Genomic DNA, 57,640 nt, shown 5'->3' with positions numbered 1-57,640 from the left:
AGGAAAAGGCTAAAGATCTAAAGGATAAGACGGTTAAGAAAACAAAGGAAGTTAAAGAGTCAGCGGTAAAGAAGACAAAAGAGGTTAAAGAGAAAATTTCTGAGTGAGGGGGTCTCCCCCCTCAGCTAAGTAGAGGTTTGTTTTATGCTCCAGCAAAAAGGTCGTTTAGTGCCTCGCTTGTGCTTGGGTGAGTAAAAATTTGATTCTTAAACACATCGGCTTTTGCTTTAAGTTGCATAACAATAGCCATCTCGTTAATTAGCTCGTGAGCATTTTCGCAGTGAAATGCCGCACCTAAAATTTCTCTACTCTCTTGATCTATAATAGCCTTTAAAAAGCCAGTTTCTTTGCCTAAAATTTTAGCATTTGGTACTGATGATAGTGGTATTTTTAGTACTTTAGCGTTTTTGGTCATCTTTTCACTGACGCCAACTTTTGCTAGCGGAGTATCGGTAAAAAGTACATTTGCGTGTATGGTTCGGTTTTTTGTCGAACGAGACTTATTGCCAAAAAGATGAGAAAAGACTATCCTAAAATCATCAAGCGATATATAGGTAAAAAGTTCGCCACCCTTGGCGTCCCCAACAGCGTAAATATCGGCATTTGTTGTTTGTAAAAACTCATTTACGACTATCTCTTCGCGCTCATTTGTGCTAACGCTAGCAGCTTTTAAATTTAGCTCCTTAGTATTTGGCACTCTTCCAGTAGCAAACAAAAAGGCATCGGCTTTTATTGTTATCTCTTCATTTTTGCAAGAGCATATCATGGTATCATCTTGCACACTTTTTGGGATGGTTGATAGTAAAATTTCTATCCCTTGTGCATTTAAAGCTTGTTTTATGCTATCCCTTATATCGTCGTCTTCATCTGGTAAAAACTCATCTTTTCGAACCAAAATGCTAACCTTAGAGCCAAAATTTGCATACATAGAGGCAAATTCCAAGCCTATAAAGCCACTTCCTACTACCACTAAATGTTTTGGTAGCTCAGACAGCGACAAAAGCTCTTTGCTTGTATAAATTTTGTCTGAGTTTGCTAAAATTTCAGGCTTTTTATCTATTGAGCCAGTGTTTATTATGATTTTATCAGCAGTTAAAGTTAGGGTTTCTTTGTTGCTTTTAACAACTTTTATCGTTTTGCTATCTAAAAAACTCGCCTCTCCATCAATGATATCTATGTTTTCTTTATCATTTAACATCGCATAATTTTTGGCTCTTAGGGTTGCTATAAGCGTATCTTTTTTGCTCATTGCCTCTTTAAAATATGCTTTTTTGTCTGTATGAAATTTTGCCTCTTTTGAAAGCATTATCAGCTTTTTGCTAGGTATGCAGCCTATATTTATGCAAGTTCCGCCATACATTTGTGGATTTTTCTCGATTAACGCGACTTTTTTGCCAAGCTCTACTGCTTTTGCTGCCAGAGTTTTTCCAGCCTTGCCAAATCCAATAATAATCAGGTCATATTTCATTTTAAGCCTTTGTAGATAAAAATATTGCTAAATTATAATGATAAAAATCAAATGTGAGATAAATTTGGATAAAATTTTTAAAAGAGACTCCGAGCATTTACGCTCGGAGATTTAGAATTATTTTTGTGATTGGATAAAGTCAGCTACAGCTTCGATATCTGCGTCGCTAAGTGGTGTAGCGATAGGCTTCATCATAGCACCCATACCGTATTTGTTTGCGCCAGTTTTGTAGCTTTTTATGCCAGCTACGATGTCATCTTTTGAAAGTGAAGTAAGAGCTGGAACTTTGTTGTTAAAAACTTTCTCAGCTTTTGCACCATGACAGGCAACGCATTTTTTATAAATAGTCGCACCATCAGCAGCAAAAACACCAGTTGCAAGCATAGCTGCAACACCAGAAACGATAAATAACTTTTTCATTTTACATCCTTTGTGAAAAATTCAAGGACTATTATATTATAAAAAAGGTAAATGAAAGTTTTTCTTTTATTGGTAAATAAATTTTTTTATGTATAATATCATCATGAAACAAAACAAAGCACTTTTTTTAGATAGAGATGGCGTTATAAATGAAGATCATGGCTATGTTTATAAAGTTGAAGACTTTAAATTTATAGACGGAGTTTTTGAAGTTTTGCGTGAATTTAGCGCGCTTGGCTATATGTTGGTGGTCGTGACAAATCAGTCTGGTATCGGGCGTGGATACTATACTCTTGAAGACTTTTATAATCTTACAAAACACATGCTAAAAGCCTTTGAAAAAGAGGGGATAGAAATTTCAAAAGTCTACTTTTGTCCGCATGCTCCAGAAGAGGAGTGCGAGTGTCGCAAACCAAAACCAAAGATGATAACTGACGCGGCTGCTGAGCTAAATATTAATCTAAAAGATAGTATAATGATAGGCGACAAACAAAGTGACATCAAGGCTGCACAAAACGCTTGCGTGGGGCAAAGCTACTTGCTTGATGGCATAAATTTCACAAGCGTGAAAGATGTTTATGAAAAGATAAAAAGTAAAGGTTTGATATGAATTTTAATAAAAAACGCATAGTGATAACTGGTGGTGCTGGCTTTATAGGTTCGGCACTGGCTCACCATTTTGATGAGCATTACCCAGAAGCAAGCGTGCTTGTGGTTGATAAATTTAGGAATGATGATGTTTTTAGTAATGGAAATTTAAAATCATTTGGTCATTTTAAAAATTTGCTTGGCTTTAAAGGTGAGGTTTTTGCTGGAGATATAAATAGCAAAAAAACGCTTGAAAAGATAGAATGCTTTAAGCCAGAGATAATTTTTCATGAAGCAGCGATCTCAGATACAACGGTAAAAGAGCAAGACGAGCTTATAAAAACAAATGTAAATGCCTTTGTGGATCTGCTTGAAATTTGCCAAAAGTATGATATAAAGATGGTTTATGCTAGCTCTGGTGCGACTTACGGAAATGCAAAAAGTCCGCAAAAAGTCGGCGAATGCGAAGCCCCAAACAATGCTTATGGATTTTCAAAGCTTGCTATGGATAATATCGGTCGCAAGTATGCACAGCAGGGTGTTCATGTGGTTGGACTAAGGTATTTTAATGTTTATGGAAAGGGTGAGTTTTTTAAAAACAAAACGGCTTCGATGGTGCTTCAGTTTGGTTTGCAAATTTTAGCTGGTAAAACACCACGCCTTTTTGAGGGTAGCGACAATATAAAACGAGATTTTGTTTACATCAAAGACATAATAGACGCAAATCTAAAAGCCGTTAGTGCTAAAAGTGGTGTTTACAACGCAGCTACAGGAACGGCAAGAAGCTTTCAGGATATAGCTGATATATTACAAAAAGAACTCGGCACAAATTTAGGCAACGAATACATTCCAAACCCATTTGTTGGGTCATATCAGTTTCACACAGAGGCTGACATGTCGGTGACAAAGGCGGGGCTTGGCTTTGAGAGTAAATGGAGTCTTGAGGATGGTGTGGCTGATTATATAGGCGAGATAAAGCGTATATTTAAGGAAGAGCTAAATGGCTAGCGATGTTAAAATTTTAGTTGTTGGTGATCTTATGCTAGATCACTACATTTGGGGAAGTTGTGATAGAATTTCACCCGAAGCACCAGTTCAAGTCGTAAAGATAAATAGCGAAACTTATAGGCTTGGCGGGGCTGGAAATGTCGTGGCAAATTTGCTCTCGCTTGGTGCAAAAGTAAGTGTGGCAAGTGTTGTCGGAGATGATAGCGTAGGTAATAATATAAAAAATATGCTAAATGACATCGGTGCAAAAACTAACTTACTAAAATTTGAAGATAGCCGCAAAAGCTCGATAAAAAGCCGAGTGATAGCGACCCATCAACAAGTTGTGCGCATAGATAGCGAAAGTGCCGAGCCTATAAAAGATAGTAAAAATTTTATAAAAGATATATGTGAGAATTTAGATCGTTTTAACGCTGTTTTGCTAAGTGATTATGGTAAGGGCGTGCTTATTAGCGATGTTTGTCAAGAGATAATCAAAAAATGCAAACAGATGCAAATCCCAGTTTTAGTTGATCCAAAGGGTAGTGATTATAAAAAATACAAAGGCGCAACGCTTCTTACGCCAAATAAAAAAGAGGCAAGCGAGGCTACTGGATTAAAAATAGATAGCGACGAAAAGCTTCTTATTGCCATAAAAAATCTAAAAGAAACGGCTGAGCTAAAGTACTCTATCATCACGATCTCAGAAGCTGGTATAGCGCTTTTTGATGATGAGTTAGAAATTTTTCCAGCTGAAGCCAAGGAAGTTTTTGATGTTACGGGCGCTGGAGATACGGTGCTAGCCACGCTTGGATATATGCTTGCAAGTGGTGCAAACATTAAAGAGGCGATAAAAATGGCAAATCTTGCAGCCGCGGTTGTTGTCGGTAAGATAGGCAGTGCTACGGCAAATTTTGCCGAGATAAATGAGCTTTTGCAAGATCGCGAAAGTATTCATTATGAAAAAAAGATAAAAAGCGCAGATGAGTTGGTTGAAATTTTTGCCCACAAGGAGAACAAAAAGATAGTCTTTACAAATGGCTGTTTTGATGTACTTCATGCAGGGCATACCAAGTACCTAGCAAAAGCTCGCAGTTTTGGGGATATACTGGTAGTTGGTCTAAATTCTGACACTTCGGTAAAAAGACTAAAAGGAGAAAGTCGTCCCGTAAATTCGCAAGATGACAGAGCTAGCGTGCTTGGTTCGCTTGGTTTTGTTGATTATGTTGTGATATTTGATGAGGATACTCCACTAAATTTAATAACAAAATTAAAGCCAGATGTGCTTGTAAAGGGTGCTGACTATGCTGGTAAAGAGGTGGTTGGTAGCCAAATAGTAAAAGATGTGCGTCTTGTAGAGTTTGTAGATGGCAAGAGTACGACTAGCATTATAAAAAGGATAATAGATGCAAATAAATGAGATGATAAAAGCAGAAATTTTAGCCCATATAAATACCGCAAATAAAATGTCTTTGCTTGAAAATGATATAAAAAAAGCTTGTGAAATTGTGGTAGATACGCTAAAAAATGGCGGTAAAATTTTAATATGTGGTAATGGTGGTAGTGCGGCTGATGCGCAGCATTTTGCAGCAGAGCTTACTGGGCGATATAAAACCGAACGCCTAGCACTTCCTGCGATAGCACTTACGACCGATACTTCAGCACTTACGGCGATTGGAAATGACTATGGCTATGATATGGTTTTTGAGCGTCAGTTTCGTGCACTTGCAAAAAAAGGCGACCTGCTGATAGGAATTTCAACTAGCGGAAATAGTAAAAATGTTATAAACTCACTAAATGTCGCAAAAGAATTTGGTGTAAGAACTTTGGGGCTTTCAGGAAGAGATGGTGGCAATATGAATGAAATTTGCGAGCTAAATTTAGTGATGCCAAGCTCTGATACCCCACGCATTCAAGAGATGCATATCTTAGTTATCCACACTCTTTGTCAAGCAGTAGATAACGCATTCTAGGCTTATGAGCGCCACTTGGGCGCTCTTTTATCCTTTAAATTCAAATTCATCAGGGTGATCAAGCGCATATCTAAATTGTGTTAGATCGACCTTTTTATCCCAGATAGAAATTATCATACAACCAACAGCATTTCCGCATAGATTGCCTACGGCACGCATCTCTGACATAAATTTATCTACACCAAGAAGCACAGCTACTGTAACAACTGGAATGCCTGTTGAAGGTAGCGCGGCAAGTGTACCAGCAAGAACTATAAAGCCAGAGCCTGTAACTCCAACAGCGCCCTTGCTTGTTATCATTAGTACTATTAGTATACTAATAAGATGCTCAAAGCTTAGCGGTATATCAAATGCTTGCGCAAGAAATATTACACTAAGGCTTAGATAGATATTTGTGCAGTCAAGGTTAAATGAGTAGCCAGTTGGTATTATAAGTCCTACGGCACCGCGGTTTATGCCAGCTCTTTCAAGTTTTTGCATAAGTGGAGCGAGTGCAGTTTCTGAGGAACTTGTCGCAAAAACTACAAGTACCTCTTTTGATATAAAGCGCATAAATTTAAAGACATTGACCTTTGCAAAGTAGCATATAGCACCAAGCACACCAAATATAAAAAATAAGCTAGCCGCAGCCATGACAGCCAAAAGCTCTAGCATGCCAAGTAGCGAGCTAATGCCAAATTTTCCTATCAGATAAGCCATCGCAGAAAAGGCAGCTACTGGGCTAAAAAGCATCAATATGCTAAGTAGTTTTAATACATAGTGCTGGATAAACTCAAGTGGTTTTAAGAAAGCTTTTTTATGCTCGTGCTTCAAAAACGACAAGACTATCGCCACACAAAGAGCCATAAAAAGAACTTGCAAGGTATTTGAGTTTATAAAAGGTGTGATGGGGTCGCTAGGCACCGCACTTTTTAAGATAGACCACATAGAACCCACATCACGGTCAACATGTGTGTATTTATCAACGCTACTTGGGTCTAGTTTGGTGTAGTCTAAGTGCATTCCGTGACCTGGTCGCAAAATTTCACCAAATAAAATTCCCACTGCAAGCGCTATCGTACTTACTATCTCAAAATATATAAAAGCCTTAAGCCCGATAGAGCCTAGATCTTTTAGGCTCTCAAGCCCAACTATACCAGAGACTATGGTTAAAAAGATAATAGGGCCTATAAGAACTTTCAGTGCCTTGATAAAGTAGTCGATACCTGGCTTACTTGCTATGCCAAGCTCTGGCGCAACGATACCAACGATAATCCCAGCAATAATCGCAAAAACAACCCAAAACGCAAGGCTTGTTGCCAGTTTTAACCAGAAATTTTTCTGGGCTTGTGTCTGTTGCATGTTAGACCTTTATAAATTTTCTTTAACTTCCGCCGAAGTGATCTCATCGCCTGCACGGATAGCATCAAGAACTTTTAAGCTCTCTTCATCCACGCACTTTCCAAAAACTGTATGCACACCATCAAGATGTGGCTGTGCGCTATGACAGACGAAAAACTGCGATCCGCCAGTGTCTCTACCAGCGTGTGCCATACTCAGGCTTCCGCGTTCATGGCGGACATTTTGTTCGTCACACTCGCATAAAATTCTCCATCCTGGACCTCCGGTACCAGTACCGTGTGGGCAGCCGCCTTGTATAACAAAATTTGGGATAACTCTATGAAAATTTAGACCATTATAAAAGCCATTTTTTATAAGCTCAACAAAATTTGCCACCGTTTGTGGCGCCTCATCTGCAAAAAGCTCTAGATTTAAATCGCCCTTACTTGTGTGAAATACAGCAAATTTTGCCTTTTTTAGCTCATCTATATTTGGTTCATAAATTTTTAACTCATCAAATCTCATACACTTTCCTTTAAATTTATTCTATATTTGTATAAACAGCCTGCACATCGTCATCATCTTCTAGTTTGTCTAGTAAGCGTTCAATGTCTTGCATCTGCTCTTCACTTAAGCTTATGGTAGTTGTTGGGACATATTCTAGCGTGCCTTTTTTTAGCTCAAGACCCAACTTATCTATGCCTTCACTTAGGGTTCCAAAACTTGTATAATCCCCATAAAGTGTTACGCCTTCATCACCCTCATCAAGCTCTTCAAGACCAAAATCTATAAGTTCTAGCTCTAGCTCTTCAAGTTCCTGCGATGGCTTTGAAATTTCAAATACACTTTTTCTGCTAAACATAAAGCTTAGTGCGCCGCTTGGCAACACTTCGCCACCATTTTTGTTAAAGATAGCCTTTACATTTGCGACCGTTCTAGTTGGGTTGTCAGTAGCCGTTTCTACGATGATTTGCACGCCATGAGCTGCCTTACCATCGTAAAATATAGTCTTGATGTCTGCACTATCTTTGCCATTTGCTCGTTTAATTGCCGAGTCGATGTTGTCTTTTGGCATATTTTGCGCCTTTGCAGCAGCGATCGCGGCGCGAAGTTTTGGGTTCATATCAGGATCAGTGCCACCCTCTTTGGCTGCTACTGTGATGGCTTTTGCAAGCTTTGGAAAGACCTTGCTCATCTTGTCCCAGCGCGCTTCTTTAGCCGCTCTGCGATACTCAAATGCTCGTCCCATTTATATCCTTGTCGTGAAAAATTTTCTTGCTATTATACAAAAGGCTTACTTAAATTCTTCAGTTTTTTGGGCGTTTGTAAAAAATTTATGTTTTGGTTCTATAATTGCCAGATGATTTTACAAGCTCAAAAAACTGATGCAAAAACTTGCATTAAACTACTCAGACTTGCTATGGAGGATGCGGCTTTTTATCTTGCTGGCACCAGTGATGACGGACTTTGTAATGAAATTTTGTCTAAATTTTTTACAAGTGAAGTAAATCGCATAAGTTATAAAAATGTCTATGTATACAAAGAAAATGGCTCTGTAGTGGGTGCTATGTGTGTATATTTTGGTGGGGAGTTAGATATACTTGATACTGAAATTTTAGCAAATGCAAAAGCTTTAAATAGCAATCTTGTTCTTGCAAATGAGTGCGAATCAGATGAGTTTTACATCGATAGTATCGCTGTAGATGAGAAATTTAGAGGCAAGGGTATCGCTAGTAAACTTATATCACATGCATTTGTAATTGCAAAAGAGAAAAATCATAAAAAAGTCTCGCTCATTGTAGATGAGACAAAGCCCAAAACTTTAGCGTTTTATGAGAGTTTAGGTTTTAAAAATATTAGTAAAAAAGAAATTTACAAACACAGATACCATCATCTGATAAAGGAGATAATATGAAAAAATTTGAAGTTGCAAATGTACATTGTCAAAATTGTGCAAACACCATAAAAAACGCACTTGAAGATGATTTTGGAACTATTTTAGTTGATCTAAGTTGTGAGCCAAGAGTTGTGAGTGTGGAAATTTCAGATGATCGGGTTGAAAATTTTAAGAGCGAGCTTGATGATCTTGGATTTAGCGTTATAAAAGAGCTTTGATGAGCGAGCGAGTTAAGCTAAATATCGCTGGCATGAGCTGTGTAAACTGCTCAAATTCTATACAAAAGGCAGCTTTAAAAATACCAGGTGTTAGCGAGGCAAATGTCAGCTTTGCAAATGCCAGTGGAGAGTTTGTGATAGAGCGAACAGAGATCTTGCAAGAGCTTGAAGCAAAGATAAAAAAGCTTGGTTTTGAGATCGCAAAAGATATAGATGAGCTTGAGAGAAAACGAAGCGAGCATATAAAATCTTTGCGTGATAAATTTGCTTTTGGTGCAGTTTTAAGCGTTGCTATCATGGGCTTTGAGATGTTTGGCGAAAAAAATTTCATAAACTCTTTTATGATGATTATCTTGGCAGCTCTCGTAATGTTTTATAGCGGTAAGAGCTTTTTTACCCACGCTTTAGCTGCCTTAAAGAGCCGTAACTACGATATGAATGTACTTGTTGCGCTTGGAACAGGCAGTGCATTTTTATACTCGCTTTTTGTGTTTTTGTTTCCAAATGCTCTTGATAGTGAGCTAAATAATATGTATGTTTCAAGCTCAGCTATGATAATTACCTTTGTATTACTTGGTAAATTTTTAGAGGAGCGCTCAAAAGCAAAGGCTGGAGACTACATTAAAAATTTACTTAAATTTTCGCCAAAAACAGCACTTGTCATAAAGCCAGATGGGCAAAATGTTGAAGTTAGTGTAAGCGAGTTAAATGTAGGCGATATAGTTGTTGTTAAAAATGGATTTAATGTCCCAGTAGATGGGACTATCGTGCAAGGTGGCGCAGAGATAGACGCCTCTATGCTTACTGGCGAGAGTTTACCCGTTTATAAAGAGGTGGGGGATGTTGTTTTTGCTGGGACGCTAAACACAAATGGCTATATAAGCGTAAAAGTAGAGAAAAAAGCAGCACAAACCCTGCTTTCTCAAATCGTCATACTTTTAAATGACGCAAGTGCAAAAAAGATGCCTATCTCGCGTCTTGCTGATAGGGTCGCAAATATCTTTGTCCCAAGTGTAGTTGCTATAGCTGTGCTTACTTTTTTAGTTTGGTTTTTTATGGGCGCACATTTATCATATGCTATATCAAGTGCGATTTGCGTGCTGATAATCTCTTGCCCATGCGCACTTGGACTTGCGACTCCAATAGGCATAATCTCTGCGCTTGCATGCGGGGCTAAAAGCGGAATTTTGATTAAAAATCCCGAGGTCTTAGAGCTTATAAAAGATGTTAAATTCGCAGTTTTTGATAAGACTGGTACACTTAGTAAGGCTCAAATAAGCGTAGCAAGTCACACTTTAAGCGTCCCTGAATTTATGCAAATAGCAAGTATTGAGGCACTTAGCGAGCATCCTATATCAAAAGCTGTTGTGAAATTTGCCGAGCAAAACTACCAAAGAGTAAGAGCTGCTAGTGGTGAGTTTAGCAACATCGTAGGTCAGGGTATTAGCTATAAAGATGAAAGCGGGCTTATATTAGTTGGCAACGAAAAACTTTTAACACAAAATAATATTGCTTTAAGCGATGAGCAAAGGGCACAAATTTTAGCTGCTACAAGTGGCGGAAGTGGTGTTGTACTTTGCGCTATAAATGATAAATTTGTTGGTTTTATAAGCATAAGTGATGAGATTAGAGATGAGAGCAAGAGTGTTATATCACAACTTAAAGCATATGGCGTAACTACTGTCATGCTCTCTGGGGATAATGAAAATGTAGTGAGCTCTGTTGGCTTGAAGCTTGGTGTTGATAAAACCTACGCAAACGCTATGCCGCATGAAAAACACGAAGTTATCAGTAAATTTAGCAAAGAGGGTAGGGTTCTTTTTGTTGGAGACGGCATAAATGACTCGCCATCTTTAAAGTCTGCTGATGTTGGCATAGCGATGAACTCGGGCTCAGACATAGCAAAGGCTGCTGGAGATATCGTTCTTATTAAAAACGACCTACAAGGCGTTTTAAGCTCTTTAAAGCTTGGAAAAAGCACCATAAGAACGATAAAAGAGAATCTTTTTTGGGCATTTATCTATAATATCATCTGTATCCCAGTCGCTGCAGGGGTTCTTTATCCAATGTTTGGCGTGCTTTTAAATCCAGTTTATGGAGCTTTGGCTATGTGTTTTAGCTCTGTGACGGTTGTGCTAAATTCGCTGAGGCTTCGCTTTTTAAAACTTTAAAACGGCAAAAATTCAGCAAAAATAGCTATAATTTTGCAAAAATTTAAAGGAATACGATGAGAGTTGGAGAGCTTTACGGCGTAATTTCACTCGTTCTTGCAAAAAATTTTAACTCAGCACCAGACATAACCGATGCTATGAAATTTAGAAAAAGTAATAGCTGGCTGATTCAAAGAGATAGTGAAGCAAATGTTCTTGGAAGTAGGCATTTTTCTAAATTTTTAGCTGGCGAGAGTGTTGCTATAATTAGCGATGACTTTATACATTTAGGTAAATTTCTAAGAGTAAGTCACTATATAAATGGTGCAAATGAGGATCTGACTAAGTTTTACGAAGCGTGTAAATTTGAGCCAAAATTTGGTGAGATAGACTCATTATCAAACCAACTTTTACTCATAGCAAGCGTCTTAAAAAAAGAGCTTGACGAGCAAAATGGTAAATTTTTGATACGCTTTTTAACGGCATATTTTTTGCCCTACGCAACAATAGCGGCAAAAGATATTAGTCAAAATGCTCAAAGTGAGTTTTATAAGGCTCTTGGGTATTTTTTGGACGATTTTTGCGTTGCGCTTTGCGAGATGTTTGGCATAAAGCAAAAATAGTTTATATTTTTTCGTAGCCAAATTGCATTATGGCTAATTTTATGCCCAATACTCCAAAATTTAAAAATTTTAGCTATAATATTTAAAACCTAAAAAGGGCATAAAAAAATGAGTGAAGTTAAAAAGCTTAAAGAGCAGGTTAAGGAATTTTTGCTAACAAGATACAGATTAGGCGGGCTTATAAACTCAGATATAAAAAATCTTAACTTTTATATAAGCGACAAAACCCATAGCATGATAAGCACGATTCACGAGCCTTCTATTTGCATAATCTTACAAGGTGCAAAGTCCGTTAGCTTTGATGATCGGATGTTTGAGTATAACGAAAACACCTATCTTTTAACTCCTACTCACATTCCGCTTAATGTTAGCCTTACAAGAGCGTCAAGTGCCGTTCCTTATGTCTCTTTATCACTTAAATTTAGCCTAGAAGAGGTCTATGAGGTTTTAAAAAATATAGACTTAGATTATAAAATTTTGCAAAAAAACCAAAAAGGTCTGTTTTTATCTGAGCTAAACGATGAGCTTTTAGAGCCAGTTTTAAGACTTGTATTGTTGCTAAAAAAGCCACAAAAAAGCGTAAAATTTCTTGCAGAGTTGGTTAAAAAAGAGATACTTTATTTGCTGGTTACTTGTGAGAAAAGTGGGGCATTTTTGAGGGATTTTGCCTATAAAGGAAGTAGTGCAAATAAAATAAGTCAAGCTGTAAGCTTGATAAAACAAAACTTTAGTGATAAACTTAGTGTCAAAGAGCTTGCAAAGGATTGCGACATGAGCGAAAGCTCATTTTATCAGCATTTTAAGATGATAACATCACTATCTCCGCTTGCATTTCAGAAAAAAATACGCCTTGAAGAGGCTAGAAATTTACTTTGCATGCAAAAGGGCAGTGTATCGCAAGTTGCCTATGATGTGGGATATGAGAGTGCGTCGCAGTTTAGCCGTGAGTATTCACGTATGTTTGGTGTTTCGCCAAAGCAAGATTGCAAAATTTTAAGCTCTAGCCTTGCTTAAATTTAAGCTAGATTTTATAAAATTAATGAAAATAAAAAACAAAAAGGAAATATTATGAAAAAGATGTGGGAAGGTAGATTTAGCGAGGTGAGTGCGAAGCTTTTGGAGGAATTTAACGCGTCAATCGGCTTTGATAAAAATTTATTTGAGCAAGATATAAAAGGTAGCAAAGCACACGCTAAAATGCTAGGAGCACAGGGCATTATAGGTAAAGATGAGAGTGAGAAGATCATAGACGGGCTTGATAGAGTGCTAGATGAGATAAGGCGCGGTGAGTTTGAGTTTAAGATAGAGGATGAAGACATTCATATGAGTGTGGAAAAGCGCCTGAGCGAAATCATCGGCAAGGAGCTTGGAGGCAGGCTTCATACCGCACGAAGCCGAAATGATCAGGTTGCACTTGATTTTCGCCTTTATGTTTTAGAGAAAAACCAAGAAATTTTAAAAAAAGTTAAAGAGCTTGTCGCCACTCTGACTAGCCTATCTAGCAAGCACCTAGATACTCTAATGCCAGGCTTTACGCACCTTCAGCACGCTCAGCCTGTAAGTCTTGCTTATCATTTGATGGCTTATGCGTTTATGTTTAAGCGCGATTTTGAAAGATTTGCTAGCTCTTATGAGCGAAACAACCTTAGCCCGCTTGGCTCAGCCGCCCTTGCTGGCACGCCTCACAAGATAGACCGCGAGATGGTGGCACGCGAGCTTGGTTTTGCTGGTGTTACGCAAAATGCGATGGATAGCGTGTCTGACCGTGATTTTGCGCTGGAGATTTTATTTAACATTAGTGTTTTGATGATGCACGCTTCAAGGCTTTGCGAGGAGCTGATTATTTGGAGTAGTAGTGAGTTTGGCTTTGTAAGCATTAGCGATGCCTACTCGACAGGAAGCTCTATAATGCCACAGAAGAAAAATCCCGATGTAGCCGAGCTTATTCGCGGTAAAACGGGACGCGTAAATGGTAATCTAATCGCGCTTTTAACCACGATGAAGGGCTTGCCACTTGCGTATAATAAAGATATGCAAGAGGATAAGGAAGGTGTTTTTGATAGCGTGGCGACGGCGCTTGCTTCGGTTGAAATTTTAAATGAGATGATAAAAACGGCTAAATTTAATAAAGAAAATATGCTAAGTGCGACAAAAAGAGGGCATTTGAGTGCGACTGATCTTGCTGATTATTTAGTGCGCGAGAAAAATGTTGCGTTTCGTGAGGCGCACTTTATAACGGGTAAGGCGGTCGCAAAGGCTGAGAGCTTGGGCGTGGATCTTAGCGAGCTAGACGGCGAGCAGTTAAGAAGTGTGGATGAAAATCTTGATGAAAATGCTGTGAAATTCCTTGATCTAAACGCATCAAAAGAGGCTAGAACCTCTAAAGGCGGCACCGCAAATGTAAGTGTAAAAGCGCAGATAGATGATATAAAAGCGTGGCTGGAAGTGCTTAAGTAGTAGCTTTTGCAATATTTGCTTTTGCGTGGTGTTAGCCTAGCTATCAACGCCACAAAATTTTATAACCTAAGCGAGCAAAATCACTCGCTTAGATTTTTATGCCTATGCTAGCTTTTTAGCCCAAGCACTTATGCGTTTTGCATACTCTTCATCGCCCTTTATATCTAGCACAAGACCGATAAACTCGCCGTTTGCTTCGCGTGCTAAAGAGGCGTTAAAGCCTGTGTAGTCGCTTCTGTCTTTGCCAACTAGCGTTGCGTTTTTGATCTTTGGTAGAAAATGCACTATACTTTCGGCAAAATGATCACCATGGCGCTCGCGGTTACCAACGCCAAGAAGCGCTACTTTTTTACCTGTAAAATCAAGCTCATCAAGCTCATCAAGCTCATCAAGCTTGTCTTTCCAAGCGGGCGCAAGTTCACCATCGCCGTATGTAGAGCTAGCTAAGATGATAAGCTCAAACCTAGAAATTTTTGCCACATCAGTGTTTTCTATATCAAAAATTTCTGCCCCACCAAGCTCGCTTGCTAAAATTTCGCATGCAGTTTTTGTAAAACCCTTGCCAGTTGCATAAAATATGCCAGTTTTTGCCATTTTGTTCCTTTTGATTTAGTTTTTTGATATGAAATTTTACTTATAATAGCTGAAAATGTAATAAAATTATAACTTATTAAAGGTTTTGTGACTAAACAAAATTTATGCAAAAAAGATATTTGAAGAGTAAAAAGGGCATATTAGCCCTTTAAATTTGTGTTATTAAAATGTGCTCTGTGGGTTTGGTGCAGCATCTGTCCAGCCAAGTTTTGCCCCGCCTAACATATGAAAATGCAAGTGCATAACCTCCTGACCGCCGTTTTCGCCACAGTTTGTCACAAGTCTATAACCACTCTTATCAACACCCATAAGCCTTGCTACACTTTGTATAAAGCTTAACATCTCGCCCATAAGAGCTGGATCCATCTCTTGGATATTTTCAAAGTGTTTTTTTGGGATTATGAGTATATGTATCGGTGCCTTGGGATTTATGTCATGAAAGGCTAGAAATTTGTCATTTTCTAAAACCTTATTGCAAGGTATCTCGCCAGCTACTATCTTTTCAAAAATTGTCATTTTTGCTCCTTTGTTTTTGGTAATTATATCAAAGCGTGCTTAATTTTATGTGCTTTTTAATAAAATTTTACTAAAATCTAACAAAAATTACAAAGGTGGGAAATTGCAAGAGTATGTAGATAAAATCCAAGCTTGTAAAGAGCTTGCGGAGCTTGAAAAACTCAGGGTTGAAATTTTTGGCAAAAAGGGCGTTTTGACTTCACAGTTTGCACTTTTAAAAGATATGGGCGAGGATGAAAAAAAGAGCTTCGCAGCTAAGTTAAATGCTAGCAGAGATGAGCTTAGTGAACTTTTAGAGAGCAGAAAGTCTGGGCTTTTAAAGGGCGAACAAGAGTTGAAAATGAAAAAAGATGCGATTGACATAACGCTATTTAATGAGCCTGTTGCAACTGGTGCTTTACACCCTGTTATGGATGTTATGGATGGGATAATTGAGTATTTTGTATCTCAAAATTTCTCCTTAGAAACTGGTCCGCTTATTGAAGATGACTTTCATAATTTTGAGGCTCTCAATTTGCCAAAATACCATCCAGCCCGTGCCATGCAAGATACTTTTTATCTAAATGACAACAGACTTTTAAGGACACATACAAGCCCGGTTCAAATTCGCAAAATGCTAAACTCAAAGCCACCTATTCGTATGATAGCGCCTGGAACAGTTTTTCGTCGTGATATGGATCTAACGCATACACCGATGTTTCATCAAGTTGAGGGTCTTGTTGTGGAGCAAGGCGATGGTGTAAGTTTTGCAAATTTAAAAAGCATGCTAGAGGGTTTTTTAAAACATATGTTTGGCGATGTAAAAGTGCGATTTCGCCCTAGTTTTTTCCCATTTACAGAGCCTAGTGCTGAGGTTGATATAAGCTGTATTTTCTGCCATGGCGAGGGATGTAGAGTGTGCAAACATACAACATGGCTTGAAGTTTTGGGATGTGGCGTAGTTGATCCAAATGTATTTAAAGCGGTTGGCTATAAGGATGTAAGTGGTTATGCTTTTGGGCTTGGAGTGGAGCGGTTTGCTATGTTGCTTCATAGGGTACCAGACTTGCGTTCGCTTTTTGAGGGAGATTTAAGATTATTGGAGCAATTTAAATGATAATATCAAAACATTGGTTAAACGAATACATCGACTTAAGTGCGATTAGTGGTGAGGAAATTTCAAAGACTTTAAATTCTATCGGGCTTGAGGTTGATAGCTACAAAGAGATAAAAATCCCAAAAACCATAGTTATTGGTTATGTAAAAAGCAAGCAAAAACACCCAGATGCGGATAAGTTAAATGTTTGTGATGTTGATGTTGGTAGCGAGACTTTACAGATAGTTTGTGGAGCAAAAAATGTTGAGTCGGGGCAGTTTGTTGCAGTTGCACTTGTTGGAACGACTATGCCAAATGGGCTTGAGATAAAAAAGGCAAAGCTTCGCGGAGTTGAGAGCTGTGGCATGATATGCAGCTCAACAGAGCTTGGATTAGTAAAGATAAATGACGGAATTATGGTTCTTGATGATAGTATCGGAGAGCTTAAGCTTGGCAAGAGTTTGAGTGAATTTGAGGCTTTTAATGATGTGATTATCGAAGTAGATGTGACTGCTAACAGGGGGGACTGCCAGAGCATAAACGGCATAGCGCGCGATCTTTGCGTGGCTTTTGATCTAAATTTAAAAGAAAATTCCAGATACGATGAGCCTGAAAATTTGCCTGGCATAGGTCGTATAGTTGCCTTAAAGACAGATGAGGGGCTAAAAAGCTCATTTTTATACAAGGCTGTCGAACTAAAGGGACAAATGAGTGAAAATTTACTAACAAAACTTCGCCTTGCGCTAATAGAATGTGAAAAAACAAGCCCTCTTGAAAGAGTGTTAGAATACGCTACCTACAGCACTGGAGTGCTATTTAGAGCGTATGACTTTGCAAAACTTCAAAGTGATGAGCGAGTTAGTTTTGAAATAAAAAAGGGAGAGTTTTCGCAAAGCATAGTAAGCTCAAATGGTAAAATTTTAAGCGTTGCTGGCATTTATCAAGATGATGTTGCAAAGATTGACGATAGCTCAAAGCTTGTTATCATCGAGGCTAATTACAGCGAGCCTGATGTGGTTGCTGAAAGTGTTGCGTTGGATAAAAATATGCCACGAGATGAACATCTTTACCGTGCTAGCCGAGCTAGCCGAGGTAGCGAGCCTACGCTTAGCTATGGTATGGACTATCTTTTTAAGCGGCTTTGCACATTTAAAGAGCTTAGGCTTTATGCTGGAGCTTCTGGCACTGCTATCAAAAAAGAGCAGACTATGCTTAGCTTTTCTACCGCAGATATCAGCCGTATGGTTGGTCAAGAGATAACTAGGGCTGAAATTTTACGCATACTTAAAAAGCTTGGTTTTGAGATAAATTTTAACCAAGAGTCTGAAACATTTAATGTCAAAGTGCCATTTTTCCGCCACGACATACTAAATACCCACGATGTTTGTGAAGAGATTGTGCGTATAGTTGGCATTGATAACATAGCATCAAAACCTTTAAAATTTAGCGAAGAAAATCGCATAAACGATACCTATAAGTCATATAAATTTGCCCTAAATCTGCGTCGCCGTGCAGCTGGAGCGGGCTTTTTTGAAAGCGTGCATTATGTGTTTGACAACTCACAAGAGCTTTTAGATCTTGGCTTTGTACCGTGCAAAACTCAAATTTTAAACCCAATAAACGCAGAGCTAAATATGCTAAGACCGACGCTTGCAAACCATCTTTTAAGCTCGTGCGAGAAAAATATAAAAAATTCTAAAAAATCAGTCAAACTCTTTGAGTATGGTGAAGTTTTCAGTGAAAACGGCAAACAAAGCCATAGGATAGGCTTTGTGATGAGTGGACTAAAGTCAGAGCCAACCCTTTTAAGCGGAGCAAAGCCTGAGGATGTTGATTTCATAAGTTTTGTAAGTGCTGTGCAAAATGCCATAGGTGAGTTTAGCCTAAAGCCAAGCGATGAAATTTCATATCTTAGTCCGTTTGAGCAAGCTAGGATTATTAAAGATGGCATTGATGTGGGATATGTTGGTAGGGTGCATATTAGCTTTGAGAATGCAAGAGATTTGCCTAAAACTTATCTGTGTGAGATAAATTTTGATAGTCTTAAAGATGAGTGCATTAAGGCAAAGCCTTACTCGAAATTTCCTAGTATTTTGCGAGATCTTAGCTTGATAGTGCCTGATGGACTTTGCTTTGCTAAAATTTCAGAGTGTATAAAGTCGTTAAACATCACTCAGCTTAAGGAATTTGCTCCAGTTGATATCTATCGCTCAGCCGACCTTGGCTCAAATGCAAGCGTGGGTGTAAAATTTGTGTTTCAAGATATTGAAAAAACACTAGAAGATAGCGAAGTAGCAGCATTTATGGATAAAATCTTAGATGCTTTAAAGCGTGATTTAAATATAGGATTAAGATGAAAGTTTTTGCATTAAAACAACCGATAAATGCTTCACTAGAGCAAATTTCTACTGATAAATCCATATCACATAGATGTGCTATATTTTCGCTTTTAAGCGATAAACCCAGCATAGTGCGAAACTATTTAAGGGCAGAAGATACGCTAAATAGCCTCGAGATTATTAAAAGCCTTGGCGCAATAGTTAAAGATAATAATTATGAGATAGAGATAACTCCACCTGCTAGTTTGACTGAGCCAAGTGCGGTTTTAGACTGCGGCAACTCAGGAACTGCGATGCGGCTATTTATGGGATTTTTAGCGGCAAGTGATGGCTTTTTTGTCCTAAGCGGTGATAAATATTTAAATCAGCGTCCAATGGCTCGCGTAGGCAAGCCTCTTTCCGCAGTTGGAGCCAAGATAGATGGCGCTAAAAACGGCGATCTTGCACCACTTTGCATAAGGGGCAAAAAACTTGATTATTTTGAGTATCAAAGCCCAGTAGCCTCTGCTCAGATAAAATCAGCCCTTATTTTGGCGGCACTTAAGTCAAATGGATGTAAATTTAGTGAACCAGAGTTAAGTCGTGACCACACAGAGCGAATGCTAAAAGGCATGGGAGCTGAGCTTATCACTGATGGACTAAATTTGGAAGTTAAACCACTTAAAGAGCCTTTAAAACCACTTGAAATAGATGTGCCAAACGACCCAAGCTCGGCATTTTTCTTTGCGGTTGCAGCGACAATTATCCCAAATTCTCACATTGTACTAAAAAATATGCTTTTAAATAAAACTCGCATAGAAGCTTATGAAATTTTACGCAAGATGGGAGCTGATATAAGCTATAAAGTTACTAGTGAAAAGTACGAAAGTATCGGTGAAATCGAGATAAAATACGCTCCGCTTAAAGCTGTTGAGATAAGCGAAAATATCGCTTGGATGATCGATGAGGCGCCAGCCCTTGCCATAGCTTTTGCGTGCGCAAGTGGAACAAGCCGTTTAAAAAATGCAAAAGAGCTTCGCGTTAAGGAGTGTGACCGTATCGCAGTTACGGTAACCGCGCTTAAGGCTTGTGGCATAGAGGCAAATGAACTTGATGATGGATTTGAGATAACTGGTGGTGTGGCAAATTCGGCTATCATTGATAGTCATGGTGATCATCGTATAGCTATGAGTTTTGCGATACTTGGACTAAAATGCGGTATGGTCATTGAAAAAAGCGAGTTTATAGCCACAAGTTTTCCAAATTTTAGTAAAATTTTAAGAGAGCTAGGAGCTAGTGTTGAAGATTGAACTTGCTAGCAGTTATGGCTTTTGTTTTGGAGTAAAAAGAGCGATAAAGATCGCCGAAAATGCAAAAGACGCCGTTACTATCGGTCCTATCATTCATAATAATGATGAGATAAATCGCCTAAATTTAAATTTTAATGTAAAAACTCTTGAGGGCATAGAAGAGATAAAAGATGAGAAAAAGGCGATTATTCGCACGCATGGTATAACAAAGGGCGACTTGGCTGAGCTTCAAAAAAGTGATATTAAGGTCATCGACGCCACTTGTCCTTTTGTTACAAAGCCACAACAAATTTGCGAAAAGATGAGCAAAGATGGCTATGATGTAGTGATTTTTGGCGATGAAAATCACCCTGAGATAAAGGGTGTAAAAAGCTATGCTGTTGCAAATGCATTTGTTGTGCTTGAAGAGAGTGAGCTTGATGGTGTGAAGCTATCTCAAAAAGTTGCTGTCATAAGTCAAACAACTCGCAAAGTTGAGAAATTTATGCAGATTGTAAATTATTTAATGTTGCGTGTAAAAGAGGTGCGCGTTTTTAATACGATTTGTAATGCCACTTTTGAAAACCAAGACGCAGTGAGAGAGCTTTCAAAAAGGGCTGATGTGATGGTTGTTATAGGTGGTAAAAATAGTTCTAATACAAAACAGCTTTATCTCATATCAAAAGAATTTTGCCCTGATAGCTATCTTATAGAAAATGAAGCAGAGCTTAATGCGGCATGGTTTGAGGGTAAAAATCTTTGCGGTATTAGCGCTGGGGCTAGCACTCCTGATTGGATCATACAAAATATCGTCGATAAGATAGAGAATTTTACCCAAAATTCATGAATTTTAAACCAAAAGGGGCTACATGCAAAGCTATGCGCTTATTCTAGCTTGCTTTATCATAGCTTTTTTGCTCTTAAAAAGCCGAAAAAGCGAGCTTGAGATAGCACTTTCAAAGACGCCAAATTTAGCCCTTTTGCTAACAGACAAACATAACCACATAAAATTTATAAATAAAAAATTTGAGAGCATTTTTTCGTTAACTTCAAAAGAATTTATCGGCAAGAGCTTAAACGAACTCCTGGCACGGCTGAGCTTTAATGAGTTAAACCAGCTTTTTACGCTTAATGCCAAAGAGCAAAATCTTCGTGAAGTTGTGATAAAAAAAGATCAAATTTTTCTTCGTTTTCGCCTTTCAAATGTCCTAAAAAACGCTACAAAATTTGAAGGCTATATACTTAGTGTGGCTGATATTACGCATGAAAAAGAGCTAGAGCTTGCTAAGATAAAAAACGAACAAATGTTGCTTTTAAACTCCAAGATGGCGATACTTGGCGAGATGGTGAGTGCCATCTCACATCAGCAACGCAGTCCGCTAAGCTCGCTCATGCTTTGTCTTGATGAGATAGATGAGCTTGCCATGAGCGGGCAGACTAGTGGCATAGACTTGCAAGTAAATCGCGCAAAACAAAGCATACATCTCATAAATGAAACGATCGGTTCGTTTTCTAAATTTTATAAAAATGATGATAGTGTAAGAGATGTTGATGTTTCTCAGATTATTGCAGAGCTGGTGCTTATTATTAAGCCAAAGCTAAATGAGCATGGCATAAAATTAGTTTGCGTGTGCGACAAAACTCAAAAATTTATCACCAAAAGCGTATCATCATACATAAAACAAATTTTACTAAGTCTCATCTCAAATGCAAAAGATGAACTTATAAAATTTACATCACAAAATTTTGAAGCGATACCTGAAATAACGATAAACTTGGAGATGATATCGGATGAAATTTGCATAAGCGTCAGTGATAATGGTGCTGGGATAGATGATGCTAGTCATATCTTTGAGCCATTTTTTACAGATAAGGAAAATGGCACTGGGATGGGGCTTTATGTCGCTTATGAGCTTTCAAAAAAGCTAAATGCTAGACTGAGTTTGCAGAGTGCAAAAACACCAACCAAATTTTGTCTTTTTTTAAAAAAATAGAAAAATTATTTTTTAGTCATACTTTTTAAGTATTATACCGCCATCGGAGAGAAAATGTATAGTAAAATCAAAGAAATTTTAAAAGATGTGAGACTTTTAGTCGTTGATGATGACGATATGCTTAGACAAAGCTTAGAAGTTTCTTTAAAGAGTTATGTTAGCGAAATTTTCCTATGCAAAAATGCTGCTGATGCGCTTGAATGCTTTAAGAAAAATAGCCCAAATTTAATACTTTCAGATATCCAAATGCCAAAAATTAACGGCATACAGATGGCTCAGATTATAAGAAAAGATGATGAAAATGTGCCTATTATATTTCTTACAGCATTTGATAGTGACGAAAATATGCTAGGTGCTTTGGAGCTAAAAAGCCAAGCTGTGCTTAAAAAGCCATTTGATAAGCGTGAGCTTGTGATGAGTTTAAGCTTTGCTGCTAATAAATTTCAAAATGACTTTGCTAGTGTAAATTTGCAAAATGGTTTTACATTTAATGCAATGACTATGGAGCTTTTTAAAGATCACGAGCTTGTAGCGCTAACAAAAAAAGAGCAAAAACTACTTCATCTTTTGCTAAAAAACCAATCAAGAATGGTAAATTTTGAGATGATAGAAAACTATGTGTGGTGTAGTGATGGCTGTACACCAGATACGATACGAAATTTCGTTCATAAGCTTCGTAAAAAACTCTATCCAGAACTTATACAAAGCTGTCATGGATGAGGATATACGCTTAGTTTAAAGCATGAAAATTTACGCACTGTTTCAAATATTAGCTATATTTAATAAAAAATTATATTTTAATCATATTTTTTCATTATAATTGCTTAAATTTTTAAAGGAGATATATGAAAAAGCTTGTAATGTCCGCTCTTTTGGCATGTTTTTTATATGCTGATGGCGAGGTTTATTCTGATGTTGTTAAGCCAGTTTTTGCTGATGCGACATCTAAAACATCAATAGGTAGGCTGCTTCCAACAAATGCAGTCAAAATTTTAGAAAAATCTGGCGATAGAGTAAAGATAGAAGTTAGTGGCTATCAAAATCCAGCTGTGCCAAATGTCATCTATTTTAGCGACTCCGAGCGTGTTTTTACACTAGCTTTCGCAAAGACAGCCGAGTTTAAAACCCAGCTTGTTAAAAAGGGTGAAAACGGTAGGTGGGATATGGTAAAAACCACTGTATTTACGACCGATAGTGACTTTTATAATGATGTAAAACCTATGCTAACTCGTGCTGAAGAGCTATATAAAAATAGCTGTGGTGTATGTCATAAACTACATGACGCAAACCACTACAAAGCAAACCAATGGCCAAGCTTGTTTAAGTCTATACTAAGCAGAACAGCGATAGATAAAAAAGATGAGTGGCTTGTTATTGAATATCTACAAAAAAACTCATCTGATGTGAATATAAAATAAAGGAGAAAATATGCAAAGACGAACTGTATTAAAAGGCATGGCAAGTTTGCCGCTACTTTCAGGCGTAACAGCTACAAATTTGATGGCTAATGAAGCTAAAAAGTCGCTTATAAAAAATGGCAAAGTTCTTACTGCGGCGCACTGGGGTATGCTGGATGTTGAGGTTAAGGATGGTAAAATTTTAGGCTCAAGGCCATATCAAAAAACAAGTGAAATTTACAATGCACTTCAGTACTATACTCACGACATGGTTTATAAAACTCGCATAAAGTATCCTATGGTGCGAAAAAGCTACCTTGAAAATCCAGATAATCCAAAGCCAGAGCTTCGCGGCAAGGATGAGTGGGTTAGAGTAAAGTATGAGGACGCTATAAAGCTTGTGGCTAGAGAGCTTAAAAAAACAAGAGAACAAAAAGGCAATCAAAGTGTATTTGCGGGAAGCTATGGTTGGAAGTCAAGCGGAAATGTGCATAATAGTAGAATTTTGCTCCAGCGCTTTATGAACCTTAGCGGCGGTTTTGTAGGAGATCTAGGGGACTACTCAACTGGTGCAAGTCAGGTTATCATGCCACATGTTATGGGAAGTATTGAAGTTTATGAGCAGCAAACTAGCTGGCCTGTCGTGCTTGAAAACTCAAAAGTTGTTGTAATGTGGGGCATGAACCCGCTTGCTACACTTCGTATAGCATGGACTAGTGCTGATGAGCATGGATTTAAATACTTTGAAGAGCTTAAAAAGCGTAAAGATATTGAAGTTATTATCATCGATCCTATACGCAGTGATACGGTAAAATTCTTTGATAAAGCAAAACATATAAGACCAGTGCCAAATACCGACACAGCAATGATGTTAGGCATGATGCACCACCTATATACAAGTGGTAAGTATGATAAAGAATTTATGGCTGGCTACACTTATGGATTTGATAAATTTCTGCCTTATTTGCTTGGTCAAACAGATAAAACGCCAAAGTCGCCTGAGTGGGCAGCTAAAATTTGCGGTATAGATGCTAAGCTTATAAAATCACTAGCTGAGAAATTTGTAAGTAATCGCACTATGCTAATGTCAGGTTGGGGTATGCAAAGAGCTCATCACGGCGAGCAACCACACTGGGCACTTGTAACGCTTGCTTCAATGATCGGTCAGATAGGTCTTGCTGGTGGTGGATTTGGTCTTAGCTATCACTACTCAAACGGTGGCGTGCCTACTTGCAAGGGCGGTGTTATCGGCGGTGTTAATGCTGCAAGTGTGGGTATATTTAATGACAAGGGTGAGTTTATCGGTACAGCTGATAGCGAGATAAAAGATGGCAAGTTTGTAAAAAAAGCGGTTACGGCTGGCGAAGATGTCCCTGCGTGGCTTATAAAAACAACAGAATTTGCTTTCCCTGTTGCTCGTATAGCTGACGCTTTGCTAAACCCAGGAAAAGTTATAGATCATAACGGCAAAAAGATAACTTACCCTGATATAGACTTTATCTACTGGGTGGGTGGTAACCCTCTTGTTCATCATCAAGATACAAATACAAATTTAAAAGCATGGAGAAAGCCAAGAACAGTTGTTGTAAATGAGCCATACTGGACACCAACAGCAAAAATGGCAGATATAGTTTTCCCTACAACTACATCTTATGAGCGTAACGATATTACGATGACGGGGGATTATTCAAACATGAATATCGTTCCTATGAAGCAAGTAGTTGATAAATTTGAAGAGTCAAAAGATGATTATCAAATTTTCTCCGACCTATGCAAAGCATATGCAAAAGACCTTGTTTTAGCATACACAGAAAACGGTAAAGAGGAATTTGACTGGATAAAAGAGTATTATGACGCTACTTACGAGCAGGTAAATTCTATACCTGACTTTATCCATGAGATGAAGCCATTTAACGAGTTTTGGGCAACAAACAAGCCTGTTACATTTAGTTCTACGCCTGAGAGTGATGCATGGATAAGATATGGTGAGTTTAGAGAAGACCCTATCCTAAATGCACTAGGAACACCGTCTGGTCTTATCGAAATTTATTCAGATACGATTGAAAAGATGGGTTATGATGACTGCAAGGCGCACCCTATGTGGTTTGAGCCAATTGAATGGCTTGGCATGAAGGATAAGCCAGCGGAATTTCACATGCTAAGCCCACATCCAACGAATCGTTTGCACTCACAGCTTAGCCATACAAGCTTGCGCGATGAGTACGCAGTAGCAAACCGCGAGCCAGTTTGGATAAATACAAAAGATGCGAAAGCAAAAGGCATTAAAAACGGCGATTTGGTTCGTGTGTTTAATGTTAGAGGCGAAGTTTTGGCTGGTGCTGTTGTGACTGATGATGTTATGCCCAGCGTTATAAAGCTTTGCGAGGGCGCTTGGTATGATGGCTTTGATAGTGGAATTTGCAAAAATGGCTCACCAAATGTCCTAACTATCGACATCCCAACATCAAAGCTAGCAAATGGAAACATTAGCCATACAGCTTTGGTAAATATCGAGAAATTTAAGGGCAAAGCTCCTGAGCTAACAGCTTTTAAAGATCCTAAAATCGTAAGATAATCCCACTGCCCCGCCGCTCACTATGGTGGGGCAAATTTAAATAAAATTTCTACACCAAACTAAATTTTTACTAAAATTTCAACCTAAAATAAGCCTTTTTTAAATATAATAGGTCACTTTGTCATACGACAATAAAAAATTTAAAAGGATCAAGATGGCTGTGAACAGAAGCGTTCAGATTGAAGCAAATGAAGAAGAAGATTTTGCTGCGATGTTAGAGGAGTCCTTCAAAAGGACTGAAGAGGATAGCGAAGGCGTTATCGTTGGTATTAAGGGCGATGTTGCTACGGTAAATATAGGCATAAGAGGCGATAAAGAGCTTGCTTTGTCTGAGATTACTGATGCAAGCGGTAAGCTGCTATATAATGTTGGTGATAAGATAAAAGTTGTCATCACTGGTCGTGGTCAGGTTTCGCATAAAAAAGCCCTGCGCAAAGAGAAAGTTAAGGCTTACATAGATGCCTATAACCCTGAAAATCAAGACGAGATCGAAGTTAAAATCGTTGGTAAAAACAAGGGTGGATTTATAGCAACTGACGAAAATGGAGTAGAATTTTTCCTACCAAAAACTCAAAGTGGCTTTAAAAATGCTAATGACATAGTTGGCAAGAGCTATAAAGTAAGGGTTATAAAGGTAGATAAAGAGGAGCAAAGCATCATCGTTTCTCGTAAGAAAATTCTAGACGATGACCGCAAAAAGCGCAAAGAAGCACTCTCTAATATAGTTGATAACGCTGATGTTATGGAGGGCGTGATTAAAAAGATCACAACTTACGGTATGTTTGTTGATGTGGGCGGTGTTGATGGCTTGGTTCATTACAGCGAGATAAGCTACAAAGGTCCAGTTAATCCTAGCACGATATATAAAGAGGGTGATAAAGTAGCCGTAAAAGTAGTAAGCTATGACAATGAAAAGCGCCATCTGTCGCTATCTATCAAAGCTGCTATGCCAGATCCTTGGGATGAGATCAAGGATGGACTAGAAGTGGGAGATACTATCAAGGTTATTGTTAGTAATATCGAGCCATATGGTGCATTTGTTGATCTTGGAAATGACATCGAGGGCTTTTTGCATATATCTGAAATTTCATGGGATAAAAATATCAAAAATCCAAAAGACCACATCACAGAGGGTGAGGAGATAGATGTTGAAGTTATTGAAATTAGTGCAAAAGATCGAAGATTACGCGTTAGCCTTAAAAATTTACTTCCAAAGCCATTTGATGAATTTAAAGCAAAATTTAAAGAGGGTGATGTAGCAAAAGGCGTAGTTACGACTACTACTGCATTTGGCGCGTTTGTTCGTATTGATTGCGTTGAGGGCTTGTTGCATAATGAAGATGCTTCTTGGGACAGAAATGACAAGTGTAAGGATTTGTTTAAAGTAGGCGATGAGGTTGAAGTTAAGATCGTAAAGATAGATGATAAAGAGCAGAAAATTTCTCTTAGCCTAAAAGAGTTAAAGCAAAGTCCAGTTCAAGAATTTACTAAAAAACACAGTGTTGGTGAAGCTGTAAAAGGTAAAATTCGTGATATAAAAGACTTTGGTGTATTTGTTGAGCTTGGCGAGAATGTTGATGCACTTATACGCAAAGAAGATCTTGGCAATGTTGATGTCAGTACGCTAAATATAGGCGATGAGATAGAGGCTAGCATAGCTTTTATAGATGAGAAGAAAAATCGCATCCGCCTTAGCATACGCCAGCTTGCAAGAGCAAAAGAGCGCGAAGTGCTAAATGAGATAAACAGTGACGACAAGGTAACACTTGGCGACATTATAAAAGAGCAATTAAAATAAATTTGCATGGGCAAGCACACTTTACTAGCAGTTGTTTTGTTTTTACTATTGCTGGTCGGTGTGCTTGGCGTATATCTATACAAATTTGCAAATGCGCACCAAACGGTCATAGCTTATGCTCAGCCAGAGGCGCTAGATAATGCAACTATCCAGTCAGCTAGTACAAATGATGGCTGGATCTCTCAGCTTGCAAACATAACAAAGCAGGACTTTTCACTTGCTGTAAATGAAATTTATATCGAATACAAGCGTCCGAACAAAAATGCTTCCCTAAAGACAGCTTTTGAGCTTTTTGTCGATAAAAACGATATTTACTCTATGTTTTGCCTAACTCAAACTCTAAAAAATACAAATGTAAATTTCACTATCGTCAAAGATGGTGTAAAGAGTAAAATTTTTCTAAATACACAAGACTCTGAAGTGTTGCAGCGCATCATTTTGGAACTTAAAACTTACGACATACACTCAAGCGTAACGGAGGTAAAAATATGAAAACGATCATAGTTTGCGATGCGATCCACGAGGCTGGATTTAAGCTTTTAAATAAAGAAAACGACCTAAAAATCATCGATGCGGTTTCAACGCCAAAAGATAAGCTGCTCGAAATTTTAGGCGAAGCTGATGTGGCTATCACTCGTAGCTCGACCGATGTGGATGAGAAATTTTTAAATGCGGCAAAAAAGCTAAAAGCTGTGGTTAGGGCAGGAGTAGGCGTTGATAATGTCGATATAGACGGCTGTTCTCGAAGAGGCATCATTGCTATGAATGTCCCGACCGCAAACACTATCGCAGCCGTAGAGCTTACCATGGCACATATGTTGGCTGCTGCTAGGGCTTTTCCTTACGCTCACAACGATCTAAAAATAGACAGAATTTGGAAGCGCGAAAAGTGGTATGGAGTTGAGCTTTTTAATAAAAATTTAGGCGTTATCGGCTTTGGTAATATCGGCTCTCGCGTCGCTGCTAGAGCCAAGGCTTTTGGCATGAATATCATCGCCTATGATCCATATATCGATCCATCAAAAGTTATTGATATGGGTGGCACATATACGACAAATTTTGATGATATTTTAGCTTGTGACTTTATTACAATTCATACTCCAAAAACAAAAGAGACAACAAATATTATCGGAGCAGAGGAAATTTCAAAAATGAAAGACGGCGTGCGTCTTATAAATGTCGCTCGTGGCGGACTTTACAACGAAGAGGCTCTTTATGAGGGGTTAAAAAGTAAGAAAATAGCTTTTGCGGGTATAGATGTTTTTAGTAAAGAGCCAGCCACAAGCCATCCATTGCTTGACTTGCCAAATGTAAGCGTGACACCACATCTTGGGGCAAATACCCTTGAAAGCCAGCGCAACATCGCCGTAGAAGCAGCCGAACAAGCCATAAGTGCTGCTCGTGGTATAAGCTATCCAAATGCATTAAATTTGCCTATAAAAACAGAAGATCTACCTCCTTTTGTCGAGCCTTACATAGAGCTAGTGAGCAAAATGGCTTTTCTTGGTGCACAGATAAACAAAAAGGCCATCAAAGCTATACGCATAGAAGCTTTTGGCGCGATTAGTGAGTACGCAAATTCTATGCTTACATTTGCGCTTGTTGGTGCCCTTAAAGAGAGTTTGGGTGATGGTATAAACTATGTAAATGCTAAATTTTTATGTGATGAAAAAGGTATTGCAACTGATGTTAGTGTCGGTGGTGAGAGTATATTTAAAAACAAAATAACCGTTCGCATAACGACAGAAAGTGATCTTGTGAGTATTAGCGGTACGGTCTTTGGTGAAAATCAACCTCGTATCGTAAATATCAACGGTTTTAAAACTGACTTTAAGCCAAAAGGCAAAATGATAATATTTAAAAATAACGATGTGCCAGGCGTTATCGCAAGTATAAGCTCACTTCTTGCAGCTGAGAATATTAACATCGCAGACTTCCGCTTGGGTCGAGGCGATCATGGCATGGCGCTTGCAGTTATCCTTGTAGATGAGCATATCAGCAAAGAGGTGCTTGCTAAACTAAACGCCCTTGAAGCTTGCGTCTGGGTAAGCTACGTAGTGGTATAATTACAACACGAGTGTATAATTTTATAAATACTAAAGTTATACACTCGTAAAATTTATTGCAAAAGATGGTTAAATTTTTATAAAACGGACATATAATGCTTTTTAGCTCATATGAATTTATATTTTTATTTCTACCAATTACTTTTTTTGTATATTTTTATCTAAATAAAAAAAGACTTACCGAGCTTTCAAAGCTATTTTTAGTAGCTTCGTCTTTGTTTTTTTACTCGTTTTGGAATGTCATTTTTTGCGTGCGGATACAACATTTTTCGCTCAGCTTATAGCTGGACCAATCGTTCATCATAAGCAGATGATGCCACAATTTGCAAGTCTAAAAAACAAGCTGATAAACTATAAAAATATAGCCACTGGACTTTTTATATTCTCTATCGGACTTTTTAAAAAGGTGGTTATAGCAGATAGTTTTGCTGTATGGGCTACGAATGGTTTTGATGTTGCTGCTAGTTTAAATTTCTTTGAAGCTTGGGCTACTAGCCTTAGCTATACTTTTCAGCTTTATTTTGATTTTAGTGGCTATTGTGATATGGCGATAGGTGTTGCACTTATGCTAAATATCCGCCTTCCGATAAATTTTAACTCTCCTTATAGATCCCTTGATATCCAAGAGTTTTGGCGTAGATGGCATATAACACTTGGTAAGTTTTTAAAAGATTATGTCTATATCCCGCTTGGTGGCAATCGCCAAGGAAAAGCGCGAACCTATATAAATTTAATGGCTACCTTTATTATAGGTGGCATATGGCACGGTGCTGGCTGGACATTTGTATTTTGGGGATTTTTACATGGATTAGCACTTGTGGTGCATAGGGTTTGGAGTGGGCTTGGCTTTAAGCTTAATAAAATCATAGCTTGGATACTCACTTTTAACTTTGTAAATTTTGCTTGGATATTTTTTAGGGCAAAAGAGTGGGATGATGCGATAAAGGTCATAAAAGGTATGCTTGGGATGAGTGGCGGGATAATACTTAACTCAAGACTTGCCGAAAAAGTTGGCTTTTTAAGAGAGTGGGGAGTGCAATTTGATGTTTGGAATCCACATTTGGTTGTTGATAGCAATGGCACATTGACTGGTTTTTTAATTGCGAGTTTTATTGTAGTTTTAGTATTTAAAAGCTGTGAGTATTGGTTGCAAAAATTTAGAGCTAATTGTAAAACACTATTTGTAAGTTTTGTTTTTTATGTATGGGCTATTTTAAATTTAACAAAGCATTCAGAGTTTTTGTATTTTAATTTTTAGGTGTAGTGATGACAAGTTTAAGGTGGATAAAAATTTTACTTACTTCATTGATGGGTATTTTTTTGGTTGTTATATCTTTTAACTACATAGTGGATCCCTATGGCTTATATAATGTAAATGTTTTTAAGGATAAGCCAAAAGCTGATACTAAGTCAAGACTTTCCACGCCGCTTCGTGTTAAGAAAATTAAACCAGCTTCCGTGATACTTGGAAGTTCAAGGGTTTATTACGCTTATAATACAAAGCATCAAATTTTTATAAAGCCAGCCTTAAATACTTCGTTTAGCGGTGGTAATATACATGAGGCAATGAAAATTTTAGATTATTCTATAAAACAAGGCAATTTAAAAAGAGCAGTACTTATGCTAGATTGGGAGATGTTTTTTCCAGAAGTTGCAAATACGGCACCAGATTTTGATGAATATTTTAATGACCCAAATATATATAAATATTTACTTACAGTTCAAACTTTTCGAGCCAGTGTTGATACTATAAGAAAACAAAATAATCCCATTGAAATTAATTCGCTATTTAAAAAAAGTAATATCAATATAGATGCTGATGAAAATATATTGTCTGTGCCGGATTCGGATAAAGATGGTAATTATAATCACATAAAAATAACTCATAAAACAGAGCAAAGATCATATATTAAAAATTTAGCAAACTATATTTATAGGGATTTGATGTATAGCTCTTTAGATGATTTTGAGGCTATTCTTAAAATGAGTTATGAAAATAATGTTGAGCTATTTTTAGGCATTGGTCCGTCGCATATCAGGCTATGGGAGGCACTTGACTATAGGCGTGGATATGACAAATGGCTTAATTGGAAAAAAGACATTGTTGGTATAACAGAAAAAGTTGCACGCGAGCTAAACAAACAGCCATTTGAAATCATAGATTTTGCTATCTATCACGAAATTACATCAGAGGAATTTCCGCAAGATCCAAAAATTGCAATGCAGTATTATAAAGAGTCTAGTCACTATACGACAAAACTGGCAAACATCGTGCTTGATAGGCTTTTGGGTATCAATGGTTACGAAGATTTTGGCGTTGTAATAAATAACTCAAATATCGATAGCCATCTTGAAAAATTAAAACAAGATAGGGCTAAATATATAGATACAAAAGCTTATAGGCTAGAAGTTTTTGGCGAAAAGTAAAATTTTGCATTTTAAAAGGCAATTTTTTATATAATCTTTGCAAAAATTTAAAGGCAAAATTTTGCAAAGATACCCAACTAAGCAGATTAAAATCAGAGATGTGAAAATAGGAGGCGACGCACCCATATCCGTGCAGTCGATGACTTTTACAAAGACAAAAGATGTAAAAGGCACGTTAGAGCAGATAAATAGGCTCTATTTTGCGGGGTGCGATATCGTGCGATGTGCCGTGTTTGACAAAGAGGATACCTCCGCACTTAAAGAGGTTGTAAAAGATAGTCCGCTTCCAGTTGTTGCTGATATTCATTTTAATCACAACTACGCTCTAATCGTAAGTGAGTTTGTTGATGCCATACGCATAAACCCCGGCAACATAGGCTCACCAAAGCACATAAAAGCCGTCGTTGATGCGTGCAAACAAAGAAATTTACCTATACGAATTGGCGTAAATTCAGGCTCACTTGAGAAGCAGTTTGAGGAAAAATACGGTCGCACGACAAAGGCGATGGTTGAGAGCGCACTTTATAACATCAAACTACTTGAGGATTTTGACTTTACCGACATTAAAATTTCACTAAAATCAAGCGATGTTGAGCGAACTATGCAAGCTTACAGAGAGCTTCGTCCGTTAGTTCATTATCCGTTTCACTTGGGTGTGACTGAGGCCGGGACTACATTTCATGCGACGATAAAGTCAGCCATAGCACTTGGAGGGCTTTTGATGGAGGGCATCGGTGATACGATGAGGGTTAGCATAACTGGTGAGCTTGAGGAGGAGATAAAGGTTGCAAAGGCGATCTTAAAAGATAGTGGCCGCCAAAAAGAGGGGCTAAATATCATCTCATGCCCTACCTGTGGGCGTTTGCAAGCTGATCTGATGGCTGCTGTAAAGCTAGTAGAGGAGCGAACAAAGCACATAAAAGAGCCGTTAAATGTAAGCGTGATGGGCTGTGTGGTAAATGCTATTGGCGAGGCAAAGGGTGCTGATGTGGCGATAGCGTTTGGGCGAGGCGACGGGCTTATAATGCGTCACGGCGAAGTGGTGGCAAAGCTAAAAGAGGCCGAGCTTGTGGAGCGATTTTTAGCCGAGATAGATGATGAGATAAAATCAAGAGCGTAACTATAAAGTTGTCTTAAAAAATAAAAAAGATGAAATTTTAGTAAAAAAGACTTTAAATTTTAACGCAAAATTTTAAAATAAGGAAAAAAATGGCAAAAGCCAAATTTGAAAATATCGATATGCACAACCTTTATGACCTTGATATGGAGCGTGCCATCTTAAGCTCTGTGCTTATAAACAATGATGTTTTGGGAGAAATTTTTGATATTATCCGTGCAGATGACTTTTATTTAAAGGGTCATGCTGATATTTTTGCTGCGATGATTGAGTGTTTAAACGCTGATCAGCCAATGGCTGTGGCATTTTTGAAAAATAAATTAGGAGATAAATTTGATGATAATTTGATGTCAGAGATATATGGCACAAGCCCTATCATTGACATCGAAAAGTATGCCGCTGAACTTAAGGAAAAGTCGATAAAAAGAGGCATAGTAAAGGTTGCACAGTCTATGCCAGCCACCGTAAATGAAGATAAGCCAAGCCGTGATATGGTTGATGAGATAAGTGCAAAAATTTACTCATTAGTTGATGGAGAAAAAAAGGGTGTGATCAAACAAAGTCCACAAATCGTTGAGGATCTTATAGAGTATCTAAAAAAGCAAGCCGAACTTGAAGGGCAAGCAGTTGTTGGACTTAGTACGGGTTTTCGCAGTCTAAACGAAAAGACAAATGGTTTTAAGCGTGGCGATCTAGTCATTGTCGCAGCTCGCCCAGGTATGGGTAAAACCACGCTTTGCTTAAATTTTATAAATCAAGTCCTAAAAGAGAACTTGGGTGTTGTCTTTTTCTCGCTTGAGATGCCTGCTGAGCAGATCATGATGCGTATGCTTTCTGCTAAGACATCTATCCCGCTGCAAAATATCATTAGCGCAAACATGAGCGACGAGGAGCTTTCAAGGCTAAATTCTGCCTGCGAGGAGATGGCTAGCAAGAAGCTTTTTGTACATGATAGCGGATATGTAAATATCCATCAAGTTCGCACACAGATGCGAAAACTAAAAGCGGCACATCCTGAAATTTCACTTTGTGTGATTGATTATATCGGTCTTATGATGAGCACAAGTAACTTTAATGAACGACATCTGCAGATAGCTGAAATTTCGCGTGGATTAAAGCTTTTGGCAAGAGAGCTTGACATGCCTATCATAGCGCTCTCTCAGTTAAACAGAGGTCTTGAAAATAGGGCAAACAAGCGGCCTATGTTAAGTGACTTGCGCGAGTCAGGTGCGATAGAACAAGATGCGGATATGATACTTTTTGTTTATCGTGAAGAAGTTTACCGAGAGCAGGAAGAGCGCGAAAAAGAGCAGCAAGCAAAGGCTGATGGCAAGGAGTATAAGAGCAGTTTTGAGCGTAACAAAATTGAGGAGAAAGCAGAGATTATCATTGGCAAGAACCGAAACGGCGAGCCAGGGCATGTTGATGTGGTCTTTCAGTCAAGATTCACTCGGTTTGTAGATCCTGTTAGTCAGCCTGTGGCTGAGGTTGCATTTCAAGGATAGTGAAGCTTTTTTATACTTGGAGTGAGCGCGGCTGGTGCTATTTTATCTTGCTTGTGATTTTTGGTGTAAATTTAGCCTACGAGCTTACAAGATACCATGAGTTTATGAGTGAGAGTGAGCGTGAAATTTTAGCAAAAGTAGTGCATGTTAGCGAGCGCGAGAAAAATGGCTTTAGGTATACAGTCCTAAGACTAGAGTATGAAAAATTTATTATTTTTACCACTTCAAGATCTTTAAAATTTAAACAAAATGATGAGATAAGCACCACCATCCATACGCTAGATATCAGTTTTGCTGACTTTTTACGACAAAGATTTTTTGCACCCACAAGCAACTTAAAATTTATTAAAAATGAAGAAGATAAGAGCTTGAGGGCTAAAATTTTAGCAAATATCGCCGCACAACACAAAAGTATCAAAATCACAGAGCTTTACTGCGCACTTTTTATGGCGGCACCCATTTCGCAAGAACTTCGTGATGATATAATTAGGCTTGGAGTTGGTCACCTAGTTGCTATCAGTGGCTATCATTTGGGTATTATAATGGCATTTTTCTTCGTGCTTTTGGCGCCTATTTTTAGTTTTGTTTATGCCAAAATTTGTCCGTGGCGAAACTATAAATTTGACATTTTCTTACTTGCTTTTTGTTTTTGCACTATCTATTTTTTGCTTATAGGTTTTGTTCCTAGTTTTCTTCGTGCGTTTTTTATGGCTATTTTTGGCTTTTTTCTTTTGGTTAGAGGTGTGAGAGTTGTTGATTATGAGATGTTGTTGTTATGTGTTTGCGTGTTAGTTGCGGTGTTTTTGGGGTTACTTTTTAATATCGGCTTTTATCTTTCTGTAGCCGGCGTCTTTTATAAATTTTTGTATTGTAGATATTTTGGTGATAAATTTGGGCTTTTAGCACACTCCTTTTGACTAAATTTATATCTTTTTTGTGCTATGCAAGTATGCGTGCTTTACTTTTTTCAGGTACTTGCACCTACTCAAGCTTTAGTTATACCTGTAAGTTATATTTTTAGTATTTTTTATCCAGTAAGTTTTATCCTGCATGTTTTTGGTTTTGGTGGTTTATTTGATATTTGGATTGAAAAATTTTTAAATTTAACCGCTACCACAAGCCAGATAAAGATAGAATTCTGGCAGTTTTTGCTTTATAATGTTATAAGTTTATTGGCTATAAAGTCAAGGGTGTTAATGATTTTTGCAGGAATGATTGGAGCTTTTGTTTTTGTTATTTTTCAAATTTAGACGGGCAAAAGCCCGCCTTTTATCTCTCTTCGTCTAGTAAATTTTCATAGTGTGCGTCATAGTTGTTGATATGAGAGCTATCAAGTTTATAAAAAACCGTATCTATGTCGCGCACTCTGGTATAAAATGGCAGCTGATAGTACTCAACTTCACCAGTTTGAAACTCTTTTATAACCTTAAAGCTTTGACAATCAGCAAATACACTGCGTCCATCCATGGCGATAAATATAAGTCCAGCCGCGCTTTGTGAGCACATCTTTCTAAAGTCATCACGGCTCGGGTTTGGCTTGTATTCATAGCTTAGATAAGCGCCGACGATGTCTGGGTGGATAAATGTAGTTCCCCTAAACGCACTTGTAACTTCATCATAAATTTCTTTATTTGGCACGATGATGACTGAGCGATGATAAAGGTAGTTTAGTATGACTGTATCGTTTGTTTGTGGTGCTACGCCAGGTATAGGAAGGGCTCTTTGCTCCAGTGTGTCAAACACTTCAAAGCGAATTTTTGCGAAACCACCACCTTTTGATATGACACTTGTGCGAGCTATAATAGAGCTTGTGTTTTGGCTAAAAGTATGCACTACAACGCCACTAGAACCAACAACTATATCAGGACTATCTATAATGGTTGCAACATCGTTTTCGTCTATGCTAATGATGGGCGTTTTATACTCACGCATTGAAAAATCTAGTGAAAAAGCAAGGCTTGAAAAAAGTGCAAGAAGCAAGAAAATTCTTTTCAAATTTATCTCCTGTGAAATTTTTGCTCAGATTATAGCCTAAAAAAGCTTTATTTTTTGCAAAACCAAAGTATTATTTTTGATATAAAAAGTATTAGTTTAACTTGATATATAAAAATATAAGTAATTTTTTTGTAAAATACCGCATAAAATTTTCAAAAAGGCTGCTGATGCTTCGAATTTTGCTGGTTTTTTCGATATTATTTATCAATTTATATGCGTTAAAACCAAGTGTTAGCGAAGAAAGCTGGGAAAGTGGCGTATCTTTACTGCGTTTTTTTGAAAAAAACTCCATCCCAGTTTCACTTTTTTACTCACTCCCGCAAGAGGATAAAGAGCTAGCCGCTGAGATTGTGGCAGGTACTAAATACCAGATACTACACAGAAAAAATGGCGAAGTTTCACAAATTTTAATACCCGTAAGTGATGAGCTTCAAATTCACATTTTTAGGGATAGCGAGGATATATTTAGGCTTGAGTTCGTGCCAATAGCTTATCAAAGCGAGGATAGGGTAGATGTTGTAGAGATAACTCGTTCAGTAACTCAAGATATACATGAAAGTACTGGCTCTATCGGGCTTGCCTTTGCTTTTAGGGATGCTTTTAAGAGCGAAAAAAAGATAAATTTTAATAAGGTACAAAAAGGTGATAAGGCTGTTATAGTTTATTCGCAAAAGATACGCATGGGTCGAGTTTTTGGTACTCCTGAGATACATTCAGCATCGTTTGAGACTGGCAATAAAAGTTATAAAGTTTATAAATATGAGAATAAATTTTATGATAAAAATGGCAAGCAAAGCGATAAATTTTTCTTAACCAGACCCATCTCAAATGCTCGTATCACATCTGGTTTTACGCTAAAACGCTATCATCCTGTATTAAGACGCTATAGGGCACATCTTGGAGTTGATTACGGTGCTCCGCGTGGTACACCTATACGCTCGGCTGGAGATGGAGTTGTAAAATTTGTTGGCAATAAAAACGGCTACGGTAAGACTTTAATCATCTCTCACGCAGGTGGCTACGAGACACTTTATGCTCATTTAAATGGTTTTGCAAAGGGAATTTCTGTTGGTAAAAAGGTAAAGCAGGGTACGCATGTAGCTTTTGTTGGTAGTTCGGGTATGAGCACGGGTCCTCATTTGCATTTTGGTCTTTATATAAATAATAAGCCCATAAACCCTGAAAGCATGCTAAAAGTTGTAAAACCAGCTATGGATAAGAAAGAGACTGCGGTATTTAAAGGTATAGTTGATAAAAACAATGCTTTGATAAAAAAAGCCCTTGATAGTGGCAAGATCTTGCAAAAGGCGGAAACTTTTCCAGATGTAGTTAAGGTCGAATTTTAAGGATAAAAATGGTCGAATTAAACGAAGCAAAAGAGCTTATACAAACGCACATCGAGGATGAGGATCAGGCTATTTTGACCCCTTATGAGCTAGCTCAGCATCTAAAAACTGTTAAAGCGCATGATGAGGAGCTATTTGCCGACTATCTAGCTCGTCTTGATCCAGAAAGTCTTGGCGATGTGGCGATAGAACTTCCTGAGCATATGCTAAAGGATGTCATCGAAACTGTGCCTAGCGAAAAGATGGTTCAAGCACTAGAAGAGCTAGAAAGTGACGATGCTACCGAGCTTTTAAAATATATTGAAGATATTGATGAAGAGAAGGCTAAAGAGCTTTTTGATAGTCTTGATGAAGATGATCAAAGCGAAATTTTGCGCCTTAGAAGCTACGATGATGATGAAGCTGGCGCATATATGCAAACGGAGCTTTTTTGGGCTACGGGAGATGAGATTACTGGTGATGCGGTGGCTAGGCTTAGAGAGCTTAAGAGTGAAGGTGAACTTGAAAATGTCTCCCAGCTTTTTATCATAGATAAGGATAAAATTTTAAAATTTGCCGTTGCTCTTGAAGAGCTTATACTGTTTGACTTTACAAAAAGTCTTGATGAAAATATCCAAAAATATGACGACATCGATAAATTTAAGCCACACACGGCATTTGACAGCGACTATATACAAGATGTTGTAGGTGTTGTTGAGGATTATGACTTAAATGTTATACCAGTTATTGACAGCAAAGGTGTCTTGCTTGGTCGTATCACAGCAGATGATATCCATGACTTTATCCAAGAGAGTGCTACTGAGCAGATGTATAACTTGGCTGGTGTTAGTGATGAGGCAGAAGAGGAAGATACTCTTGTAAAGGCTGGTAAGGCAAGGGCATTTTGGTTGCTGATAAATTTAGGCACAGCTATCATTAGTTCGTTTATTGTTGGGCTTTTTGATGAGGCGATAGCAAGCTATGTGGCGCTCGCTATATTAATGCCAATAGTCGCATCCATGGGTGGAAATACTGGAACACAGGCTCTTGCGGTTACTGTGCGCCGTATAAGCCTTGGAGAGATAGAATTTAAAGACGCAAAACATGTTTTAAAGCGAGAAGTAAGTATATCGCTTACAAATGGCATTATCTTTGGTATTGTTATGGGTCTAGTTGCTTGGGCTTGGTTTGGAGCTTGGCTTCTTGGTGGGGTTATTGCCTTAAGTATGCTTATAAATTTATGTTTGGCTGGTTTTTTTGGTACCATCATACCACTTACACTAAAACGCCTTGACATCGATCCTGCTGTGGGCTCTTCTGTGGTGCTTACAACCTTTACTGATAGTATTGGATTTTTTTGTTTTTTAGGACTTGCTAAATGGATACTACTATAACTGACCTTGAAATTTTACCCCTTGATAATCCAAAATTTCTAAAACCATTTTTAATGCGCTTTAAGCAAAATGGCATAAAGCGTAGCTGGGAGTGTGCAAAAGCTATGAATAGTGTTTCTACGCTGCTTTACCACACCCAAAAAGATGCGTTTTTGTTTGTTAAACAGTTTCGCCCAGCAGTTTGGCTGGCTCAGCAAGATGAAGGGTTAAAATTTAATGAAAATGGCTATACCTACGAGCTTTGCGCAGGGTTAAAAGATAAGGGCTTGAGTGATGAGCGCACGGCTTATGAGGAGGTTATCGAAGAGTGTGGGTACGCACCAAAGCACATTGAGCGTATAACCACAACTTATGGTGGCTTTGGCTTTAGCGGGCACATGCAAACGATGTTTTATGCAAGTATAGATGAGAGTATGCGAGTAGGTGAGGGCGGCGGTGTTGATGATGAGAGTATTGAGCTTATCTTTGTGCCTAGGCAAAATATGCGGGAGTTTATCTTTGATGAGAGTAAACCAAAGGGCTTTGGGTTGCTTTTTGCATATTTTTGGTGGAACGATAAATTTAGCCCGATTGATTAAAATTTAGGTGGTTTTATGCAATATTTTTCACAAACGATGGTGGTGTTTGTAGTAGTAGTAGCACTTTGCTTGCTTATAGATATTTTTTCTCATAAAAAAGATGAGGCTATAAGTTTAAAAAATGCTTCACTCTTTTCGCTTTTTTGGCTTAGCGTATCGCTTTGCTTTGCTGGATATTTATATGTTGTTGAAGGGCGAGAATTTGCAAGTCTTTTTCTGGCTGGATATGCACTTGAAGAGGCTTTGTCGATAGATAATCTTTTTGTAATGATGGCTATATTTAAATGGTTTAATATACCTGAAAAGTACCGCCACAGAGTTCTTTACTACGGTGTCTTGGGTGCGATATTTTTTCGACTTGTTTTTGTCTTTATCGGAACATCCTTGCTATCACTTAGCCATTGGGTTGAAGTTATTTTTACTGTTATCATAGCTTATACAGCGGTCTTGATGTTAAAAAATGATGAGAGTCAAAAAAGCGAGGGCTACTCTGAACACATTGCTTATAGAGCTGTACATAAATTTTTCCCAGTGTATCCAAAGCTTGTTGGACATAAATTTTTTATCACACGCAAGTATCTTACAGAGGTTTTAAACGATAGTGTGGCTAAAAAAGGTGCGTTTATAGCCACTCCATTATTTTTAGCTCTTTGTGTGGTTGAGCTAACTGATGTGATGTTTGCTTTTGATAGCGTTCCAGCGGTCATTGCCATCTCAAAAGAGCCGCTTATAGTTTATTCTGCGATGATGTTTGCTGTTCTTGGGCTAAGATCGCTATATTTTGTGCTTGAGGCGCTTAAAAACTATCTAGTTCATCTTGAAAAGGCTGTTATAGTGCTTTTATTTTTCATCGCATTTAAGTTATTTATGAGTGCGATGAGTCATATTTTTGGATTTGGGTTTGAAATTTCAGCAGGCGCTAGTCTTAGTATAGTGCTTGGAGTGCTTTCTTGTGGAGTTTTGGCTAGTCTTATATTTAAGCCAAAGGAGTAGTAAGCTAAGGCTTACTACTCGTTGTCTTGCCTTTTTATTAAATAAAATTTTCCACGACCGCTTTTTTTGGCCCTGTAAAGTGCATCGTCAGCCCTTTGGAGCAACATATCAAATGAGCCGTGGAATGGCTTGCCTTCGGCTATGCCAACACTCATAGAAAGTCCTTGAAATTTAGGCTCTTTGTCGCACTCTTGGCTAAATTTATCTATTAGTTTTTGTATGCGTTTAGATGTATTTTTTATGTCAGACTTGTCGGTAAATATGCAGATAAACTCATCGCCACCCATTCTTGCATTTAGTGCGTCTGGGAAAAGCTCTTGTATAAGTTTTGCAGCAAGTACAAGCACTTCATCTCCAGCATGATGACCGTATGTGTCGTTTATCTGTTTAAAATAATCAAGATCAATACAAGCTATGCTCATATAAGAGGTTTGAAGCTTGCGTAAGAAAAGGTCAAGTTGGTTGCGATTGGCAAGTCCTGTGAGTTGGTCGTAATGAGCTAGGCGCTCGATCCGCTGTAGGTACTCAAATTCTTTTGTTACATCGCGCGCAACACCAACTGTCCCGATAATCGTATCGCCATCAAATATCGGTGTTTTATATGTTTTTAGCTTACATAAATTTCCATCTGCCTTCATGACCTCTTCGTCAAAAAGCACCGTTTTTCTAGCTGCTATGACATCATCTTCGGTTTGTACGCAAACATAATCAGTTTGTTTATATACCTCTTTTGGTATATCCCAGATGTAGTAGTGGTCTTTGCCTTTGATGTCTGATTTTGTTTTATTAACAGCAGCGCAAAATGAGTCATTAACTTCTAGGTGAAGACCGTAATAGCTTTTAAACCATATCATATCAGGTAGTGTGTTTATAGTTGCTTGAAGCCATGTAGAGGTTTGCCATGCCTCTTTGCGCTCATAGATTAAAGATAGAGTTTTTTCAAATCGAAATTTATCAAGCTCTAGTGAGCCTGAGAGCCAAATATCGTCGGCTATGGCTAAAATTTCAGATAAAATTTCATTCGTGTTATTTGCATAAACTATAAAAATGTCATCTTTGCTCATTCGCTCTTTTATCGTTTTTAGTGAAATTTTGCTTTTAGCGTGAGCGATAACTAGATACTGATGTGTGTCAGGTACTATACTTGCGATCTTATCTGCACTTTTTATGGTTTGAAATTTGTATTCAAATTTTGGCATTAAAGCACATTGTTGCCAAGATAAAAGCCTATCTTTAGGTATATCAGCCAGACATATATTTAGTAAAACTCTATACAAGAAGCGACCTTTTAAGATGTTTTGATTGCCGTATGATACTAAAATTAATATAAATTTTTGCTTTTAATTTTAGCAAAGGCTTCGTTGTAGCCCTTGCTTTGTTGTCTTAATTGAATAACCCCTTTAAAAGCCCCTTGACAGCATCTTTTTGTGTGTTTTGTTCGCTTTGATTGCTATCATTACCAAACTGCTTATCTAAAAATCTGCCAACTTCTTTTGAAATTTTACCCTTTATATACTCTGAACTAACAGTGTATTTTGGCTCTTTTGTTGTGCCTGTGATGTTGATTTTGGCATCTGTTTTTTCATAGCGAAAATCAAGCGGGATATTTATGGCTGAAGTTGCGGTATTTAGCATGGCTTTAGTAGCGTTTATATCGCTTCTTTGTGCTTGCATCTGTGCATCAAATGTAATAAGAGTCTTTGCGATGTTTCCACGAACAAAGCCATCTTTGTAAATTTCACTTGTTATATCTCGTTGTGTTAGTGTTTTTACAGCTTTTGTAAAGTCGTTTGCAACGAGCTTACCCTCTTTTATGGTTATGTCAAAGTTGCCATTTTCATTTTTGGTGCTGTAGTTTAGCTCCGCATTTCCTACACCTGAGTAAAAATGTGAGTAGCCAAGTAGGTCGCTAAGACCTTTAAAGTCAAAGTTGTCTAAATTTGCCTTTAGCTTTTCATCCTTAAATATCGCATCAAGCTTGCCATTTGCAAGATTTTGCGAGGTTACTTTTGCGCTTAAATTTTCTCCATTTTTTTGAACTTGTGCCACAAGCTCAAGACTTCCAAAAAGTGGGGTTTGTGTGAGAAATTTAAGCTTGTTTAGCTCATTTATAGTCGCGTTTAAGGTAGCATTTGCATTGTTGCTATTTAAGTCGTAGCTTCCTTTTATGTTTGTTAGATTTGCTAGCGAACTTAGAAGTTCGCCACTAAAATTTGCCACACTTTTTTGGATGTTTGTATCTATTTTGCCGTTAAAGTTAATATCTTTTGGTATAGGTTTTTCAAGAATTTTACTAGCTTGAGCTTCGTAAATTTCGCCATTTTTTAGCTCTATTGTAGCGGTTCCGTTTAGATTTTTCATATCAAGAGGGTCTAGCTTTGCATTTAGATTTATGTTTGCGTTTGCAAGTGGTTGCTGCCCAACTAGCAAAAATAGGTCTTTTAAATTTAAATTTGCTAGTTCTGCGATAAGTTTTTGCTCTATCATCTCAGCCTTTACATCTCCGCCAAGTGCCTTTCCATCAAGCTTTAGAGTGCTTAAGGTATTATCTTTTATATTTGTTTGTGCTTTTAAATTTACTGCTCCGCTAAGCCTTGCACCTACTAGACTTTCAAATTTAGCTAAATCGCTTACATCAAGTAAGAACTCAGCATTGCCCCCTTTGTTTTCGATATTATAACTGCCGTTTAAGTTTTTTATATTTAGCAAAGAGCTAAGTAAATTTGCGCTAAAATTTGCCACTGAATTTTTAACATCAGCATTTATATCAAGCCCAAAATTTACCCCGCTTGGCATGGTTATTCCAAGCTCTTTAAAGCCATTTTGATTGAGCTTGCCGGCGTCAGTTTTGAGATAAATTTTACCAGCCATATTTTTGTTATCGTTTATATTATCTATGCTTGCAACTCCGTTTATGGTGGCGTTAGCAAGGGCTGGTTGAGCGGCTAACTTTAGTATCTCATCAAGTTTTATAGCATTTATCTTTGCGTTTAGTGTTGTGTCATTTAGGTTGGCTTGGATATTGCCGCCAAGACCATTTATGATGGCATTTAGCAGTGTTAGTTTATTGTCTTTGGTGGCTATATCAACTTTTGCTGCGAGTGAGCCTGATAGCTTTTGCTTTATTATAGGCTCAAGCTTTGCAAGGTCTGCAATGTCTATATTTAGGTCTGTTTTTAGCTCTTTTGTTGCGATATTATAGTGTGTTTGGTTTGCATTCGCTTTTGCTATGGGTGTTGAAATTTGAGTTAGTGCGGTTACTTCATCGCCGTTTATATTAGCTTTTGAGTTTGCTAAGATGGTAAAATTTGCTGGTAGTGTTATGTTGAAATCTCTTTGTAAAAGTGCATTATTTGTTTTTGCGTTAGATAGCGTTATGGTTGCGTTTCCATCAGGCTTTGAGTTATTTTCTTTGATGTTGGCAAGCACATCAACAGACCCACTAAGGTATTCAGGTTGTTTGGCTAGGGCTAAAATCTCAGATAGGCTAAATTTTCTTGCATCTAGCGCAAGCGTGAGTGGCTTATAGTCTTTAATGTTTGCTAAAAAGCTAAGGTGCGAGCCTAGAATTTCTCCAGCTCCATTTGTGTCAAAGTCGCTAAGTTTACCACGAATTTGACCCTTTATACCGATAGGTTTTGTTAGGCTTAGACCAGCTGTTTTTAGATCGTTTGCGCTTATTGTATAGTTTAGGTCCATTTTTTGGCTAAAAAGTGAGAATTTTCCGCCAGTTTGAACCAAAATTTCATCATTTATCGTAGCTATAAGATTTAACTCGCTTAAATTTAGCTGGAATTTTGCAAATTTTACATCAAAACCACTTTTTTCTTTTATGGTTTTTTCAACATAGCTTATTAAAAATGAGTTACCAAAGCTGGTAAAAAGTGTAAGATATATCGCGCATATAATCACTGCGAAACATGCGAGAATATAGGTTAAAATTTTCATATTGTTATCCTTTAAATTTAGTTTATCGTATCATTAATATTGAGCCTAATTGACTAAAGTTATCTAAAAATTTTATATAAAATATTGACTTTTATACAAAAAAATGATAGTATTTCATCACTCAAAAATAAAGAGTGCTAAAAATAACTTAAACCAAAAGGAAGAAAAATGAACTTTCAACCATTAGGCAAACGCGTTCTTGTTGAGCGTGTGGAAGAGACTAAAACCACAGCTTCAGGTATTATTATACCCGACAATGCTAAAGAAAAACCTTTAAGTGGCAAGGTTTTGGCTGTTGGCGCCGAAGCAGAGGGCGTAAAAGTAGGCGATAGCGTTGTATTTGCAAAGTATGGTGGCACTGAAGTAACTCTTGATGATAAGGCGTATTTAGTGCTAAGTATCGATGATGTTTTAGGTGTAATAAAATAAATTTATAAGGAAAAACAATGGCAAAAGAAATTTTTTACTCAGATGATGCAAGAAACCGCCTATATGAAGGTGTTCGCAAGCTAAATGATGCTGTAAAAGTGACAATGGGACCACGCGGTAGAAATGTGCTTATCCAAAAGAGCTTTGGCGCTCCAGCTATTACAAAAGATGGTGTAAGTGTGGCAAAAGAGGTTGATCTAAAGGATACGATAGAAAATATGGGTGCGAGCCTAGTTCGTGAAGTGGCTAGCAAAACAAATGACCAAGCTGGCGATGGCACTACAACAGCAACTGTTTTAGCTCACGCTATCTTTAAAGAGGGTCTTAGAAATGTAACAGCTGGTGCAAATCCGATCGAAGTAAAACGAGGTATGGATAAAGAAGTAGCGGCCTTAGTTGAAGAGCTAAAAAATATCTCTAAAAAAGTTTCTGGTTCAAAAGAGATAGCACAAATCGCGACAATATCAGCAAACTCAGATGAAAGTATCGGCAAGCTTATCGCTGATGCGATGGAGAAAGTTGGCAAAGATGGTGTTATAACAGTAGAAGAAGCTAAGTCGATAGAAGATGAGCTAAATGTGGTTGAGGGTATGCAGTTTGACCGCGGTTATCTAAGCCCGTATTTCATCACAAATGCTGATAAAATGCAGGTTGAGCTAAGCAACCCATATATACTTTTGTTTGATAAAAAGATTACAAATTTAAAAGATCTTTTACCAGTTTTAGAGCAAATCCAAAAAACTGGCAAGCCGCTTCTTATCATCGCAGAAGATATCGAGGGTGAGGCACTTGCGACACTTGTGGTAAATAAACTTCGTGGCGTATTAAACATCTCAGCTGTAAAAGCTCCTGGTTTTGGTGACAGAAGAAAGGCTATGCTAGAAGATATCGCTATCTTAACTGGTGGTGAAGTGATCAGCGAAGAGCTTGGCAGAACGCTTGAGAGTGCTAGCTTGCAAGATCTAGGTCAAGCATCAAGTGTTGTGATAGATAAAGACAACACAACTATCGTAAATGGTGATGGTGAGAAGTCTTCGATCGATGCTCGTATAAATCAGATAAAAGCGCAAATCGCTGAAACTACAAGTGATTATGATAAAGAAAAGCTACAAGAGCGCCTAGCTAAGCTAAGCGGTGGCGTGGCTGTTATAAAAGTAGGTGCAGCAACTGAAACTGAGATGAAAGAGAAAAAAGACCGCGTAGATGACGCATTAAGCGCAACTCGTGCGGCCGTAGAAGAAGGTATAGTAGTAGGCGGTGGCTCTGCGCTAATACTTGCTTCAAAACGCGTTAAATTAGAGTTAAAAGGCGATGAGGCAATAGGTGCTGATATAGTGCGTCGCGCGCTTCGTGCTCCACTTCGTCAAATCGCTGAAAACGCGGGCTTTGACGCTGGCGTGGTAGCAAATGCTATCGAGACAAGCAGCGATGAAAACTACGGCTTTAACGCAGCAACTGGCGAGTATGTAAATATGTTTGAAGCTGGTATCATAGATCCTGTAAAAGTTGAGCGCGTGGCACTTCAAAATGCTGTAAGCGTAGCAAGCTTGCTTCTTACAACAGAGGCTACGATAAGCGAACTAAAAGAAGATAAACCATCTATGCCAATGCCTGATATGGGCGGAATGGGTGGCATGGGCGGTATGATGTAGGCCCAAATTTGCCCCGTTTTAAAATGGGGCAACCTTCTTAACGCACACATAAAAATATCTATATTTTTAATAAAATTTTAACTGCAATTACTCTATAATACCAACTTAAAATAAATTATGATAAGAATTTGGTAAGATTTAATGATAAATGAAATTTTTAGAGAGTACGATATACGCGGAATCTTTGAAAAAGATCTAAATGAAATTAGCGTAAAGGCGATAGGTTTTTGCCTTGGTCTTGAGATGAGCATGCGTGGCGTAAAAAGCGTAAGTGTAGGCTATGACGCGCGTCTTAGTGCGGATTTGCTCTTTAAGTGGCTAGTTAGTGGGCTAAACAAAGCTGGCCTTAGCGTATATGATATAGGTTTGCTACCTACGCCAGTTGGATATTTTAGTGTTTATGCAGATCATTTTGATGCAAATATCATGATAACTGGCTCGCATAATCCAAAAGAGTATAATGGTTTTAAAATAACCATAAAAAAAGATAGCTATTTTGGTGAAGATTTACAAATTTTGCGCAAAAAAGTTAGCGAGTTTATAGGTAGTGGCGAAGAAATCCAAGACGATGTTAGATGTAAAAAATTTGACATTTTAAGCATATATGTTAGCTATTTTGTTGAGAAATTTTGGCATTTAAATGGCATGAAGCTACCTTTTGTTGTTGATTGTGGTAATGGAGCTATGGGCGTTGCGCTTATGCCTATCGTTGAAGAGCTTGATTTAAACGCTAGGGTGCTTTACGCTCAGCCAGACGGAAATTTTCCAAACCACCATCCAGACCCAAGCGAGAGAGAGAATTTGGCTGATATTTTTGCTTGTTTAGAGCGTGGTGAGAGTGAGCTTGGATTTGGATTTGATGGAGATGGTGACAGGATAGCTGTGATAACTTCAAAACGCAACATAAAAGGCGATGAGCTAGCTTACCTTTATGCTTTAAATATGGATCATCCAAAGGTTTTGGGCGAGGTTAAATGCTCACAAGTGATGTATGATGAGATAGCTAAAATCGGCGAAGTTTTTATGGGTAAAACTGGGCATAGCAATATCAAAAAGATGATGAAAGAGCTTGATGTTGATCTGGCAGCTGAAGTAAGCGGTCATATCTTTTTTAAAGAGCGATATTTTGGCTTTGATGATGCGCTTTATGCGATGATGAGAGTGCTTGAGTTAGTGCAAAAGGGATTTGACCTAGATGCTGAACTTGATAAAATGCCAAAGGTTTATAGTACCGATGAGATAAAAATACATGTTGATGAAGAGAGTAAATTTCAGATAGTTGAGAAATTTAAGCAAGCTATAAAAAGCAAGGATTGCAATTTGCCTGAAATTTTAAATATCATCGAAATAGACGGCGTTCGTATCCAGTTTGAAGATGGTTGGGCTTTAGTTCGTGCATCAAATACAACACCGGTTATTGTAACTAGGTTTGAAGCAAAAAGCGAAGAGTCGCTTAAACAGATACAAGATAAAATTTCAATAATAATTAAAAATATAGTGGAGAAAATATGAAAGGTATTATACTAGCTGGTGGTAGCGGAACGAGGCTTTATCCATGGTAATAAAATAGCATATCTGTTTTTGAATGTTTGTGTACTATGTATAAGATTCATGGTACTTAGATGTCATTCGGTTTAATAATAAAAAGCTTGGCAGTATATGTTATTTTTTAATATATATTATTATATAGTAAGGTAACTATAAGATTTTAATGTATTTATAAAAACAATTTGATACTAAGAAGGAGTAATGATGAATAAAAAAGTATACATAGGCATGAGCGCCGATCTTGTCCACCCAGGGCATATCAATATAATTAAAATCGCAGCACAATACGGTGATGTTATTGTTGGACTATTAACAGATGGTGCTATAGTGAGTTATAAAAGACTTCCTTATATGAATTATGAACAACGCAAAGCAGTTATTGAAAATATAAAGGGCGTAACGCAAGTTATAGCCCAAGATACATTAGACTACCGTCCAAATTTAGAAAAAATCAAACCAGATTATGTAGTTCATGGTAGTGATTGGCGTGATGGGGTGCAAGCTCAAACAAGACAGCAAGTTATAGGTACTCTTGCAAAATGGGGAGGTGAGCTGATAGAGCCAGATTATACACAAGGAATTTCATCTACTAAATTAAATAACGCTATAAAGGAGATTGGAACTACTCCGGATATAAGAAGGGCTAGGCTAAGAAGGCTGGTTAATGCAAAAAATGTTGTTCGCATTATGGAATCTCACAATGCTTTAAGCGCCTTGATAGCTGAAAATATAAAAGGCGATAATGGTATAGAATATGATGGCTTTTGGAGCTCTTCACTAACGGATTCTACTTCAAAGGGAAAGCCAGATATTGAGGCTGTTGATGTTACATCTAGGATAAATACAATAAATGAAATTTTTGAAGTTACTACTAAGCCTATGATATATGACGCTGATACGGGCGGTATAGCGGAGCATTTTGCTTTTACGGTTCGCACACTTGAAAGAACGGGCGTAAGTGCTGTGATTATAGAGGACAAAACAGGGCTTAAGAAAAACTCACTATTTGGCAACGAAGTGGCTCAAACACAAGATAGTATAGAAAATTTTTGCCATAAGATAGAAGTTGGCAAAAGGGCTCAAGCTACAGATGATTTTATGATAATAGCTCGTATAGAAAGTCTGATACTTGAGAAAGGAATGGACGATGCTCTAACTCGTGCAAGAGCGTATATAAAGGCTGGAGCTGATGGCATAATGATACATTCAAGACAAAAAAGCCCAGATGAAGTTTTGGAATTTTGTGAAAAACTACGCAATGAAAATAAAGATATAGTTTTGGTTGTAGTGCCAACTTCGTTTAATGAAATTACGGCAACACAGCTAAGCAAAGCTGGTGTAAATATAATAATATATGCAAATCATATGCTTCGCGCTGCATATCCGGGCATGAAAAAAGTTGCCAAAATGATACTTGAAAATGACAGAAGTTTTGAAGCTGAAAAAGAGCTTTTGTCTATAAAAGAAATTTTAGATTTAATCCCGGGCACAAGATAATGGCACTAGATACTAAAAAATTTATATACGAATTAATAAACAAAGGCTACACGCATATTTGTGCTGTGCCTTGTAGTTTTGCAAAATATGTCATAAACGAAGCTATAAATAATGCTGGTATTGAGTATTTGCCTTGTGCTAGTGAAGCTGTGGCGTGTTCAGTGGCAGCAGGACTAAAAATGGTAGGTGCAAAACCGATAGTAATAGTTCAATCAAGCGGAGTAACCAATATGGGAAGCTGTATAACTAGCTTATTAAAACCATATGGTTTAAATTTTGCGATATTAACTAGCTGGAGAACATATAAAGACGGCGATAGCGAGATACAGCATAAGCACCTTGCTACCGAGCTTCCAAAACTCATATCAGCTTATGGATATGAAAATTTTATCCTTGATGATGAAAATTTAGACAATGCCATTTCTCAAATAGAAAGTGCAAATGATAAAGCAATTATCGGTATTATAAAAAAAGATAGTTTTAGCAAGGTTGCTCTTGATGATAGGCATACGCTAGATCTTTCTAAATATGAAAAAAGAAGTAAATTTTTAAATATTTTAAATGATTTTTATAAAAACTCAAACACACTTTTTATAGGCACTACTGGCAATACTGCTAGAGAGATGTATAGCTTTATGAAAGATACTAAAAATTTCTATATGGTTGGAAATATGGGCGGTGCTGTTAGTATCGGTCTTGGGGCTAGTAAGGCAGGGCGAGAAGTTGTTGTGTGTGGCGGCGATGCTGAGTTTGTTATGCATATGGGCGGACTTAGCACAGCTGGACGATATAAAGATGAGATAAACTTGACTTATATTTTATTTGATAATGAAGCAAATAAATCAACTGGTGGGCAAAAAACATATCAATCACATATTGATTACATTGCTATTGCAAGAGCTTGTGGTTTTGAAGTGATAGATAAAACTATCGTTAAACAAGATGAATTTAGTGAAATTATAAGCAAAATTTCTAAGCAAGGTGGATTAAAATTTTTACATGTGAAATGTAGTTTTGATGATGAAACGCCAAGACCGCCAGTTGAAGTAGTGGGAGTAAATAAATTTGAATAGTTTTAATTATTATATGCCAACAAAGATTGTATTTGGCAAAAATCAATTAGAAAATTTAAACAATTTCATAAATAGCAGAAAAACTATACTCATAACAAGCAGTGGTTTTGTAAAGCGTGGATATGTAGATAAAATAAAGCTTCTTTGCCCAAGCATAAATTATGTTTTTAGCGATGTAAAAAGTCATCCAGAGTTTAAAGACTTGGAGTTAGCATATGCTAAAATACGAGAAAATGATTTTGAGCTTATTGTCGGTCTTGGTGGCGGTAGTGTGCTTGATGCGGCAAAATTTTTTGCAGTTTATAATGATAAAAAAGAAGCAAAATTTGTAACAGATTTGATAAAAGGCAATATTGACAAATCCAACTATTTACTTACGCCTATTATCGGCATACCAACTACTGCTGGAACGGGTAGCGAGATAACGCCATGGGCTACGATATGGGATATGGATGAGAAGAAAAAATACTCACTTCATCTACCTAAGCTTTTTAGTGAGGTGGCTATATATGACCCCTGTCTTACTGCGTCTGCGCCAAAGGATATTACTATACAAACAGGGCTTGATACACTTTCACATGCACTAGAATCTATATGGAATAAAAACGCAAATGAGATAACTATAAACTATGCTGTAAAATCAGCAAGGATTATCGTTGAGTTTTTGCCAAAACTAGCTAATGATTTACAAAATTTAGAGTATAGGGAGCAGATTATGAAGGCGTGTATGTATGCTGGACTAGCGTTTTCAAACACTCAAACAGCCATTGCTCACGCGATGAGCTATTATATAACTACGCATAAGCATATACCACATGGTATAGCGTGTAGTTTTACACTGCCTATGTTAATTGATAGTATTAGTGGAAAATATGAGCATATAGATAATGCTTTGATAGAAATTTTTGGCTCAAATGATTCTAAAAAATTACGTGAAATGTTTGCTAAGCTAGAAATTTCAACAAATTTTAACGACTACGGTATAGATGACAACGAAATACAAAATTTAAAAGATTCTCTAGCCAATACGCAAAGAGCTGGAAATAGTTTGGTTGAGTTTTAGTGAAACTTTTTTTACAAAAATATAGTGTAATGATAAACAATACTCTTTATTTGTTTTTATTGAAAGGAGTAGCTATTATTTTGCCAATATTTGTTTTTCCTTATTTAATATATAAATTAGGAGATCAACAATACGGTAAAATAATGTGGGCTTTTGCTATTTCAGAAATTTTCATAGTTTTTATTAAATTTGGCTTTGACACTTTGATTGTGAAAGTTGTATCTGAAAATAGAAATAAAAAAGAAATTTTATCAAACATTATATCTTACGTAACTTTTTTAAAAACGATACTTTTTATAGCGGTATCAATTGTTCTTATTTTTTTATTGCAAATTGATAAATTTTTTGATAATTTAGACATATTTGTTGCTTTTGCATTTTTTATTTTTTTTGAAAGTATGTTTCCTGTTTGGTATTTTCAAGGTATTGAAAATATGAAATATATCGCCATTGTAACAGCTTTATCTAAGATGATATTTGCAATTGGTGTTTTTATTTTTGTAAAACAAACAAGTGATTATATAATCGTTCCAATCTTATATAGTGCAACTTCATTTATTGCATTTATTATTGGGTATTATGTGATGGTTGTAAAGCATAAATTATCATTAAATTTAATATGCCTAAAAAAAAGATATTTTAGCCTTAAGGATTGTTTTTTTATTTTTTTATCAAATGTTGTTACTATGCTTAGAACAAGATTATTAATAATTCTTATAGAAAATTATATAGGTCATGCTGGAGTAGGATATTTTGATTTGTCTTTAAGAGTGGTTAATACGATTTTAAGTCCATTTCATATTCTAACACAAGTAGTGTATCCGCATATTGCCTTAACTAGAAATATACTTTTTGTTAAAAAAATTTTATTGTTTTTATTTTTTACTTCTTTTGGATTATTTATATTATTTTTTTTTGGTGCGGATATGTTGATTAAAGCACTCAATATAAATGTATTGGAATTTAAAATTTTATTTCAAATATTAATCTTAACTGTTCCGATTGGAGCAATATCCTTCTTTTTATCAAACAATATCTTAATAATTTTCAATAAAATAGATAAAAATTTATTAATAGTATTTATATCTTTTTTAATTTTTCTATTATCACTAGTTTGTTTAAATAAAAATAGTTTAAATTCTTATGCTTACAGTCTTATTATATATAGTACATTAGAGTTGGCTTTTAGGTTTTTTTTAAGTTTTAAAATTATTTTTAAAACAAGTTATAATAAATAAAATTATAGTATAATTAGAAAACTATGCTAGGAAACAAATGATAAAGAATATGAAAAAAATAAAAATAACATTAAGCTCAAATAATAATGATTTTACACATAATACCAAATTTATGTTTGAATATCTACTTAAAAATGAAGCTTATGACATAAAATATATTATAAATAATGATAAAACAAGAAATAAGTTAATTTCCATATATGGTGATAAATTTATATCCATAAAAGAAAAAAATGGTTTAAATTTTTTAAAAAAAAGTAACGTTTGGTTATTGGATGCTGGCATGCCCATTAAAAATCCTTTTTATATGAGGAATAAAATAATTATAAATTTTTGGCACGGTGTTCCAATAAAAAAGATTGGGATAAATGGCTATACTGGATTAAACAAATTAAGAATGCTATTGCAGCTAAAAGTATTTTCTTTTTTTGTAACGGCTTACATTACTACATCTAAAAATTTGGTTAATATTATGTCTGAAAGCTTTTTATTGCCTATTAATAAGATAAAAATTTTAGGTCAGCCTAGAAATGATTTTATTTATAAAATTATTCCCAAAAAAGATATGTCAAATATTTTTAAAAATATAGATATAAATTCTAGATTTGTTTTATATGCTCCAACATGGAGAAAATCAAAATATGGGACAAGTTTAAAAAATACAGTAAAATATTTTCCTTTTGAATATTTCTCATTTGAAGATTTTAATTCTTTTTTGAAAAAAAATAATATTGTATTTTTTGTTAGACCACATTCCTTAGAAAAAATAAACATAAAAGAATATTCAAATATAAAAATTCTCGATCAAACAAAAATTCAAAATATAAATGATATATTAAATATTTTTGATTTAGTTATATCTGATTATTCTGGCATTTGGATAGATTTTTTATTGCTTAAAAAACCAATTATTCTCTTGCCGTATGATTTAAATGAATATTTATCTACAAAAGGACTAAATTTTAATTTTGACGATATTAATCCTGGTCCAAAAATACAAACATTGCAAGAGTTTAAAAATAATATTATTAGACTTTTGGATGATAATACTTATTTTTTTGATCGCAGAGAAAAAATTAATGATTTTTTTAATGAAATCAAATTTGATTCAATGCCTAAAATTTTAAATTTCTTAGAAACAGAGCTGAAAAAATATGAAAAAAATAATTTTTGTAACTGAATCGTTAGTTACTATGGGTGGGGTCGTTAGGGTTATAACCAATTGGAGTAATTATTTTATAAAAAAAGGTTATGAAGTGGAAAATGTTTCAGTTAAAGAAGGTAAACCTTTTTTTGACTTAGATAATAGGGTTAAATTTACTATTGTGAAATTTAAATTTAAATTTAAATTATTAAAAATATTTGATATTATTCCAAATACTTTTAAAATGTATTTATTTTTAAAATCTCGCATTCACACAAATATAATTTTCAATAAGTCTTTATATATTGAACCAATTTGGATATTACGAAAATTAGGATTATTTAAAAATATTAATTTAATATATATGCACCATGGTGGAAGCCATGATTTTAGGAAATTTTATATTGGCAGATTTTGGACTAGGCATAGAGTAAAAATGATTTTTGATTCCTTTGATAAAGTTGTGTGCTTGTATAACAATGAAGAAAATTATCCTACTCAGGTTAATTTAAATAAATTGTTTTTTATTGCTAATCCAGTTAGTTTTGTGGGGAATAATGTAGTATTTGAAAAAAAAGAAAATATATTATTATTTTTGGGCAGAGTAACATATAAAAAAGGTATAGATACACTTTTGTATGCCTGGGAATATGCGCATAAGTATTTACCAGAATGGAAACTTGAGATAGTTGGCGAAGGCGAGGATAAGAATAAGGCAATAAGTCTTGCCAAAAAATTAAAATTAAAAAATATAGAATTTATCAATGGTACAAATAATACTAAGCCATTTTTTGAAAGATCAAAAATTTTTATCATGCCATCAACAGCCGAGGGTATGCCAATGACAATAATAGAAGCTATGGCTTGTAAATGCTGTGTGGTATCATCTAAAACGCAAGGCGGTAAAAAATTAGTAAAAGATAAAAAAAATGGTTTTTTATTTGATATAGGAAAAACAAAAGAATTATATTCTTTAATTTTGGATATTGCAAAAAATGAACAAATGATGAAAAAAATTTCAGATACTGGATATGAAAGCATTTCTGAATATAATATAGATGTAGTAGTAAAGAAGTGGAATGAAATACTTGTATATTAAAAAAGATATTTTTACTTCTTTATGTCTCATTTTGTTTATATTAATTCAATATATTGGCTTTTATTTGGTTAGTGACTGGTTTTTGCCTTTGCTTGAACTGCAATTATTCTTTATAACAATTTATATCATATATCATTCTCATAAAAATTCTAAAAATTGGTTAAGTTTAGATATTGTTTTTATAGGATGTATATGCATTTTTTTATTGGCTAGAATTTTTATGCATTTATTTTTGCCTAGTGTTTTTGATAGCTATGGAGAATCTCAATGGATGGAATACTTTTATTTTTCAAATAAAACTATGCTGAATATTAATTTTATTTTAATTTTTTCATTACTTTTTTTACACATTGGATTTATTTACGGATATAAAATATATAAAAATAATTCTCTTAAAAAAATTCAGCAATCACTTGCATTAGATAAAACAATAGGGTATTGTTTATTCTTTATAGGTGGTTTTTGTTTTTTTTATAAAGTTTATTTTTATTTTAATATACTCAACAATTTTGGCTATTTTGCTATTTACTCTGGAAATCACATATTGCCGACTTTTGTAAGAATATTTGATGACTTTTTTTATATCGGCTTTTTTATAATTTTAGCAAATAAACCTCCTAAGAAATATGCCTACAGGCTTTCATTATTTTTTATCTTTATGTATTCTTCTTATATTTTTACTGGCATGAGAGCTGAGTTTTTAATTGTAACAATAACTACGCTTTGGTCTTTGTCTGTTTTGTATAATTTAAAAATTAATTTTAAAATTTTACTTTGCATAGTATTTTCTATAGTTATTTTATCGCAAATAACCTTATTGACTAAATATGATTTTGAGCTTGATAAAGAAGGGATAAAATACCTAACTAGCTTTTTTTATCAGCAAGGTGTTTCTTTGCTTGTGCTAGGATTTATGTTTGAATTTAAAGAATTATTTTTTGTTAATGGATATGAGGGATTTTTAAATTTATTTGCCCCTTTTTACAGCAAATATCTTTTATTTACCGGACAAGTTGAGCCACGTTCTCTTTTGAGTTTAGAACAAAGTTGGTATATTGTAGAAAAATTGGAATATTTTTTAAATCCCACAGCTTACTTGCTTGGAGGAGGAACAGGGTCTTCTTATATAATGGAATTATATTTTATTGGGGGAAATATAATTTTTTTAGCATTTTTTAGTTTCTTTTTAGGGATTTTTATAATATATATCCAAAATAAATTGATATTTAAGAAATATGGTTTTTTTATTGCAACTTTTTTAGTTCAAGCTCTGATATGGATGCCAAGAAGTAGTTTTGCTATATTTATTATAAAGTTTATTTTTGCTATAGTGATAATTATTTTTTTAAAAATTTTTAAAAATTTATTAAAGAGAGATTCATATGAAATTGATACTACAAGACTTTAAACAATATAGCGTGGATAAAGAAAAACTTCAAACACTAACACTGCTTGATAGATATTTTTATAGACCCTTAGCTATACATCTTTTACCTTTATTTTATAATGTTTTTAGATTGACACCAAATAAAATATCGATAGTTTCTATGTTTATATTTGTAATTGGTTCAATATTTGTGATTTTTGGACATAGTAAATCAATAGTGATTATCGGTAGTTTATTTTTTATTGTTTTTATGATATTTGATTGTGCTGATGGCTCGTTAGCAAGAACTTTATTTTATAAAAAACAGATTATTAATCCGTTGGGCGAATTTTTTGATGCTTTTGCTGGTTATCTAGTTATATCTTTACTTTGGACATCTTTAGGATATTATTTGACAAATTTATATGATGATATTATATGGTTTATTTTAGGTGCCATATCTTCATTTATGAGTTTATATTCTAGAACAGCATATTTGAAATTATCTTTAGTAAAATCACAAAAG

The 57,640-nt window shown here is 36.4% G+C and carries 52 protein-coding genes and 1 pseudogene (1 of these 53 cut by a window edge); 43 read left to right on the top strand and 10 right to left on the bottom strand.

Annotated features, from left to right (window positions below):
- Positions 1-142: 142 nt before the first annotated feature.
- Together LQV35_RS04795 and LQV35_RS04790 are read right to left on the bottom strand one after the other, a co-directional pair.
- Entirely contained in the window at positions 143-1,468 is a 1,326-nt protein-coding gene (locus tag LQV35_RS04795) for a dihydrolipoyl dehydrogenase family protein (RefSeq protein ID WP_230056711.1), read from the bottom strand.
- A gap of 117 nt (positions 1,469-1,585) precedes the next feature.
- Complete coding sequence (locus tag LQV35_RS04790) at positions 1,586-1,888, bottom strand: c-type cytochrome (RefSeq protein ID WP_230056710.1); 303 nt, start codon at positions 1,886-1,888, stop codon at positions 1,586-1,588.
- Positions 1,889-1,976: 88 nt separating this feature from the next.
- Here LQV35_RS04790 and gmhB point away from each other — a divergent pair, with 88 nt between their 5' ends.
- Genes gmhB through gmhA form a run of 4 tightly spaced genes read left to right on the top strand, consistent with a single transcriptional unit; the run spans position 1,977 to position 5,436 of the window.
- Positions 1,977-2,498, top strand: coding sequence for a D-glycero-beta-D-manno-heptose 1,7-bisphosphate 7-phosphatase (gmhB, locus tag LQV35_RS04785; RefSeq protein ID WP_230056709.1), 522 nt, complete (start codon positions 1,977-1,979; stop codon positions 2,496-2,498).
- Positions 2,495-3,484 carry an ADP-glyceromanno-heptose 6-epimerase gene (gene rfaD / locus LQV35_RS04780; protein WP_230056708.1) on the top strand — a complete coding sequence of 330 codons (990 nt, stop codon included), beginning with the start codon at positions 2,495-2,497 and terminating at the stop codon, positions 3,482-3,484. Before gmhB ends, rfaD begins: the two co-directional genes overlap by 4 nt.
- Positions 3,477-4,883 carry a D-glycero-beta-D-manno-heptose-7-phosphate kinase gene (gene rfaE1, locus LQV35_RS04775; protein ID WP_230056707.1) on the top strand — a complete coding sequence of 469 codons (1,407 nt, stop codon included), beginning with the start codon at positions 3,477-3,479 and terminating at the stop codon, positions 4,881-4,883. The genes rfaD and rfaE1 overlap by 8 nt, the downstream gene beginning before the upstream one ends.
- Complete coding sequence (gene gmhA / locus LQV35_RS04770; RefSeq protein ID WP_230056706.1) at positions 4,870-5,436, top strand: D-sedoheptulose 7-phosphate isomerase; 567 nt, start codon at positions 4,870-4,872, stop codon at positions 5,434-5,436. Before rfaE1 ends, gmhA begins: the two co-directional genes overlap by 14 nt.
- A gap of 27 nt (positions 5,437-5,463) precedes the next feature.
- Here the strand turns inward: gmhA and LQV35_RS04765 are convergent, their stop codons facing one another.
- The 3 genes from LQV35_RS04765 to LQV35_RS04755 are packed head-to-tail and all read right to left on the bottom strand — an operon-like array spanning position 5,464 to position 8,005.
- Positions 5,464-6,777 (bottom strand): cation:dicarboxylate symporter family transporter, encoded by a 1,314-nt coding sequence (locus tag LQV35_RS04765; RefSeq protein WP_230056705.1) that lies wholly within the window; start codon positions 6,775-6,777, stop codon positions 5,464-5,466.
- A gap of 9 nt (positions 6,778-6,786) precedes the next feature.
- Complete coding sequence (locus tag LQV35_RS04760) at positions 6,787-7,281, bottom strand: peptidylprolyl isomerase (protein ID WP_230056704.1); 495 nt, start codon at positions 7,279-7,281, stop codon at positions 6,787-6,789.
- A gap of 16 nt (positions 7,282-7,297) precedes the next feature.
- A complete protein-coding gene (locus LQV35_RS04755) occupies positions 7,298-8,005 on the bottom strand; it encodes a YebC/PmpR family DNA-binding transcriptional regulator (protein WP_230056703.1) in 708 nt (235 codons plus the stop codon).
- A gap of 87 nt (positions 8,006-8,092) precedes the next feature.
- On the opposite strand from LQV35_RS04755, the gene LQV35_RS04750 reads away from it, so the two are divergent.
- From LQV35_RS04750 to argH, 6 genes are all read left to right on the top strand, one after another.
- Entirely contained in the window at positions 8,093-8,671 is a 579-nt protein-coding gene (locus tag LQV35_RS04750; protein WP_230056702.1) for a GNAT family N-acetyltransferase, read from the top strand.
- Positions 8,668-8,871, top strand: coding sequence for a heavy-metal-associated domain-containing protein (locus LQV35_RS04745; protein WP_230056701.1), 204 nt, complete (start codon positions 8,668-8,670; stop codon positions 8,869-8,871). The genes LQV35_RS04750 and LQV35_RS04745 overlap by 4 nt, the downstream gene beginning before the upstream one ends.
- Positions 8,871-11,042, top strand: coding sequence for a heavy metal translocating P-type ATPase (locus tag LQV35_RS04740; protein ID WP_230056700.1), 2,172 nt, complete (start codon positions 8,871-8,873; stop codon positions 11,040-11,042). The genes LQV35_RS04745 and LQV35_RS04740 overlap by 1 nt, the downstream gene beginning before the upstream one ends.
- Positions 11,043-11,098: 56 nt before the next feature.
- Entirely contained in the window at positions 11,099-11,644 is a 546-nt protein-coding gene (locus LQV35_RS04735; protein WP_230056699.1) for a hypothetical protein, read from the top strand.
- Positions 11,645-11,752: 108 nt separating this feature from the next.
- The gene (locus tag LQV35_RS04730) at positions 11,753-12,658 is read left to right on the top strand and encodes an AraC family transcriptional regulator (protein ID WP_230056698.1); all 906 of its coding nucleotides are present in this window, start codon (positions 11,753-11,755) and stop codon (positions 12,656-12,658) included.
- 54 nt (positions 12,659-12,712) lie between these two features.
- Positions 12,713-14,101, top strand: coding sequence for an argininosuccinate lyase (gene argH, locus LQV35_RS04725; RefSeq protein ID WP_230056697.1), 1,389 nt, complete (start codon positions 12,713-12,715; stop codon positions 14,099-14,101).
- 102 nt (positions 14,102-14,203) lie between these two features.
- Here the strand turns inward: argH and LQV35_RS04720 are convergent, their stop codons facing one another.
- Positions 14,204-14,695, bottom strand: coding sequence for a flavodoxin domain-containing protein (locus tag LQV35_RS04720; protein ID WP_230056696.1), 492 nt, complete (start codon positions 14,693-14,695; stop codon positions 14,204-14,206).
- A gap of 162 nt (positions 14,696-14,857) precedes the next feature.
- Complete coding sequence (locus LQV35_RS04715; protein ID WP_230056695.1) at positions 14,858-15,211, bottom strand: histidine triad nucleotide-binding protein; 354 nt, start codon at positions 15,209-15,211, stop codon at positions 14,858-14,860.
- A gap of 103 nt (positions 15,212-15,314) precedes the next feature.
- On the opposite strand from LQV35_RS04715, the gene pheS reads away from it, so the two are divergent.
- The 17 genes and pseudogenes from pheS (at position 15,315) to LQV35_RS04630 (ending at position 36,022) form a co-directional block, all read left to right on the top strand.
- Positions 15,315-16,307, top strand: a complete 993-nt coding sequence (pheS, locus tag LQV35_RS04710; RefSeq protein ID WP_230056694.1) for a phenylalanine--tRNA ligase subunit alpha — start codon at positions 15,315-15,317, stop codon at positions 16,305-16,307.
- Positions 16,304-18,643 (top strand): phenylalanine--tRNA ligase subunit beta, encoded by a 2,340-nt coding sequence (gene pheT / locus LQV35_RS04705; protein ID WP_230056693.1) that lies wholly within the window; start codon positions 16,304-16,306, stop codon positions 18,641-18,643. The genes pheS and pheT overlap by 4 nt, the downstream gene beginning before the upstream one ends.
- Positions 18,640-19,914 (top strand): 3-phosphoshikimate 1-carboxyvinyltransferase, encoded by a 1,275-nt coding sequence (gene aroA, locus LQV35_RS04700; protein WP_230056692.1) that lies wholly within the window; start codon positions 18,640-18,642, stop codon positions 19,912-19,914. The genes pheT and aroA overlap by 4 nt, the downstream gene beginning before the upstream one ends.
- A complete protein-coding gene (locus LQV35_RS04695) occupies positions 19,904-20,740 on the top strand; it encodes a 4-hydroxy-3-methylbut-2-enyl diphosphate reductase (protein ID WP_230056691.1) in 837 nt (278 codons plus the stop codon). The genes aroA and LQV35_RS04695 overlap by 11 nt, the downstream gene beginning before the upstream one ends.
- A gap of 22 nt (positions 20,741-20,762) precedes the next feature.
- On the top strand, positions 20,763-21,887 hold the full coding sequence (locus LQV35_RS04690) for an ATP-binding protein (protein WP_230056690.1): 1,125 nt from the start codon (positions 20,763-20,765) through the stop codon (positions 21,885-21,887).
- A gap of 54 nt (positions 21,888-21,941) precedes the next feature.
- Positions 21,942-22,607, top strand: coding sequence for a response regulator transcription factor (locus tag LQV35_RS04685; RefSeq protein WP_230056689.1), 666 nt, complete (start codon positions 21,942-21,944; stop codon positions 22,605-22,607).
- Between the two features lie 125 nt (positions 22,608-22,732).
- Positions 22,733-23,305, top strand: a complete 573-nt coding sequence (locus LQV35_RS04680; protein ID WP_230056688.1) for a cytochrome C — start codon at positions 22,733-22,735, stop codon at positions 23,303-23,305.
- A gap of 10 nt (positions 23,306-23,315) precedes the next feature.
- A complete protein-coding gene (locus LQV35_RS04675; RefSeq protein ID WP_230056687.1) occupies positions 23,316-25,859 on the top strand; it encodes a molybdopterin-dependent oxidoreductase in 2,544 nt (847 codons plus the stop codon).
- Between the two features lie 154 nt (positions 25,860-26,013).
- On the top strand, positions 26,014-27,657 hold the full coding sequence (locus LQV35_RS04670) for a 30S ribosomal protein S1 (protein WP_230056686.1): 1,644 nt from the start codon (positions 26,014-26,016) through the stop codon (positions 27,655-27,657).
- A 36-nt stretch (positions 27,658-27,693) separates the two neighbouring features.
- Complete coding sequence (locus LQV35_RS04665) at positions 27,694-28,149, top strand: hypothetical protein (protein WP_230056685.1); 456 nt, start codon at positions 27,694-27,696, stop codon at positions 28,147-28,149.
- Positions 28,146-29,723 (top strand): phosphoglycerate dehydrogenase, encoded by a 1,578-nt coding sequence (serA, locus tag LQV35_RS04660; RefSeq protein WP_230056684.1) that lies wholly within the window; start codon positions 28,146-28,148, stop codon positions 29,721-29,723. The genes LQV35_RS04665 and serA overlap by 4 nt, the downstream gene beginning before the upstream one ends.
- A gap of 95 nt (positions 29,724-29,818) precedes the next feature.
- Positions 29,819-30,981: pseudogene (locus tag LQV35_RS04655) on the top strand (MBOAT family O-acyltransferase).
- 8 nt (positions 30,982-30,989) lie between these two features.
- Complete coding sequence (locus LQV35_RS04650) at positions 30,990-32,150, top strand: hypothetical protein (protein ID WP_230056683.1); 1,161 nt, start codon at positions 30,990-30,992, stop codon at positions 32,148-32,150.
- Between the two features lie 61 nt (positions 32,151-32,211).
- Positions 32,212-33,270, top strand: coding sequence for a flavodoxin-dependent (E)-4-hydroxy-3-methylbut-2-enyl-diphosphate synthase (gene ispG / locus LQV35_RS04645; RefSeq protein ID WP_230056682.1), 1,059 nt, complete (start codon positions 32,212-32,214; stop codon positions 33,268-33,270).
- An 89-nt stretch (positions 33,271-33,359) separates the two neighbouring features.
- Complete coding sequence (locus LQV35_RS04640) at positions 33,360-34,772, top strand: replicative DNA helicase (protein ID WP_230056681.1); 1,413 nt, start codon at positions 33,360-33,362, stop codon at positions 34,770-34,772.
- Positions 34,772-35,689: a ComEC/Rec2 family competence protein gene (locus LQV35_RS04635; protein WP_230056680.1), complete on the top strand. Its 918-nt coding sequence runs from the start codon at positions 34,772-34,774 to the stop codon at positions 35,687-35,689. The genes LQV35_RS04640 and LQV35_RS04635 overlap by 1 nt, the downstream gene beginning before the upstream one ends.
- Positions 35,690-35,725: 36 nt before the next feature.
- The gene (locus LQV35_RS04630; RefSeq protein WP_230056679.1) at positions 35,726-36,022 is read left to right on the top strand and encodes a hypothetical protein; all 297 of its coding nucleotides are present in this window, start codon (positions 35,726-35,728) and stop codon (positions 36,020-36,022) included.
- 19 nt (positions 36,023-36,041) lie between these two features.
- Here LQV35_RS04630 and LQV35_RS04625 read toward each other — a convergent pair whose 3' ends face one another.
- Positions 36,042-36,767, bottom strand: coding sequence for a plasminogen-binding N-terminal domain-containing protein (locus LQV35_RS04625; RefSeq protein WP_230056678.1), 726 nt, complete (start codon positions 36,765-36,767; stop codon positions 36,042-36,044).
- A 167-nt stretch (positions 36,768-36,934) separates the two neighbouring features.
- Between LQV35_RS04625 and LQV35_RS04620 the strand changes: the two genes are divergently transcribed.
- Genes LQV35_RS04620 through LQV35_RS04605 form a run of 4 tightly spaced genes read left to right on the top strand, consistent with a single transcriptional unit; the run spans position 36,935 to position 41,057 of the window.
- Entirely contained in the window at positions 36,935-38,113 is a 1,179-nt protein-coding gene (locus LQV35_RS04620) for a peptidoglycan DD-metalloendopeptidase family protein (protein ID WP_230056677.1), read from the top strand.
- Between the two features lie 8 nt (positions 38,114-38,121).
- A complete protein-coding gene (gene mgtE / locus LQV35_RS04615) occupies positions 38,122-39,486 on the top strand; it encodes a magnesium transporter (RefSeq protein WP_230056676.1) in 1,365 nt (454 codons plus the stop codon).
- Positions 39,471-40,064, top strand: coding sequence for an NUDIX hydrolase (locus tag LQV35_RS04610; RefSeq protein WP_230056675.1), 594 nt, complete (start codon positions 39,471-39,473; stop codon positions 40,062-40,064). The genes mgtE and LQV35_RS04610 overlap by 16 nt, the downstream gene beginning before the upstream one ends.
- Before the next feature lie 15 nt (positions 40,065-40,079).
- A complete protein-coding gene (locus tag LQV35_RS04605; RefSeq protein WP_230056674.1) occupies positions 40,080-41,057 on the top strand; it encodes a TerC/Alx family metal homeostasis membrane protein in 978 nt (325 codons plus the stop codon).
- Positions 41,058-41,071: 14 nt separating this feature from the next.
- Here LQV35_RS04605 and LQV35_RS04600 read toward each other — a convergent pair whose 3' ends face one another.
- Together LQV35_RS04600 and LQV35_RS04595 are read right to left on the bottom strand one after the other, a co-directional pair.
- Positions 41,072-42,334 (bottom strand): sensor domain-containing diguanylate cyclase, encoded by a 1,263-nt coding sequence (locus tag LQV35_RS04600; protein ID WP_230056673.1) that lies wholly within the window; start codon positions 42,332-42,334, stop codon positions 41,072-41,074.
- Positions 42,335-42,440: 106 nt separating this feature from the next.
- Positions 42,441-45,005 (bottom strand): AsmA family protein, encoded by a 2,565-nt coding sequence (locus LQV35_RS04595; RefSeq protein ID WP_230056672.1) that lies wholly within the window; start codon positions 45,003-45,005, stop codon positions 42,441-42,443.
- Between the two features lie 168 nt (positions 45,006-45,173).
- Here LQV35_RS04595 and groES point away from each other — a divergent pair, with 168 nt between their 5' ends.
- From groES to LQV35_RS04540, 12 genes are all read left to right on the top strand, one after another.
- A complete protein-coding gene (gene groES, locus LQV35_RS04590; RefSeq protein ID WP_230056671.1) occupies positions 45,174-45,434 on the top strand; it encodes a co-chaperone GroES in 261 nt (86 codons plus the stop codon).
- Between the two features lie 17 nt (positions 45,435-45,451).
- Positions 45,452-47,086, top strand: coding sequence for a chaperonin GroEL (groL, locus tag LQV35_RS04585; RefSeq protein WP_230056670.1), 1,635 nt, complete (start codon positions 45,452-45,454; stop codon positions 47,084-47,086).
- Between the two features lie 141 nt (positions 47,087-47,227).
- Positions 47,228-48,598, top strand: coding sequence for a phosphomannomutase/phosphoglucomutase (locus LQV35_RS04580; RefSeq protein ID WP_230056669.1), 1,371 nt, complete (start codon positions 47,228-47,230; stop codon positions 48,596-48,598).
- On the top strand, positions 48,595-48,648 hold the full coding sequence (locus tag LQV35_RS09170) for a sugar phosphate nucleotidyltransferase (RefSeq protein WP_418884444.1): 54 nt from the start codon (positions 48,595-48,597) through the stop codon (positions 48,646-48,648). The genes LQV35_RS04580 and LQV35_RS09170 overlap by 4 nt, the downstream gene beginning before the upstream one ends.
- Positions 48,649-48,838: 190 nt before the next feature.
- Positions 48,839-50,131 (top strand): phosphoenolpyruvate mutase, encoded by a 1,293-nt coding sequence (gene aepX / locus LQV35_RS04575; RefSeq protein WP_230056668.1) that lies wholly within the window; start codon positions 48,839-48,841, stop codon positions 50,129-50,131.
- Complete coding sequence (locus LQV35_RS04570) at positions 50,131-51,204, top strand: thiamine pyrophosphate-dependent enzyme (RefSeq protein ID WP_230056667.1); 1,074 nt, start codon at positions 50,131-50,133, stop codon at positions 51,202-51,204. The genes aepX and LQV35_RS04570 overlap by 1 nt, the downstream gene beginning before the upstream one ends.
- Positions 51,197-52,267, top strand: coding sequence for a phosphonoacetaldehyde reductase (locus LQV35_RS04565; protein WP_230056666.1), 1,071 nt, complete (start codon positions 51,197-51,199; stop codon positions 52,265-52,267). The genes LQV35_RS04570 and LQV35_RS04565 overlap by 8 nt, the downstream gene beginning before the upstream one ends.
- Complete coding sequence (locus LQV35_RS04560) at positions 52,267-53,505, top strand: oligosaccharide flippase family protein (RefSeq protein ID WP_230056665.1); 1,239 nt, start codon at positions 52,267-52,269, stop codon at positions 53,503-53,505. The genes LQV35_RS04565 and LQV35_RS04560 overlap by 1 nt, the downstream gene beginning before the upstream one ends.
- A gap of 37 nt (positions 53,506-53,542) precedes the next feature.
- Positions 53,543-54,685, top strand: a complete 1,143-nt coding sequence (locus LQV35_RS04555; RefSeq protein ID WP_230056664.1) for a CDP-glycerol glycerophosphotransferase family protein — start codon at positions 53,543-53,545, stop codon at positions 54,683-54,685.
- On the top strand, positions 54,660-55,748 hold the full coding sequence (locus tag LQV35_RS04550; RefSeq protein WP_230056663.1) for a glycosyltransferase: 1,089 nt from the start codon (positions 54,660-54,662) through the stop codon (positions 55,746-55,748). The genes LQV35_RS04555 and LQV35_RS04550 overlap by 26 nt, the downstream gene beginning before the upstream one ends.
- On the top strand, positions 55,729-57,156 hold the full coding sequence (gene wzy / locus LQV35_RS04545; RefSeq protein WP_230056662.1) for an O-antigen polysaccharide polymerase Wzy: 1,428 nt from the start codon (positions 55,729-55,731) through the stop codon (positions 57,154-57,156). Before LQV35_RS04550 ends, wzy begins: the two co-directional genes overlap by 20 nt.
- Positions 57,131-57,640, top strand: the 5' portion of a protein-coding gene (locus LQV35_RS04540) for a CDP-alcohol phosphatidyltransferase family protein (RefSeq protein WP_230056661.1). 231 nt of this gene lie beyond the right edge of the window; only the first 510 of its 741 coding nucleotides appear in the window; the start codon lies at positions 57,131-57,133; the stop codon falls past the right edge of the window. Before wzy ends, LQV35_RS04540 begins: the two co-directional genes overlap by 26 nt.

This window comes from Campylobacter suis (assembly GCF_905120475.1).
GTDB lineage: Bacteria > Campylobacterota > Campylobacteria > Campylobacterales > Campylobacteraceae > Campylobacter_A > Campylobacter_A suis.
This window is presented reverse-complemented; position numbering and strand designations above follow the sequence as displayed.

Excerpts from the sequence above, each read along its gene's own strand:
- LQV35_RS04795 (WP_230056711.1), bottom strand. The coding sequence starts at position 1,468 with ATGAAATATGACCTGATTATTATTGGATTTGGCAAGGCTGGAAAAACT.
- LQV35_RS04790 (WP_230056710.1), bottom strand. The coding sequence starts at position 1,888 with ATGAAAAAGTTATTTATCGTTTCTGGTGTTGCAGCTATGCTTGCAACT.
- gmhB (WP_230056709.1), top strand. The coding sequence starts at position 1,977 with ATGTATAATATCATCATGAAACAAAACAAAGCACTTTTTTTAGATAGA.
- rfaD (WP_230056708.1), top strand. The coding sequence starts at position 2,495 with ATGAATTTTAATAAAAAACGCATAGTGATAACTGGTGGTGCTGGCTTT.
- rfaE1 (WP_230056707.1), top strand. The coding sequence starts at position 3,477 with ATGGCTAGCGATGTTAAAATTTTAGTTGTTGGTGATCTTATGCTAGAT.
- gmhA (WP_230056706.1), top strand. The coding sequence starts at position 4,870 with ATGCAAATAAATGAGATGATAAAAGCAGAAATTTTAGCCCATATAAAT.
- LQV35_RS04765 (WP_230056705.1), bottom strand. The coding sequence starts at position 6,777 with ATGCAACAGACACAAGCCCAGAAAAATTTCTGGTTAAAACTGGCAACA.
- LQV35_RS04760 (WP_230056704.1), bottom strand. The coding sequence starts at position 7,281 with ATGAGATTTGATGAGTTAAAAATTTATGAACCAAATATAGATGAGCTA.
- LQV35_RS04755 (WP_230056703.1), bottom strand. The coding sequence starts at position 8,005 with ATGGGACGAGCATTTGAGTATCGCAGAGCGGCTAAAGAAGCGCGCTGG.
- LQV35_RS04750 (WP_230056702.1), top strand. The coding sequence starts at position 8,093 with ATGTTTTGGTTCTATAATTGCCAGATGATTTTACAAGCTCAAAAAACT.
- LQV35_RS04745 (WP_230056701.1), top strand. The coding sequence starts at position 8,668 with ATGAAAAAATTTGAAGTTGCAAATGTACATTGTCAAAATTGTGCAAAC.
- LQV35_RS04740 (WP_230056700.1), top strand. The coding sequence starts at position 8,871 with ATGAGCGAGCGAGTTAAGCTAAATATCGCTGGCATGAGCTGTGTAAAC.
- LQV35_RS04735 (WP_230056699.1), top strand. The coding sequence starts at position 11,099 with ATGAGAGTTGGAGAGCTTTACGGCGTAATTTCACTCGTTCTTGCAAAA.
- LQV35_RS04730 (WP_230056698.1), top strand. The coding sequence starts at position 11,753 with ATGAGTGAAGTTAAAAAGCTTAAAGAGCAGGTTAAGGAATTTTTGCTA.
- argH (WP_230056697.1), top strand. The coding sequence starts at position 12,713 with ATGAAAAAGATGTGGGAAGGTAGATTTAGCGAGGTGAGTGCGAAGCTT.
- LQV35_RS04720 (WP_230056696.1), bottom strand. The coding sequence starts at position 14,695 with ATGGCAAAAACTGGCATATTTTATGCAACTGGCAAGGGTTTTACAAAA.
- LQV35_RS04715 (WP_230056695.1), bottom strand. The coding sequence starts at position 15,211 with ATGACAATTTTTGAAAAGATAGTAGCTGGCGAGATACCTTGCAATAAG.
- pheT (WP_230056693.1), top strand. The coding sequence starts at position 16,304 with ATGATAATATCAAAACATTGGTTAAACGAATACATCGACTTAAGTGCG.
- aroA (WP_230056692.1), top strand. The coding sequence starts at position 18,640 with ATGAAAGTTTTTGCATTAAAACAACCGATAAATGCTTCACTAGAGCAA.
- LQV35_RS04690 (WP_230056690.1), top strand. The coding sequence starts at position 20,763 with ATGCAAAGCTATGCGCTTATTCTAGCTTGCTTTATCATAGCTTTTTTG.
- LQV35_RS04685 (WP_230056689.1), top strand. The coding sequence starts at position 21,942 with ATGTATAGTAAAATCAAAGAAATTTTAAAAGATGTGAGACTTTTAGTC.
- LQV35_RS04680 (WP_230056688.1), top strand. The coding sequence starts at position 22,733 with ATGAAAAAGCTTGTAATGTCCGCTCTTTTGGCATGTTTTTTATATGCT.
- LQV35_RS04675 (WP_230056687.1), top strand. The coding sequence starts at position 23,316 with ATGCAAAGACGAACTGTATTAAAAGGCATGGCAAGTTTGCCGCTACTT.
- LQV35_RS04670 (WP_230056686.1), top strand. The coding sequence starts at position 26,014 with ATGGCTGTGAACAGAAGCGTTCAGATTGAAGCAAATGAAGAAGAAGAT.
- serA (WP_230056684.1), top strand. The coding sequence starts at position 28,146 with ATGAAAACGATCATAGTTTGCGATGCGATCCACGAGGCTGGATTTAAG.
- LQV35_RS04650 (WP_230056683.1), top strand. The coding sequence starts at position 30,990 with ATGACAAGTTTAAGGTGGATAAAAATTTTACTTACTTCATTGATGGGT.
- LQV35_RS04640 (WP_230056681.1), top strand. The coding sequence starts at position 33,360 with ATGGCAAAAGCCAAATTTGAAAATATCGATATGCACAACCTTTATGAC.
- LQV35_RS04620 (WP_230056677.1), top strand. The coding sequence starts at position 36,935 with ATGCTTCGAATTTTGCTGGTTTTTTCGATATTATTTATCAATTTATAT.
- mgtE (WP_230056676.1), top strand. The coding sequence starts at position 38,122 with ATGGTCGAATTAAACGAAGCAAAAGAGCTTATACAAACGCACATCGAG.
- LQV35_RS04610 (WP_230056675.1), top strand. The coding sequence starts at position 39,471 with ATGGATACTACTATAACTGACCTTGAAATTTTACCCCTTGATAATCCA.
- LQV35_RS04605 (WP_230056674.1), top strand. The coding sequence starts at position 40,080 with ATGCAATATTTTTCACAAACGATGGTGGTGTTTGTAGTAGTAGTAGCA.
- LQV35_RS04595 (WP_230056672.1), bottom strand. The coding sequence starts at position 45,005 with ATGAAAATTTTAACCTATATTCTCGCATGTTTCGCAGTGATTATATGC.
- groES (WP_230056671.1), top strand. The coding sequence starts at position 45,174 with ATGAACTTTCAACCATTAGGCAAACGCGTTCTTGTTGAGCGTGTGGAA.
- groL (WP_230056670.1), top strand. The coding sequence starts at position 45,452 with ATGGCAAAAGAAATTTTTTACTCAGATGATGCAAGAAACCGCCTATAT.
- LQV35_RS04580 (WP_230056669.1), top strand. The coding sequence starts at position 47,228 with ATGATAAATGAAATTTTTAGAGAGTACGATATACGCGGAATCTTTGAA.
- aepX (WP_230056668.1), top strand. The coding sequence starts at position 48,839 with ATGAATAAAAAAGTATACATAGGCATGAGCGCCGATCTTGTCCACCCA.
- LQV35_RS04570 (WP_230056667.1), top strand. The coding sequence starts at position 50,131 with ATGGCACTAGATACTAAAAAATTTATATACGAATTAATAAACAAAGGC.
- LQV35_RS04555 (WP_230056664.1), top strand. The coding sequence starts at position 53,543 with ATGATAAAGAATATGAAAAAAATAAAAATAACATTAAGCTCAAATAAT.
- LQV35_RS04550 (WP_230056663.1), top strand. The coding sequence starts at position 54,660 with ATGAAAAAAATAATTTTTGTAACTGAATCGTTAGTTACTATGGGTGGG.
- wzy (WP_230056662.1), top strand. The coding sequence starts at position 55,729 with ATGAAATACTTGTATATTAAAAAAGATATTTTTACTTCTTTATGTCTC.